Annotated in this window: 55 protein-coding genes; 13 read left to right on the top strand and 42 right to left on the bottom strand. The window is 29.6% G+C overall.

The features are described 5' to 3' along the window. Positions 1–179: 179 nt before the first annotated feature. The 6 genes from OIO11_RS01170 to OIO11_RS01145 form a co-directional block, all read right to left on the bottom strand. The gene (locus tag OIO11_RS01170; protein WP_268069502.1) at positions 180–1,031 is read right to left on the bottom strand and encodes an ABC transporter permease; all 852 of its coding nucleotides are present in this window, start codon (positions 1,029–1,031) and stop codon (positions 180–182) included. Beyond that, on the bottom strand, positions 1,028–1,930 hold the full coding sequence (locus OIO11_RS01165) for an ABC transporter ATP-binding protein (RefSeq protein WP_268069501.1): 903 nt from the start codon (positions 1,928–1,930) through the stop codon (positions 1,028–1,030). Before OIO11_RS01165 ends, OIO11_RS01170 begins: the two co-directional genes overlap by 4 nt. 3 nt (positions 1,931–1,933) lie before the next feature. Continuing rightward, a complete protein-coding gene (locus OIO11_RS01160; protein ID WP_268069500.1) occupies positions 1,934–3,052 on the bottom strand; it encodes an anti-sigma factor family protein in 1,119 nt (372 codons plus the stop codon). Beyond that, entirely contained in the window at positions 3,042–3,542 is a 501-nt protein-coding gene (locus tag OIO11_RS01155; RefSeq protein ID WP_268069499.1) for a sigma-70 family RNA polymerase sigma factor, read from the bottom strand. Before OIO11_RS01155 ends, OIO11_RS01160 begins: the two co-directional genes overlap by 11 nt. A 280-nt stretch (positions 3,543–3,822) precedes the next feature. Next, complete coding sequence (locus OIO11_RS01150; protein ID WP_268069498.1) at positions 3,823–4,488, bottom strand: FMN-dependent NADH-azoreductase; 666 nt, start codon at positions 4,486–4,488, stop codon at positions 3,823–3,825. A 158-nt stretch (positions 4,489–4,646) separates the two neighbouring features. Beyond that, the gene (locus OIO11_RS01145; protein WP_268069505.1) at positions 4,647–6,215 is read right to left on the bottom strand and encodes a BCCT family transporter; all 1,569 of its coding nucleotides are present in this window, start codon (positions 6,213–6,215) and stop codon (positions 4,647–4,649) included. 318 nt (positions 6,216–6,533) lie between these two features. Between OIO11_RS01145 and OIO11_RS01140 the strand changes: the two genes are divergently transcribed. Next, entirely contained in the window at positions 6,534–6,755 is a 222-nt protein-coding gene (locus OIO11_RS01140; RefSeq protein ID WP_268069497.1) for a hypothetical protein, read from the top strand. 87 nt (positions 6,756–6,842) lie between these two features. Here OIO11_RS01140 and OIO11_RS01135 read toward each other — a convergent pair whose 3' ends face one another. The 3 genes from OIO11_RS01135 to OIO11_RS01125 form a co-directional block, all read right to left on the bottom strand. After that, positions 6,843–7,751, bottom strand: a complete 909-nt coding sequence (locus OIO11_RS01135) for a hypothetical protein (protein ID WP_268069496.1) — start codon at positions 7,749–7,751, stop codon at positions 6,843–6,845. 201 nt (positions 7,752–7,952) lie between these two features. Continuing rightward, positions 7,953–8,834, bottom strand: coding sequence for an acetylglutamate kinase (gene argB / locus OIO11_RS01130; protein WP_268069495.1), 882 nt, complete (start codon positions 8,832–8,834; stop codon positions 7,953–7,955). A 248-nt stretch (positions 8,835–9,082) separates the two neighbouring features. Then, positions 9,083–9,937: a hypothetical protein gene (locus OIO11_RS01125; protein WP_268069494.1), complete on the bottom strand. Its 855-nt coding sequence runs from the start codon at positions 9,935–9,937 to the stop codon at positions 9,083–9,085. Positions 9,938–10,636: 699 nt separating this feature from the next. Here OIO11_RS01125 and OIO11_RS01120 point away from each other — a divergent pair. The 3 genes from OIO11_RS01120 (at position 10,637) to OIO11_RS01110 (ending at position 12,610) form a co-directional block, all read left to right on the top strand. After that, positions 10,637–11,104, top strand: coding sequence for a spore coat protein (locus tag OIO11_RS01120; RefSeq protein WP_268069493.1), 468 nt, complete (start codon positions 10,637–10,639; stop codon positions 11,102–11,104). Between the two features lie 86 nt (positions 11,105–11,190). Then, positions 11,191–11,889, top strand: a complete 699-nt coding sequence (locus OIO11_RS01115) for a YetF domain-containing protein (RefSeq protein WP_268069492.1) — start codon at positions 11,191–11,193, stop codon at positions 11,887–11,889. Between the two features lie 10 nt (positions 11,890–11,899). Next, on the top strand, positions 11,900–12,610 hold the full coding sequence (locus OIO11_RS01110) for a YetF domain-containing protein (protein ID WP_268069491.1): 711 nt from the start codon (positions 11,900–11,902) through the stop codon (positions 12,608–12,610). A 61-nt stretch (positions 12,611–12,671) separates the two neighbouring features. On the opposite strand, the gene OIO11_RS01105 is transcribed toward OIO11_RS01110, so the two are convergent. From OIO11_RS01105 to OIO11_RS01090, 4 genes are all read right to left on the bottom strand, one after another. Further along, positions 12,672–13,310, bottom strand: a complete 639-nt coding sequence (locus OIO11_RS01105) for an ABC transporter ATP-binding protein (RefSeq protein ID WP_268069490.1) — start codon at positions 13,308–13,310, stop codon at positions 12,672–12,674. Then, complete coding sequence (locus tag OIO11_RS01100; protein ID WP_268069504.1) at positions 13,310–14,914, bottom strand: ABC transporter permease; 1,605 nt, start codon at positions 14,912–14,914, stop codon at positions 13,310–13,312. Before OIO11_RS01100 ends, OIO11_RS01105 begins: the two co-directional genes overlap by 1 nt. Before the next feature lie 95 nt (positions 14,915–15,009). Continuing rightward, positions 15,010–16,083: a Fe(3+) ABC transporter substrate-binding protein gene (locus OIO11_RS01095; RefSeq protein ID WP_268069489.1), complete on the bottom strand. Its 1,074-nt coding sequence runs from the start codon at positions 16,081–16,083 to the stop codon at positions 15,010–15,012. Between the two features lie 273 nt (positions 16,084–16,356). Continuing rightward, entirely contained in the window at positions 16,357–17,052 is a 696-nt protein-coding gene (locus OIO11_RS01090) for a cyclic nucleotide-binding domain-containing protein (RefSeq protein WP_268069488.1), read from the bottom strand. Between the two features lie 135 nt (positions 17,053–17,187). Between OIO11_RS01090 and OIO11_RS01085 the strand changes: the two genes are divergently transcribed. Beyond that, positions 17,188–17,610 carry a DMT family transporter gene (locus OIO11_RS01085; protein ID WP_268069487.1) on the top strand — a complete coding sequence of 141 codons (423 nt, stop codon included), beginning with the start codon at positions 17,188–17,190 and terminating at the stop codon, positions 17,608–17,610. A 13-nt stretch (positions 17,611–17,623) separates the two neighbouring features. Then, positions 17,624–18,076: a DMT family transporter gene (locus OIO11_RS01080; RefSeq protein ID WP_268069486.1), complete on the top strand. Its 453-nt coding sequence runs from the start codon at positions 17,624–17,626 to the stop codon at positions 18,074–18,076. Between the two features lie 167 nt (positions 18,077–18,243). Here the strand turns inward: OIO11_RS01080 and OIO11_RS01075 are convergent, their stop codons facing one another. The 3 genes from OIO11_RS01075 to OIO11_RS01065 form a co-directional block, all read right to left on the bottom strand. After that, on the bottom strand, positions 18,244–20,106 hold the full coding sequence (locus OIO11_RS01075) for a hypothetical protein (RefSeq protein WP_268069485.1): 1,863 nt from the start codon (positions 20,104–20,106) through the stop codon (positions 18,244–18,246). Between the two features lie 5 nt (positions 20,107–20,111). Beyond that, positions 20,112–21,203, bottom strand: a complete 1,092-nt coding sequence (locus OIO11_RS01070; RefSeq protein WP_268069484.1) for a S1C family serine protease — start codon at positions 21,201–21,203, stop codon at positions 20,112–20,114. 291 nt (positions 21,204–21,494) lie between these two features. Next, entirely contained in the window at positions 21,495–23,417 is a 1,923-nt protein-coding gene (locus OIO11_RS01065) for an ABC-F family ATP-binding cassette domain-containing protein (protein ID WP_268069503.1), read from the bottom strand. Positions 23,418–23,685: 268 nt separating this feature from the next. Here OIO11_RS01065 and OIO11_RS01060 point away from each other — a divergent pair, with 268 nt between their 5' ends. Then, a complete protein-coding gene (locus OIO11_RS01060) occupies positions 23,686–24,492 on the top strand; it encodes an MBL fold metallo-hydrolase (RefSeq protein WP_268069483.1) in 807 nt (268 codons plus the stop codon). A 337-nt stretch (positions 24,493–24,829) separates the two neighbouring features. Here the strand turns inward: OIO11_RS01060 and OIO11_RS01055 are convergent, their stop codons facing one another. Next, positions 24,830–26,512, bottom strand: coding sequence for a glycoside hydrolase family 13 protein (locus OIO11_RS01055; protein WP_268069482.1), 1,683 nt, complete (start codon positions 26,510–26,512; stop codon positions 24,830–24,832). A gap of 127 nt (positions 26,513–26,639) precedes the next feature. Beyond that, positions 26,640–27,656 (bottom strand): LacI family DNA-binding transcriptional regulator, encoded by a 1,017-nt coding sequence (locus OIO11_RS01050; protein WP_268069481.1) that lies wholly within the window; start codon positions 27,654–27,656, stop codon positions 26,640–26,642. A 293-nt stretch (positions 27,657–27,949) separates the two neighbouring features. On the opposite strand from OIO11_RS01050, the gene OIO11_RS01045 reads away from it, so the two are divergent. Next, entirely contained in the window at positions 27,950–28,702 is a 753-nt protein-coding gene (locus OIO11_RS01045; RefSeq protein ID WP_268069480.1) for a hypothetical protein, read from the top strand. Between the two features lie 58 nt (positions 28,703–28,760). On the opposite strand, the gene OIO11_RS01040 is transcribed toward OIO11_RS01045, so the two are convergent. The 3 genes from OIO11_RS01040 to OIO11_RS01030 form a co-directional block, all read right to left on the bottom strand. Then, positions 28,761–30,068 carry a Na+/H+ antiporter family protein gene (locus OIO11_RS01040; protein WP_268069479.1) on the bottom strand — a complete coding sequence of 436 codons (1,308 nt, stop codon included), beginning with the start codon at positions 30,066–30,068 and terminating at the stop codon, positions 28,761–28,763. 82 nt (positions 30,069–30,150) lie between these two features. After that, positions 30,151–30,969: an SIR2 family protein gene (locus OIO11_RS01035; protein WP_268069478.1), complete on the bottom strand. Its 819-nt coding sequence runs from the start codon at positions 30,967–30,969 to the stop codon at positions 30,151–30,153. 214 nt (positions 30,970–31,183) lie between these two features. Then, positions 31,184–33,235, bottom strand: a complete 2,052-nt coding sequence (locus tag OIO11_RS01030) for a methyl-accepting chemotaxis protein (protein WP_268069477.1) — start codon at positions 33,233–33,235, stop codon at positions 31,184–31,186. A 234-nt stretch (positions 33,236–33,469) separates the two neighbouring features. Here OIO11_RS01030 and OIO11_RS01025 point away from each other — a divergent pair, with 234 nt between their 5' ends. From OIO11_RS01025 to OIO11_RS01015, 3 genes are all read left to right on the top strand, one after another. Beyond that, complete coding sequence (locus OIO11_RS01025; RefSeq protein WP_268069476.1) at positions 33,470–34,963, top strand: YjjI family glycine radical enzyme; 1,494 nt, start codon at positions 33,470–33,472, stop codon at positions 34,961–34,963. Beyond that, positions 34,956–35,792 (top strand): YjjW family glycine radical enzyme activase, encoded by an 837-nt coding sequence (locus OIO11_RS01020; protein WP_268069475.1) that lies wholly within the window; start codon positions 34,956–34,958, stop codon positions 35,790–35,792. The genes OIO11_RS01025 and OIO11_RS01020 overlap by 8 nt, the downstream gene beginning before the upstream one ends. 253 nt (positions 35,793–36,045) lie before the next feature. Continuing rightward, entirely contained in the window at positions 36,046–37,845 is a 1,800-nt protein-coding gene (locus OIO11_RS01015) for an urease accessory protein UreH domain-containing protein (RefSeq protein WP_268069474.1), read from the top strand. Between the two features lie 135 nt (positions 37,846–37,980). On the opposite strand, the gene OIO11_RS17180 is transcribed toward OIO11_RS01015, so the two are convergent. The 4 genes from OIO11_RS17180 to OIO11_RS01000 all read right to left on the bottom strand — a co-directional run bounded on the left by OIO11_RS17180 (position 37,981) and on the right by OIO11_RS01000 (position 39,497). Then, complete coding sequence (locus OIO11_RS17180; RefSeq protein WP_442781201.1) at positions 37,981–38,139, bottom strand: diguanylate cyclase domain-containing protein; 159 nt, start codon at positions 38,137–38,139, stop codon at positions 37,981–37,983. A 112-nt stretch (positions 38,140–38,251) separates the two neighbouring features. After that, positions 38,252–38,668 (bottom strand): ferredoxin, encoded by a 417-nt coding sequence (locus OIO11_RS01010; protein ID WP_268069473.1) that lies wholly within the window; start codon positions 38,666–38,668, stop codon positions 38,252–38,254. Further along, entirely contained in the window at positions 38,632–39,168 is a 537-nt protein-coding gene (locus OIO11_RS01005) for a permease (RefSeq protein WP_268069472.1), read from the bottom strand. The genes OIO11_RS01010 and OIO11_RS01005 overlap by 37 nt, the downstream gene beginning before the upstream one ends. A 2-nt stretch (positions 39,169–39,170) precedes the next feature. Further along, positions 39,171–39,497: a cupin domain-containing protein gene (locus OIO11_RS01000; RefSeq protein WP_268069471.1), complete on the bottom strand. Its 327-nt coding sequence runs from the start codon at positions 39,495–39,497 to the stop codon at positions 39,171–39,173. Positions 39,498–39,597: 100 nt separating this feature from the next. Between OIO11_RS01000 and OIO11_RS00995 the strand changes: the two genes are divergently transcribed. Then, positions 39,598–40,272: a Crp/Fnr family transcriptional regulator gene (locus tag OIO11_RS00995; RefSeq protein ID WP_268069470.1), complete on the top strand. Its 675-nt coding sequence runs from the start codon at positions 39,598–39,600 to the stop codon at positions 40,270–40,272. A 451-nt stretch (positions 40,273–40,723) separates the two neighbouring features. Beyond that, a complete protein-coding gene (locus tag OIO11_RS00990; protein WP_268069469.1) occupies positions 40,724–41,197 on the top strand; it encodes a VanZ family protein in 474 nt (157 codons plus the stop codon). Positions 41,198–41,259: 62 nt separating this feature from the next. Here the strand turns inward: OIO11_RS00990 and OIO11_RS00985 are convergent, their stop codons facing one another. From OIO11_RS00985 to OIO11_RS00905, 17 genes are all read right to left on the bottom strand, one after another. Further along, positions 41,260–42,000, bottom strand: a complete 741-nt coding sequence (locus OIO11_RS00985; RefSeq protein ID WP_268069468.1) for a hypothetical protein — start codon at positions 41,998–42,000, stop codon at positions 41,260–41,262. Between the two features lie 124 nt (positions 42,001–42,124). Next, on the bottom strand, positions 42,125–42,781 hold the full coding sequence (queC, locus tag OIO11_RS00980) for a 7-cyano-7-deazaguanine synthase QueC (RefSeq protein WP_268069467.1): 657 nt from the start codon (positions 42,779–42,781) through the stop codon (positions 42,125–42,127). 20 nt (positions 42,782–42,801) lie between these two features. Next, positions 42,802–43,389, bottom strand: a complete 588-nt coding sequence (gene folE, locus OIO11_RS00975) for a GTP cyclohydrolase I FolE (RefSeq protein WP_268069466.1) — start codon at positions 43,387–43,389, stop codon at positions 42,802–42,804. A 5-nt stretch (positions 43,390–43,394) separates the two neighbouring features. Continuing rightward, positions 43,395–44,060, bottom strand: coding sequence for a putative 7-carboxy-7-deazaguanine synthase QueE (gene queE, locus OIO11_RS00970; protein WP_268069465.1), 666 nt, complete (start codon positions 44,058–44,060; stop codon positions 43,395–43,397). Positions 44,061–44,070: 10 nt separating this feature from the next. Beyond that, the gene (queD, locus tag OIO11_RS00965) at positions 44,071–44,490 is read right to left on the bottom strand and encodes a 6-carboxytetrahydropterin synthase QueD (RefSeq protein WP_268069464.1); all 420 of its coding nucleotides are present in this window, start codon (positions 44,488–44,490) and stop codon (positions 44,071–44,073) included. Positions 44,491–44,604: 114 nt separating this feature from the next. Then, complete coding sequence (locus tag OIO11_RS00960) at positions 44,605–45,363, bottom strand: acyl-CoA dehydratase activase (protein WP_268069463.1); 759 nt, start codon at positions 45,361–45,363, stop codon at positions 44,605–44,607. Beyond that, positions 45,360–46,361, bottom strand: coding sequence for a 2-hydroxyacyl-CoA dehydratase family protein (locus OIO11_RS00955; RefSeq protein WP_268069462.1), 1,002 nt, complete (start codon positions 46,359–46,361; stop codon positions 45,360–45,362). The genes OIO11_RS00960 and OIO11_RS00955 overlap by 4 nt, the downstream gene beginning before the upstream one ends. A 201-nt stretch (positions 46,362–46,562) precedes the next feature. After that, complete coding sequence (locus tag OIO11_RS00950) at positions 46,563–46,997, bottom strand: MOSC domain-containing protein (protein ID WP_268069461.1); 435 nt, start codon at positions 46,995–46,997, stop codon at positions 46,563–46,565. Between the two features lie 45 nt (positions 46,998–47,042). Next, positions 47,043–48,065 (bottom strand): molybdopterin-binding protein, encoded by a 1,023-nt coding sequence (locus tag OIO11_RS00945; RefSeq protein ID WP_268069460.1) that lies wholly within the window; start codon positions 48,063–48,065, stop codon positions 47,043–47,045. Between the two features lie 54 nt (positions 48,066–48,119). Continuing rightward, positions 48,120–48,929, bottom strand: coding sequence for an XdhC family protein (locus OIO11_RS00940; RefSeq protein WP_268069459.1), 810 nt, complete (start codon positions 48,927–48,929; stop codon positions 48,120–48,122). Between the two features lie 8 nt (positions 48,930–48,937). Then, positions 48,938–49,744, bottom strand: a complete 807-nt coding sequence (yqeB, locus tag OIO11_RS00935) for a selenium-dependent molybdenum cofactor biosynthesis protein YqeB (protein WP_268069458.1) — start codon at positions 49,742–49,744, stop codon at positions 48,938–48,940. Continuing rightward, on the bottom strand, positions 49,734–50,327 hold the full coding sequence (gene mocA, locus OIO11_RS00930) for a molybdenum cofactor cytidylyltransferase (protein WP_268069456.1): 594 nt from the start codon (positions 50,325–50,327) through the stop codon (positions 49,734–49,736). The genes yqeB and mocA overlap by 11 nt, the downstream gene beginning before the upstream one ends. Continuing rightward, complete coding sequence (gene yqeC, locus OIO11_RS00925) at positions 50,324–51,070, bottom strand: selenium cofactor biosynthesis protein YqeC (protein WP_268069455.1); 747 nt, start codon at positions 51,068–51,070, stop codon at positions 50,324–50,326. The genes mocA and yqeC overlap by 4 nt, the downstream gene beginning before the upstream one ends. Positions 51,071–51,124: 54 nt before the next feature. After that, positions 51,125–53,425: a xanthine dehydrogenase family protein molybdopterin-binding subunit gene (locus OIO11_RS00920; protein ID WP_268069454.1), complete on the bottom strand. Its 2,301-nt coding sequence runs from the start codon at positions 53,423–53,425 to the stop codon at positions 51,125–51,127. Between the two features lie 2 nt (positions 53,426–53,427). Further along, positions 53,428–53,877: a (2Fe-2S)-binding protein gene (locus OIO11_RS00915; protein ID WP_268069453.1), complete on the bottom strand. Its 450-nt coding sequence runs from the start codon at positions 53,875–53,877 to the stop codon at positions 53,428–53,430. Next, complete coding sequence (locus tag OIO11_RS00910) at positions 53,877–54,665, bottom strand: FAD binding domain-containing protein (protein ID WP_268069452.1); 789 nt, start codon at positions 54,663–54,665, stop codon at positions 53,877–53,879. The genes OIO11_RS00915 and OIO11_RS00910 overlap by 1 nt, the downstream gene beginning before the upstream one ends. A 152-nt stretch (positions 54,666–54,817) precedes the next feature. Then, entirely contained in the window at positions 54,818–56,149 is a 1,332-nt protein-coding gene (locus OIO11_RS00905) for a uracil-xanthine permease family protein (protein ID WP_268069450.1), read from the bottom strand. Positions 56,150–57,206 lie beyond the last annotated feature (1,057 nt).

Genomic DNA, 57,206 nt, shown 5'->3' with positions numbered 1-57,206 from the left:
GCCTTTCTTAATTTTTTTGTGGTAAGAAAATTATACTTCAAGGCTTGGTATTATCCACTATTTATTTTTTGGAAACTATAATATGGAAACTAATAAAGTTTTGTTTGTACGAAACTTAGGTAATTAAAAATTCCTAAAAAAATAGTCTGGAATTTAGAAATTAAAATTCCAGACATATATTACAAATCTCTTTTTTGAAATTTTCTAAGAGCTAAAATAATCATAACTATACTATAAACAACAACATACCCCATCATAAAAAAACTTGGTTGAATATCTCCACCTAGCATATTCTCCATATTAAGATTAAGCCCTGATTTAGTTGTAAATAAAAGTGAAGATACCTTTCTATATATTACATCTGATGGCATTATAAGACTTGTTACAATACCTATGTTACTGGTAACTGATTTTGCCACTTGATCTGTAAGAAAAAAGCTTATTTTCTCTAAAAATCCACCTATCATACCACAAAAATATAAAATAACTAATATAACTCCTGAAGCCATAGTCGACGTAGAGCAGCTTAAAAATATTCCTATTGAAGTTAATACTACAGGTAAAAGATACAATGTTAATAAGGATTTTACTATTGATTGAAAAGCAAAATTAACAACTACTCCTTTTCCACAAAAAACATTTACCCCTATAATACTTAAATATAACAATGTTACATAAGGAATAAGTATCAGTAAAATACCTATAAAACGTCCTAAAACTATTTCATATCTTGCTATTGGTTTTGCCAAAACAGCATCATAGGTACCACTTTCAATTTCCGATGAAATTGCACCACAACTTGAAAAAATAGCTAAAAAAGCTATTATAAATCCTGCAACATACATTCCCATAGATAAAAACTGATTAACAACACCAAGTCTAACAATTGCATTATCTGTTGGTAAAGATTTATATGCGTACTTTGCTGCCACTCCATAAAGAGCAAGAAAAATCACAGTAAGTATCAATGTGAGGTATAAAATTTTCTTTTTTTTCATTTCAAGAAATGTAAGCCTTATTATAGTTCTCATCTCTCATCCTCCTCACCTACTGTTTTAATAAATAGCTCCTCAAGTACATTTTCCTTTTTCTTCATCATATACAGAAGTCCTTCATTTTTCACTATACATTCTGCAATTTTAGGAAGGAGTTCATCATTGCCTATATGCATTTCAATTTCATTTTCAACTTTTGCCAAGCATGGATCAAAACATCTTAATTCATTGATTATTTTTTCACTGCAGTTTCCTATTGAAAGAAGTATTGGAGAATGCATAAGCTGATTAATATTTCCAACTTTTTTAATTTTACCTTTATCCAAAATAGCAACTCTATCGGAAACTAACTCTACTTCACTTAATAAATGAGTATTTAGGAAAATAGTTTTTTGCTGATTCTTTAATTTTAAAATAATATCACGAACATGCTTTCTACCAACAGGATCTAGTGCACTTGTTGGTTCATCAAGGAAAAGCAGCTCTGGGTCTGATAGTATGGCACAGCCTAAACCTATTCTCTGCTTCATACCTTTACTGTACTGCTTTATCTTTTTATTCTCATGTCCTTTCAGACCAACTATTTCAAGCACTTCTTCAATTCTTTTTTTAATATCTTTTTTGTTCATTTTATATAAAAGACCGTGATGAAATAAAAGTTCATATCCTGTAAGCCAGTTATGATACTGAAATAATTCCGGTAAATATCCTATTTTCTTTCTAGTTTCAATATCCCCTATAGGCTTTCCCAGTATCAATCCACTACCGGAGGTTGGATAAAGTATTCCAAGAAGAGTTCTAATAAAAGTACTTTTTCCTGCACCATTTTTACCTAAAAAGCTAAATACTTCCCCCTCCTTAACAGAGAGGGAAATATTTTGGAAGCCTCCTTTTCCATCAAATTGTTTTGTTAAATCATAAGTTTCTATAACCATATGCTATTTCATCTCCTCAATAAACGACAAGATTTCATCTGATGTACAGTTACCATTTACCATATATAACTTCTCTTTACCTTGCAAATAAACATTTAAGTAATTTGAATCTTTTTCCTTAATTACTATAGCTTTTTCTCCATTAACAGTTATCTCTTCCTTAGTTTGATGCTCAACATCATAAGGTACTGGAATTGTAGATGTCAAATCATCTATTTTCATAAATTGATTCTTTAAATTTTCTGGTAAAAAGCTCATAGAAAATAATGATTTTATTAATTGTTTTTCATCTACATCATTTGGAATTTCCACTGTAGGCGTATTCATTTCTATTACATTAATATATTTTCTTTTACCCTCTTGATTTCCAGTTTTTGCTCCAAAATTATAAGATATTACCTCATTAAAATGAATAACAAAAGGCTTTTGATCTAAAGATTTAGGAAGTTTAGTTTTTTCACCCAAATAATTTAAAAGATCATTAGTTTTGTCTATATCTAATTTTATAGTAACATCTGCTTTTGGTGCTTTACCAACATGCTCATAAACAAATCCCTTTGGTACTTTAATTACCTTGTCTATAGATAATTTTTCTTTAATATCAGACTCCCCTTTTGGACCTTCTACAAAAGCTTCCTTACCTTCTGATGCAACATCTACTTTCATAATATTTTCTATATTTTTAGATCCATTACCATCATTAAATATCTTATTAATTTCACTAAGGTCATTTTGATTGATGGATATACTAGCAATTTTCTGCATACGAAATATTTTCAATAGTTCCTCTGCTCTTGTACGAACAGGCTCCGCAAATAATATTCCTCCACATAATACAACTCCAGCTGCTACCGCAGACCATTTTTTAGTTTTCTTACTCATATTAAAAATCCTCCTTTTATTTTTCTCCTTAAAATCAACCGTACAAACATTAATAGGACGAGGGGGTGGTATTACCATGTCCATTTGAAGAACACTCTCTATAAGCTTATCCTGCTGCTTTAATTTCTGAATTTTTTTTCTACATTCAGGACAAGCTTTTATGTGCTCTAATACCTCATTTACATTCCCTTCATAGGTATTGTCAATTATTTTTTGAAGTTCCTCTAATTCATAGCACATTTATTTCACCTTCCTTTTGATATAATTGTAAAAATTTCTGTTTTCCCCGTGCAATAAGCTGTCCTATGCTATTTTGAGGAATATTCGTTGCCTTATGAATTTCTTCATAAGAATATCCCGAAAATTTTAAAATTAAACATATTCTTTGCTTCTCTGGTATATTAGATAAAATATTTCTAACTTCTTTAATTTGTTCATTTCTGAATATTTCATCTTCCATTGAAAAAATATTGTTTACTTCTTCTAGAATACTTTCCTCTCTTTTTATTCTTCTTTTTTCTCCTCGCAAATAGTTAAAAGCTGTATTTGCTGCCACCTTTGAAAGCCAAGAACCTAAAAACTCAATTTCTTCCTTTGAATTATAATATTTTATAAAAACTTCTTGATTTAAATCTTCTGCCAATTCATTACTTCCAACTAAGTAATACAACTGCTTATAAACTATTGGATAATATTTTTGATAATTTGTCTGAAACTGGTCTTCTTTCACTTTTCTGCGCTTTGGGATCCCAAAAATATTAATCCCTCCTTTCATCTTTCAATAATATAAACACCACAGTATAAAAAAAAATGACACTTTTTTTTAAAAATTCTTATCCATAGTATAAATGTTTTTTATTGAAAAATCCTGTTTAAAAGCCAACCTATCCAATTATTTTGCCATTTCAACTTAAATTTCAGCTTTTAAAATAAAATATAATCCAGACAAAGAAAAAAACTTTTTAAGAATTTTTCAATAAAAATTCTTAAAAAGTTTTTTTCTTTGCATCTTATACTTGTAACAAGGTTTCTCTTGAAAGCTTTTCAACTACCTTATCAATATCTTCATATGCTCTTCTCAGAGCCTCTTCTCTTCCCACATCCTGCATATCAACACCTTGAACAAGTATTTTTTCAAACTTGCTTATACCTAAAAATTTGAATATGTCATGAAAATAATCAACACCATGATTAAATTTGCCGCTCAAAAGCTTTGGATAAACTCCACCAGAAGATTGAATATAAATCATATTTCTTTCCTTATTATTAAGAAGTCCCTTAACCTCTTCTGATGATATCTTGATTACCTTGTTATTCAATATAATGCAGTCTACATATCTTTTAAGCCTTGCAGGAAAGCTTACACTCCACATTGGTGCAGCAATTACATAGGTATCTGCACTTAAAAACTGGTTACAAAGAGCATTGACTCTATCTACCACTCTTTTATCCTGTTCTGACAATACATCATATTCAGCACCTGAAACAGTTTCCGCTCTTGATTTAAATATTATATGGTTTACCTCTGGTATATCTTCATTATAAAGGTCAAGCTCCTCTACAACATAACCTTCATTTTCAGCAAGAAAGCGATTTACAAATTCTCTTCCTACAGTCTTGCTGGTAGACATTTCTTCTGGTTTTGAATTGACTGGTATATATAATAGTTTTTTCAACTTAATCACCTCCAAAATCTATAATTATTTTTAACCTAGTATTTTAATTTATACAAAAACCTTCTGAATTAAAAATTTCATCTCAATATAACTTTAGTTATACAAAAATAAACGGCTGATAAAATCATTTATCAGCCTCTTTAACTTTATTCTATTATTCAGAATTCCTGTTTAACTTTGCATTTAGTTTCCAAGCTAGTAATGTTTTCCTTAATCCTTCCTCTAAATTCGTTTTGGTCTTCATTTTCTGATAATAACACTTGTTTTTCTTCTTTCAAGCATTTTTTAAAGGAAACCATAGAAAATATCATTATAAAAGCAAAAGGAAATGCAGCTAATACAGAAGCTGTTTGTATCATCTTAAGTCCTCCTGCCAGTAAAAATACAACAGTTAAAGCACCTTGAAGTATTCCCCATACAATTTTTTTTGAGTTATCTGGATTTAACTTCCCATTTGAAGAAAGCATAGCTAATACAAAGGTAGATGAATCAGCTGAAGTAATAAAGAATATCATTGATAATATCATAACTAAATTACATATAAAGAATCCTAAAGGATATTTGTTAAGAACAATAAAAAATGCTGTTTGTGTTTTTTCAGCTGCTTCTAATGCTATTGAATGTCCTACATTGAATCCCATAGTTCCAAATACAGAAAACCATACCAAACATAATAAAGATGGTATTATTAAAACTCCAGTTAAAAATTCTTTTATGGTTCTTCCCCTTGAAATTCTAGCAATAAATATTCCTACTGGAGGTGCCCATGCTATCCACCATCCCCAATAAAACAATGTCCAATCCTTATACCAATCACCATGCAAAAATATATTATTATTAGTGGTTACTAATTCTTTGCCATATATGGCTAATCCACTAAACAAATTTTTAAATATGCTTGATGTAGGTCCTACAATAACAACAAGTGTAATCATTAAAGCCGCTATAAAGAGATTTATGTCTGATAAAATTTTTATTCCCTTGTTAATTCCTACAACAGCTGAAGTCATATAACAAACTGTAACTATGCCTATTATCACCAATTTTATTTTTATATTTTCCGGAACACCAAATAAAAAATTAAGCCCTGCATTAATTTGTAAAGTTCCTAGTCCAAGAGAAGTAATAACCCCTGCTACTGTTGCAAATATAGTAAATATATCTATAACATTTCCAATCCATCCCTTAGCTCTTTTCTCTCCAATAATAGGTATGAGTGCACTACTCATTAAAGCAGGCTTTCCTTTTCTAAACTGCATATATGCCAGTATTAATGCAAGAATAGCATAACAAGCCCAGGCTGAAGTACCCCAATGTAAAAATGATTTTCCTAAAGCAAACATTTTTGCTTCTTCAGTAAATGGTTCCATATTAAGAGGATGTGTATAATGAATTAATGGTTCTGCTACTGCCCAGAAAACAAGTCCCATTCCCATACCTGCACAAAACAGCATTGCAAGCCAGGATACAAAACCATATTCAGCCTTCTCATCATCTTTTCCTAATTTTATATTGCCATACTTGCTAAATATAAGGTAAACGCAAAATATAAAAAAGCTAAGCATAGCTCCAGAGTAAAACCAATAGAACTTATTAAGTAAAAATTCAAGAGCATTATTTGATACCCTTTCAAAAACTTTAATGTTAAAAAATGCATAAATCAAAATGCATATTAAGCTGATACTTGAAATATAAAACACCTTGTCCTTTTTTAATTTACTAATTATACAATTCAATTTATTCCCCCCTTTTGCAAAGAAACAACTTCTATGATTTATAAAATATGTTTCTTTAAACAACTCAATTATAGCATATAAGTTGTTACTTGTAAATTTTGTATTTTTTAACTTTTTTCTTTAAAATATATATTTTATACAATATAAAAATAAAATTCTCAGAATAATGTTTGTTATTATTATTTTCAATTAGTTTAAACTAACCTTCATATAAATATTCTACTCTTAATTAAATTTCACTTTGTATTACATCAATTTTTATATACATTTAGGGCAACATAATACTATAAAATAAAAGGAGGTTTTTTTATGCACAATTTTAAACTAGATGACTTAAAAGACATTCACGTAGGTAATATGCCTGCTGCTAAAATGGGAATTATAGATAGTTTATCTGGACAGGATTCTCACAAAAATCAAATAGATGCTAAGCATATAGCTTCTTATAGACAAGGACATGAAATAGGCAGTCAGATAGAAAATTTGTTAAATGGGGATCAAAGTAGAAGAGCATATAAAGAAGAAGATTAATAAAGGCAGAAAAGAAGCATCTACTAGCTTCTTTTCTGCCTTTATCATCTATTTAAGCTTTATTTTCAAGTGTTTATATATTAGTTTTTACATACCATGACTTACCTTAGTATATATCTTTCCACTGTAATCCTGAATTATTACTTCTATCTTTTCAACACTATTTTCTGTACTGTCATACTCAATGTTTTTGTTGAATTCTACTTTTTCTAATTTTATATCTTCCTGTTTTCTAAAAGATTCTTCATAAGAAACCTGGTCACATACTGATTTTCCATTTTTCAATATGTCAAATTCCTCTTTTACTTTATCATTACTGTAGATTTTTATTTTAATATCTTTCATCTTTAACAAATTATTATTAACAAGTTTATCTAACTCTTTATCCATCAAATCATATCTGTTCTCTACATTAACTGAAAAACTCAGTTCAACATGGTTATTTGAAATACTTTTTGATTCAGGACTCACATCTATTTGTACTCTATCATTTAATCTAGAAAGAAAATCTATTTCCGTTATTCTTTCACTTTTTATAGTTTTATCATTTTTAACAACTACCTTAAACTCATAATTCCTTTTATAAGGCAGAATCAATTGTGATTTATAATTTAAGTTTCCCAAATCCTCTGCAAGTACTTCCTTCCAGCTAGTTACTTCATTATTTTTTTCCTCTTCTTCTCCATATAAAAGATATACCTTTGAACCTTTATCCAAATCATGAAGACTCCATTTTAATGTAAAAGTTACCTTTTCCAAATCCTTTGTTATCTCTAATATAGAATAATCCACATTATAAATCCATTTATTTTCGTTATATATTTTATTCATGGTATTTGTAACATCAGAATGTATACTATCAACTTTTGTACTTACTTGCTCTATGCGGTCATAGTTTCTGTATAATCTGTCTGTTATTCTATCCATGCTAAAATATATTCTCATATTTAGAAAAAATATTGTTACTAAAAATCCACCTAAAAGCTTATCTTTCATTTTACCCTTTCCCCCTGTAATTTAGAATTTTTAAAATCAAAATTCTAAATAATTTACAGTAGACAAATTCACATTTAAGAATTCTCTGCTTTAATAAAGTTTTAGAGTTTATCTACTGTACTAATTATATTCAAAAAAGGATATGTTTTCAAACATATCCTTTTTACCTATAACTTAAACCTCTTTTATGCATAAATACATTTACTCTACTATCATTGTTCCTACACCTTCATTAGAAAAAACTTCAAGAAGTATAGAATGAGGTATTCTTCCATCAATTATATGAGTTCTTTTTACTTCACCCTGTACAGCTTCCACACAGCATTGTACCTTAGGTATCATACCTCCTTCTATTACTTTACTCTCAATAAGCTCAGGTACATCCTTAAGGTTCAGTACTGAAATCAAACTGTCCAGGTCATCAATATCTCTCAAAATTCCTGGTACATCAGTTAGTAAAACCAGCTTTTCAGCATTAAGTTTAACACTAATTTTAGCTGCTGCATAATCTGCATTTATATTATATACTTTACCATCTTCCTCACCTAAAGCAACTGTTGAAATTACAGGTATATACCCTGAATCCAGAGTATTCTTTATAACTTCTTCATTGATCTCTGTTATTTCACCTACATATCCAAGATCTACACCTTTTGCTTCCTGAAGCTTTCTTGCCTTTAGCATATTGCCATCTATGCCGCATAAACCTACTGCATTTCCACCACTTTCAAGAATTAAAGAAACTATATCTTTATTAACCTTACCTGCAAGTACCATCTGAACCATTTCAATGGTCTCTTCATCTGTTACTCTCAAGCCATTAATAAACTCACTTTCTTTACCTATTTTGTTCAATAATTTATTTATTTCTGGACCTCCACCATGAACAACTACAACTCTGATTCCTACACAGCTTAATAAAATTATATCTCTAATAACCGCTTCTTTTAATTCTTCATTTATCATGGCATTGCCCCCATATTTAATAACAAAAGTCTTGCCATTATACTTTTGAATATATGGTAAAGCTTGAATAAGTATATTCGCTCTTTCCATATTTGTACTTGCATATCTTCTAAACATCCCACATCACCCTCACAATTTTATATATGAATATTTTAGTTTATTTATAATTATACATTTAATTGTAATTTTATTCATAAATATATCCATAGTATACCCCTAAATCAATTAGATGTAAAGTATAAATATACATTTTTTGTTTTTTTGCAAAATAAAAACTTCTCAAGAAGTTTTATTCAAAAACCCTTGAGAAGCTTTGTATAATAATGTAATAAGTTTTACTTTTCTAATTTAACATATGTTAGTTACTATTGTTTCTTTGTATTTTTCTTTACTAGTTTATTACCAGGTATTTTACCTTTAACTCTCGGTGCATGGTGTTTATTTTTATATCCATGTAGTATTTTTCTCACTTCTTTCTCTTGTACTTCTGTAATTGTTCCATTTTCTACAAGAGTCTTTAGAGGATCTTTGTAACTATCCTTTATACCTTTCATATATTCACGTCTTTCTTCATCAGTCATATCCTTAATTTTTTCAAAATCAGCTTTTCTAGCATCATTTGCAGTTTTTATAGCTGCTGCAATTTTATCTGCCTGCTCCTGAGTTAATGTTTTATTTTCTACAAGTTTACTTAATTCTTCTTTTAATCTTGCATCTCTTAATGCCTTAGTCTTATCCTGCATTTTTTCTCTTAGAATATCAGCCTTTTCCTGAGTTAGTATACCTTCATTAACCAACTCTGCAAATAATCCTCCTTTTCCTTCTTTACCGATTTTGCCTGCTTTATTTATTTTTCTATCTTTTGGTGCTTTATTGTCTTCTTTTTTTCCTTCCTTTTTACGTTCTTGCATAAATTGTTTTGCTTCTTCAGCCTTTTTATCTGTATATGCCTTTATTTTATTACTTTCATCCTGTGTAATTGTATTTGATTTTACAGCTTCTTGTAAAACTGACTCAAATATTTTATTCCTCTCTTCCATTTTATCTTTATTAAATTTATCCCTATTCATAGGGATTCTATGCTCTATTTTTAAGTTTTGAGTAGAATCTGAAGCATTTTCGCTTACAGCGAAAGCTGAACTTCCTGCTGATAAAACTACTCCCCCTGCTAATACTCCACATAATATTTTAGCTTTTAAAGATAATTTACTTGATTTCATTTTAATTGCTCCCTTCTATTTTTTATTTCATTGCTTGATGATTTTAGTATAGACATTTAGTGTGACAGTTTCGTGACAAAACATTAAAATATTTGTGAACATATACTAAATTTAAAGTCTATATATCCCATTAATTATCTATTAAGCAGTACACACAATGTTTATTTTTTTTATAATTCCAATCAATTAATATTTTGATATATAATCAATGTATTTATTCCCATTAAGCTGAGACCCCTTGAACCATAAGTAAATTATCTCTATGATCAATTGTCGCATATATCATATGTTATACCTAAAATGAATTTATTTCTTTTGTAAACTTTTTTATTCTGAAAAATAATAATATTTTCATAAAATGAATGGTAATAATAACAGTATGATTAAAATATATGATTTTGAAAGAACTATTAGAATTGTTGGTCATAGGATAAAACAAGCTTAATTATGGCAGGCGATTTTCAAAATATGATTATTAATATTTTGAATACAATATTTAAAACAACAATTTCATTCGCAGCTATTTTATTCTTAGCTCGAATATTAGGGAAAAAAGAAAAACAATTTGTAAGGACAACAGAAATAGTGCATACAAAAACGAATTGGTGGTAGTAAAAGCCACCAATATATAACTTTATGTTATTTACCTACATAATATTTTATTTATTGCTAAAAATATTTATAGGAGGTGAATTTATCATGCAAATACAACTTAGTCAAAAGGAAAGAATGTTTTTGGAAGATGGTAAAATTCAAGAAGATATGTGTGTGCAAAAATATAACAACTATACTCAGCAGGCTCAAGACCCAGAATTAAAACAGCTTTTTACCAAACTTGCTGGTGAAGAACAACATCACTATGATGTTATTAACCAACTGCTTCAAGGCCAACAGCCAAACCTAAGTCACAATCAACAAGCACAACCTCAACCAGCTCCAACTCAAAGTAATTTACAAGGAGCTATGAACAATCAAACTGACAAACTACTTTGTACCGATTTATTATCTACTGAAAAATATGTTTCAAATACTTATGATATTGACGTTTTTGAATCTGCTAATCCAGCAGTTAGGCAGGCTATGCAGCATATTCAACAAGATGAACAAAGACATGGTGAAGAACTTTTCAATTATATGAATAGTCACGGAATGTATACTGTAAAATAAAACTTTACAATATACATAAATTGAGATAAGTTCAATAAAAACTATTGAACTTATCTTTTATTGAAATTTATATAAAAGGTGATTTTATGAATATACATGCTATTTTTTTTGAAGCAGAAAAATTAGGTATATTAGAATTATTTATCAGAACCTCTATTTTATATTTTGTATTGTTTGCCTCAACTAAGTTAATGGGATTTCGCCAGCCTGGTATAATAACTTCATATAACTTCTTGATGGCAGCCGGTATGAGTCATATTGCAGCTGCTCGTATGGTAAATCCCAAATCAAGATTAATAGATGCAGCAGCTATAATTATATTATATACCTTGATTAATTTGTTTATATCATATCTGTATTTTAAAACTCCATCTGTAGTTTCTCAAAAGCCAATTATACTAGTTAAAAATGGAACCTTAATAAAAAATAACCTTTCAAAAGCAAAGCTGACAATTGATAATTTATTTTCAATAATGAGACAAAAGGACGCACCTAATTTTGAAAAATTGGATTATTTAATTGCTGAAGCTACAGGAGATTTTAGCGCAGCCTCCAATAGTAATAGTCTGCCTGTAACTAAATTAGATATGGGAATAAAAATATCACTAGATATTTTACCTGAAATTATTATTTATGAAGGAAAGCTAGATGAAAAAGTCCTTAAAAAAAATGGACTGAATTATGATTGGATTCAAAATGAACTTAAATCTAATAATATAGATAATATAGATACTGTTTACTTAGGAATTTTAACTTCTGATAAAAAACTATATATAAATCTATAGGAGGAAGTTTATGCCAGAGTTTTTAGGAGTTGTAAAAGATATTTCATTATTAGGATATATATTAAGAACCTTTCTAGTAGGTATCCTGGCTTTTTTAGTCGGAAAATTTATTTTTAAAAGAGCCGTAAACCAGCTTACTGCATACGATTTTGCGTTAACATGGATACTTGGAGCTCTTACAGTAGCACCACTGCTAGATGGAGAAATTTCCTTCAAATACATCCTTATTCCATTACTAACTTTATTTTTTTGGCATTTTGTCTTTACTTTCATATCCTTGAAAAACAGAAAAGCATCTTTATTTTTCAATGGAAAACCTATTATTTTAATAGATAATGGTAAAATAATAAGGAAAAACCTAAAAAAACATTTTATAAATATTGATTTACTTATGAGCGAATTAAGAATTAAGAATATTTTTGATGTTTCAGAGGTTAAATATGCAGTTTTAGAACCTAATGGCCATTTTAGTATTATAAAAAAAGAAGCTCATAGACCAGTTACTCCAACAGATTATAATTTATTCGCCAAACCTATAGACTTACCCTTGGTTATTATCAATGACGGTAAGTTATTTGAAGAAAATTTAATTAAATCTGGAGTAAACAAAGAATGGCTTATGAATAATCTAGCTATGTATAATGTAAATAATATAAAAAATATTTATCTTGCTACTATAGATAGTTCTAAAAAATTATATGTTTCTAAGAAAGAATATTAAAATTTAAGGAACTCCATTACTATATAGAGTTCCTTTACCTTGTTTACACAAGATATGTATTTTACTGATTTAAAACTACAATTTTATCAGCTATAGTCTCTGCATCCTCTTTATCATGAGTGACAAAAATTGAAGTTATACCTGTTTCCTTTATTATATCCTTAAGCTCCTGTCTTATTTTGCTTTGGAGATGAGCATCGAGATTACTAAAAGGTTCATCTAAAAGAAGTAAAGATGGCTTTGGAGCAATAGCTCTAGCTAAAGCCACTCTTTGCTGTTGTCCTCCACTTAACTCATAGGGATATCTTTTTTCGTATTCTTGTAAATTTATAAGTTCCAATACTTCTTTTACTCTTTTTTTCTTTTGCTCTGAAATCATTTTTTTAAGTCCAAATTTAATATTCTCTTCCACAGTCATATGTGGAAATAAGGCATAATCCTGAAACACCATTCCGATACCTCTATTTTCTGGATATATAAAGTTCTTCTCATCTACTACAATTTTATCTTCTATACTTATGTTTCCACTTAAAGGCTCCTCTAATCCAGCAATTAATCTTAATATGGTGCTTTTACCGCATCCACTTTTGCCTAATATACAGACAATGTCTCCTTTTTTTATATTTAAATTAAAATCTTTAATTACATTTTCTAAACTATTTTTATACTTAAAATTTAGATTTTTAATCTGAATATACATTATTTTTCCTCCTTATCTTCCATTCTATAAAAGAGATATATACTAAAAAAACTAATTGCAATAATTAATATTGATGCAACTGATGCCTCATGAATCATTTCATCATTAGCATATTCATAAGCCTTTGTTGCCAATGTATTAAAATTAAATGGTCTTAGAATCAATGTCAAAGGAAGCTCCTTCAATACCTCTATGAAGGTTAGTAAAAATCCCCCTAAAACCGCACCTTTTATCATAGGCAAATCCACCTTGAAGAAAGTCTTTGTTATGCCAAAACCTAACGTTCTTGATGCCTCCGAAAACTTATTTCCTACCTTTTCAAAACCTGCTTCTATTGAATTGTATCCTACTGCTAAAAACCTTATTATATAAGCAAAAATCAACATAGTAATGCTTGTACTAAGTATTAACCCTGAAGAAGTAACCCCTATAATCTCATAAACCCATCTGAGTTTTCTGTCTAATGTAACAAAAACAACAATAACACCTACAGCTATAACTGCACCTGGAATTGAATATCCTAAAACTGTTATTTTTGAATATAGCCTTGAAATTAAATTATCATTAATTCTGCAGTAATTTGCCACAATCAAAGCAAAAATAATAATCAGAGATGCTGTAATTAAAGCTGCAGATATTGAACTAAACATAAAGTGTACAAATTCAACATTTAATATTTTTTTATAAGTTAATAAACTCCACCTAAATAACTGAGCCGTTGGAATTAAAAAACCTAGTAAAAAAATAACTAAACAGAATGAAAAAGCTGCAAAGGCTCTAATCCCCTTTAGTTTTATTAGGGATATAGGTCTTATTTTAGTTGTAGTAAAACTATATTTTTTTCTTCCTCTTAAAAATCTTTCTAATGTCAATAATGTTAAAACCATTATTATCAATATGGAGGCTAATCTTGATGCAGAATCTATATCTCCCATACCAAACCAAGCTTTAAAAATAGCTGTACTGAAGGTTTGTACTCCAAAATAATTAACAACTCCATAGTCATTTAATATCTCTAAAATAACTATGCTGACTCCTCCAATAATTGCTCCCCTGGATATAGGCAAAACTACATACCAGAATATTTCTAAAGAATTTCTTCCAAGTACTCTGGCATTCTCTATCAATGCTGAAGACTGTTTTTCTAAAAAAGATCTAGTTATGATATAAACATAGGGAAATAAAAATATAGTGAATATAAATACAGCGCCTTTCATTGACATAATATCAAAATAATTAGGATTTACACTGATATTAAGCTTTCTCAAAGTAGCTTGTATCACTCCTGTATAGCTAAATATTCCACTGTATGTATAAGCTGCAATATAAGGTGGAATTGCCAATGGCAAAATCATAGCCCATTTGAAGAATTTTCTCATAGGAAAATCATAAACAGATATTATCCATGAAAGAGTTGTACCTATTAATACAGTGAAAAATGCCGTTACTGAAACTAGTATTAATGAATTTACTACATATTCTTTTAAAAGATATTGTTTAATATGATACCAATTTTCATTAGGTGTTTTAAAAATATTCATAAGCATTTCTATATTAGGTAAAACAATAAGCATCACTATAATGGAGCTTAATACATTCCACATATTAAGCCTGACTTTTTTTAGTTTAAACACTGAAATCACATCCTTTATAATAAATTTAGAAAAAAGCAGCTAAATGAACTGCTTTTGCAATATGCTTATTTCCAATTTACTTCATTTAATATTTCAACTGCTTTTTTATTGTTTGCTCCAAGCTTAGATAATTTTATATTTTGCTCTTTAAAACTTCCCCAAGATTTTAGAAGCTCTGATGCTTCAACTCCAGGATTTACTGGATATTCAAAATTAGCCTCTGCATACTGCTTTTGAGCTTCTGCCCCTGATAGGAATTCAATAAATTCAACTGCATTTTCTTGATTTTTAGCATATTTTGTTAACCCAGCGCCACTAATATTTACATGTGTTCCTGTTGTATCTTGATTTGGGAAGAAGACTCCAATACTCTTTCCTACTTTAACCTCTTCCGTATCTGATGAATTTAACAGCTTTCCTACGTAATAAGTATTCATTATTGCCACATCACCAACGCCAGCAACTACTGCTTTTGCCTGGTCTCTATCATTACCTTCTGGCTGCCTAGCCATGTTTGATACAAGTCCTTTTGCCCATTCTTTAGCTTTTTCTTCACCATTGATTTCAATGAATGATGCTAATAATGATTGGTTATAAATGTTTGTTGATGATCTAACTAAGACTTTTTCCTTCCACTTTTCAGCTGTCAAATCTTCATATGTAGATAATTCTTTTGGATCAACTCTATCTTTTGAATATACGACAACTCTTGCTCTCTTAGTTAAACCAAACCATTGATTATCTTCATCTCTATATTTTTCTGGAATATTTTTTGTAAGTTTATCACTTTTTACTGATTGAAGCATTCCGCTTTCCTTAGCTCTATATAATCTTCCTACATCTGCAGTTATCAATAAATCTGCTTCTGTATCTTTATCTTCTCTTTTTAATCTCTCAATTAACTCATCAGACTTGCCTTTTACCACATTTACTTTAATTCCTGTTTTTTCTGTAAATACTTTATAAAGTGCTTCATCTGTATCATAATGTCTATCTGTATATATATTTACTACCTTTTCTTTATTTATTGGCGCTGCCTTTTGTACTGACTCACTTTTTGCTCCACAGCCAGCTAATAAACTTGATGATATTGCTACTGTTAGTATTGTTGAAATGATACCTAGTTTTTTCTTTAACATTTAATCTCCTCCTAAAAATTTTTCTTTTGTTTAAATTGGTGGTTTAAGTATGACATTCAAAATATAAATTAATTATTGATAATTCAATTCAACAATTAATTTAATTCAATTGATATCAATTATCATTTACAATTACATAGTAATATGCTTATACCACTTTGTCAATATGCTAATTTACTTTTTTGTAAGGTAAATTTTGTAACAATAGAAAAAAGCCCTATATTTCGGGCTTTTCTTGTGGTGTGAATTTTTTTCTAAAAGATAATTTATTCATTATTCATAAATATCACAAGCTAATTCTTCTAATAATTCTCTATTTAAAATAATTATTGAATCCTTTTCTTTTTTTATGATGTTTTCATTACATAATTTATTTATAGTTCTGGTTAAGTGTCTATAACTGGTTCCAAGCAAATCTGCCATCTCTGTCAGCTTATATGTAAAAAAACCATCTGTATTAGATGAATTGTCACTGTCAGGTGTAATAGCCAAAATATAGCTAGCTAATCTATTTTCTAATGGATATAGCAGATTAATGGAACTAAACTTTGAAAATTTATCTAATTTACTTCCCAAATTTCTGCATATATATTTTAAAAACTTTGTATCATCAAGTGCATTTTTTCTTAAATTCTCCATTGAAATACCTATACACAAAGTACTCTCCATAGCTTGAATGTTAGATGATGTTTTATCAATATCAACAAATTCAATATCACCAAAAATATTTAATGGTTTATAAAATTGCAATAAAAGAGATTTTCCATTCTTCAACAAAGTATATACTTTTACCTTTCCTTTAACTAAAAAATAAAAGTACTCTATTTTTTCAGTAGATCTGCAGATATGATCATTTTTATTAAATAAGATTAACTCCATGTATTTTTTCACATCTTTATCAAAAATATCTCTAATCTTATATTTATCAATGTAATACTCTAATTTATTTTCATCATTTATTCTCAGCATTCATATATTCCTCCTGACTTAATTATATTATAAAGCATTTAATTGAATTTAGGACATATGTCCTATTACTATCAGTTGGTTATGTGTTAATTTTAATGAAGTAAAAGGAAATAATTAAGAACTGGAGGACGTTAAATGTATAAATTATCAGCTGCATTTTCAGGTTTATTGATTGCCATTATGGTGACCTTTAATGGAACCTTAGCAAAACACCTGGATGATTATTTTTCAATACTAATAATCCATATAGTAGGACTGTTATCAATAAGCTTACTCTTAATAATTAAGAAAAAAACTTTCAATTTTAAACAAAAAGTTCCTATTTATCTGCTTAGCGGCGGTGGTGTTGGAGTTTTCCTTGTACTGTTTAATAATCTATGCTTTAAAAATATGGGAGTATCTCTAACATTATCTCTAGGTTTATTAGGACAATCTATCGCATCAGTAATTGTAGATCATTTTGGATTGTTAGGAATGAATAAATACAAATTTAGAAATGAAAAGCTAATAGGATTTTTATTAATCTTTATAGGAATAGCTGTAATGATAACATATTAAGGAGGTAAATGATATGCTGTATATTATACTTGCATTTATAGCTGGGTGTTTGGTTCTTCTATCAATGATAATTAATTCACAATTAGCCAAAAGGATAGGTGTCTTTCAAGGTACTTTTGTTAACTATATAGTAGGATTATTATTTACCATTATTGTTCTATTATTTAGAAATGATACTATGAACTTATCTTTCAATAGTTTATCTAATATTCCATTTTGGGCTTATTTAGGTGGATTAGTAGGGGTAATAGTTGTTGCCATATCAAATATCGTAATACCTAAAATACCAACAATTTATTCAACTTTACTTATCTTTAGTGGACAACTTTTTACGGGAATAATTATAGATTATTTTACAGGTAATTTGATTTCTAAAGGCAAAATAATTGGTGGATTTTTGATTATTGCAGGATTGACATACAATTTTAGCGTTGATAAAAAATCCTTGGTTAAATCAGAAGCTTAGAAATCCTTATCCTAGTTCCTACTCTCATCCCATAGATCTAGGAGTATTATCGTGAATAGATATAATTACATCTACACTCAACACAAATAAAAGGACTGTATATAGATTTAATAACGATCCATATACAGTCCTAAGTTTAATATAAATTAGTCATTTTTATTTACAATTTACTTTTTTTCTTTATCAAATTCTTCAAGCTTATGCTGCTGCCATTTTAGATTAAGATTACTGTAATTTGTTTTATTTATAGTAGTATTCCCCCATATTTTCTTTACTTTAGCCTTATTTTTAGATGTAATATTCGCCACAGGTAACGTTATAGTTTGTGTATAAGTGTCTTTTCCGATTTTTATAATATGTGTATATTCATTTTGCAAGCCTTTTAAGTCATATGTCTTTGTTTCATCTTGATTTACAAACTTCTTAATTGCATCTAAATTATATTCTTTTTCAATGTAATATATCTGTATTCCATTGTATTCAGCTGATTCAATCTTAACCTTTGCCAATCCCATTCGAATTTCATCATCATTTAAATATCTTTCTGCTTTATCTTCAATAATTTCCTTTAGTTCACTTGTATTCAATCCTGCAAACATATTAACACGCATATTACTCGATGGCTCAAAGGCATCTACATATTCATTGTTGCTAATATTGTCTCTATATATTTGTTCTCCATACTTATAGAAAAATTCATCATCATAAAAATCATCATCAAAGCCAAATCTGTCTCCAAAAGTATTCCAACTTTTTGTTACTTTTGTATTAAAATCATATTTTTTCATTTTTAATTCTTTTGAAGCATTTAAGTTTATCAATGATTCAGCAGAAATAAATTTTCCTAAATATTTACTAAAATAATCTTTTTCCAATTTAAATGAATTTAACATATTTTCAAAACTGCTTCTCTTACTATTATCCTTATATTTATCTTCCATCATTGTTGCAGTTACTAGATACTTGTAACCATTTCCTACAACATATACATTATGAACGATATATGGATTTTTAGTAACAGTCTTATAACGGATTACTACATGTTGAACCTTTGTATTTCCTTGGGTTTTCCCTTCATTTTTTAATATTTCATAAGCTTCATTGTTATAATTGTCTTTTAATTTGTTTATTTCTTTCTCTGCCCATTTCCAAGAAGTTTCCCCATTTTTAGCTGAACTTACTAACTTGACAGTAATTCCTTCTGGTATCTTAAACTCATCTTTATTCTCTTGGCTGATTTTTATACTTTGATTTAACTCTTCATCACTATATACAGGACGAAAATTTTGATTACGCGCATTAGGCGTTCCTTCAACTTTCCAATAAGGACTCATTACTAATTTCCAGCCATAACTTGTATTTTTATATTCTCTAGTAGTGCTTACTGAATCTGAAAGTTCCTTTATATAAGGATTCTTTTCATCAAAAGAAAGCTTAAAAGAAGATACCAATTTATCGAACATTTCCTCATGCTGTTTGTAAAACTCTCCATTCATACTTATTGTCAAATTATATATATAATTGTTTGTTACATAAATTCTATTTTCTATATAATCTCTTAATTCTTCTGCCGCTTCATCTACCATAAAATAATCATAACCTTTATTCGATTTTATTACTCTAATGTACCTTTGCCCTGCTTCATCTTTAGCAATATCAACAGCAAATTCTTTATCTCCCCATCCCCAAAAGTTATGTCTATCTGAAGAATTTTGCATTTGATATAATACTTCTTCTAAAGATAGTTTATCTTTATTTTTATTAACTTCCAACTCAACAGATGACTTATAACTAATTGTTGACATATTAAAACGATTTACTCTATCGGATTTATAGATAACAGCATCATCTGGTAAATGCATTGACCATTTATATATGCGGCTTCCTACATCAGTTTTCATCATATCTTTTTTATTTGAAAACACTTGATACAAATCAATTTTTCCATTATCATCCTTAGCATATGCTGCTGGTGCAAACAAGCTGGCAGATACACAAACACTGGCTAAAATTGAAACAAACTTTTTCATACTAACTAATCCTCCTTTCCAGCTTTGCTGTTTTGTTTATTATTTGCTTCTTTCAATGTTACTGTAATATCAAATTTTTCATTTCCTCTACTGAAGGTTACTTTTACTTTATCACCTGGCAAGTGTTTTTTTAATATTTCATTGTACTGAGCAATAGATGTTATGGACTTTCCATCTATTGCTTCCAACATATCCCCTTCCTTTACCTGATTAGAATTCACTACTGCATCCTTTTGAATTGTTACTACTTTTAATCCTTGATTGCTTGGAAGTCCCAATAGTGCTGCCCAGTTTTCTTCAAATTCTATTCCTGTAAAACATCTTTTTATTCTTCCAAATTTATCATATTGATCTACAAAGTAATTGATATTATCTATTGGAATAGAAAAATTCATTCCCTGAGTGAACATGTATCCCAAAGTATTGATACCAACCAGTTCTCCATTCATATTTACTAAGGGTCCACCGCTATTTCCAGGATTTATTGCAGCATCTGTCTGCAAATACATATATGAACGATCTACCGGTCTGTTTAAACCACTTATAATACCTTTACTGGCACTGTTTCTGTAGCCAAAAAATAACGGAGTACCAATAGCAACAACTTCATCTCCAACTTTCATATTCTCTTTATCTGCTAATTTTATTGCTTTTAAATCTGATCTATTAATCTTAAGAAGAGCCAAATCAATGTCCTTATCTGCATATAAAAGCTTAGCCTTGTATACATTTCCATCATATGTAACAACATAGATATCATCAAGGCCATCTACTACATGATTATTTGTTAATATTCTTCCATCTTTGCTTAATACTACACCTGAACCATGCTGCAGAGCTTTGGGGAATTTTGTATATTGCTCATCCTGCTCACGTATTTTTTTATTTTCACCTATTACAGCTACTACTGATTGATTTACTTCATCAATCACATCAGATACTTTTTGTTCTTGCTTTCCAGTTTCTGACTGTACCTTTTTAATTTGTACTATGGAACTTTTAACAGCTTTGTCATTCCCTTCTGAAGCAAAAGCTATTGTACTCATAGAAAATACCATACTGATACTCAAAAGAAACGTAAGAAATTTTTTTTTCACAATTAATCCCCCCCTTAATTTTGTACGTTTCCAAAATTACATAAACATTGATTATATCTTCAATTCATGAAAAATAGATAATCAATGCGTATTAAAATATTTTATTAATAAACTTAAATTTATATTACCATTTATTTCCATAAACTTCCACCTACATCTACATTAAATTTTTCTTAAACTTTCATTATATAAAATCATATGTTTTTCATGGAAAATTTATAAATCTCTATACAAAAACAGCTTACACATAGTCTTATTACTATATGTAAGCTGTTCATACATATCTTTCACCTATTTTCCCATATTAATTTGTTCTGCCAATTCATTTAAGTATGTCCATCTTTCCATCAAATAATCCAATTTATCCTCAATTTCTTTCTGATTTTCAAGAAGTTCCTGAAGAAGAGTATATTCACATCCAGCGGAATTTAATTTTTCTTTCACTTCCTCCAGCTCCATTTCTGCCTCTTCTATCTTTCCGTCAATCTGTTCATATTCTAGTTTTTCCTTGTATGAAAACTTTAAGCTTTTATTAACTTTAGGCTTTTCACTTTCCTTATTGTTCTTATCCTTATTATTTTTTATTTGTTTTTCACTTTTTTCCTCTTCTTTAATCTGTTTTTCTACACATTCCATATACTCTGAATAATTTCCTGTAAATTTTTCTACAGTACCATTACCCTTGAATGAAATTATTTCATTTACCACCTTATCCAAAAAATATCTGTCATGAGAAACAGTTATGACTGTTCCATTAAATTGCTCTATATATTCTTCAAGAACATTTAAAGTTTCTATATCCAAATCATTTGTAGGCTCATCTAGTATAAGAACATTAGGAGCTTCTATCAAAACTCTTAGAAGATGAAGTCTTCTTTTCTCTCCTCCAGATAATCTTGATATCTTAGTCCACTGAATCTCTGGTATAAACAGAAATCTCTCCATCATTTTAGATGCACTGACTGGTGTTCCATCTTCTGTTTTTATAAATTCAGCACCTTCCCTTATATACTCTATTGCTCTCATAGATTCATCTATATTGTTATATTCCTGAGAAAAATATCCTATCTTAACTGTTTCACCAGTATCTACAGTTCCTCTATCTGGTTTGATCTTATCCGTAATTATATTAAGCAGTGTAGATTTTCCAATACCATTAGAACCTATGATACCAACTCTATCCTCTTTCTTAAAAATAAAGCTAAAATCATCAATAAGCTTTTTCCCCTCATAACTTTTACTTATATTTTCAAGGTTTATAACCTTCTTCCCAAGCCTGCTGCTTCCTACAGATATTTCTACTTTTTCATTTTTTGTATCTATTTCCTGAGATGTCAATTCATTAAATCTATCTATTCTTGCCTTCTGTTTAGTACTTCTCGCCTTTGCTCCTCTTCTTATCCATGCAAGCTCACGTCTTAACAAATTCTGTCTTTTCATCTCTACAGATTCATTAAATGCTTCTCTTTCTGCTTTAGCTTCTAAAAAAGTACTGTAATTACCTACATAACTATATATTTTTCCATTATTCAGTTCTAACATTCTGTTGGTTACCCTATCTAAAAAATATCTGTCATGGGTAATCATTATAAGAGCACCTTTTCTATTATTCAAATATTCCTCAAGCCATTTTACTGTTTCATTGTCCATATGGTTTGTAGGCTCATCTAAGATTAATAAATCGCAGGGACTTATCAATGCTCCTGCTAAGGCAATTCTCTTTCTCTGTCCTCCGGATAATGTTCCTACCTTATCATCAAAATTCTTTATACCAAGCTTAGTAAGTATTGTTTTTGCCTGGCTTTCAATTTCCCATGCACTTGCTGCATCCATTTTTTCATTAAGCTGCGAAATCTTTTTCTGAAGTCCACTATCCTCAGGATTATTTTCTAATTTTTCAATAGTGTTTTCATATTCACGAAGCAGCTTCATTATCGGTGAATTTCCCTTAAATATCTGTTCTATAACCTTGGCATCATCATCAAAATCTGCTGTTTGAGACAGATATTCTATTGTAAGCTTGCTGGCTTTTGTTATTTTTCCATCATCATAATTTTCTACACCAGCTATCACCTTTAACAATGTGGATTTTCCTGTTCCGTTGATACCTATTAATCCTATCTTTTCGCCTTCATTAATTATCAAGGATATATCTTTTAAAAGAACCTTCTCTCCATAGCTTTTACTTATATTTTCTAAAGTTATTAAATTCATTTTATCGTCCTTTCCATTTGACTTCTGTTTTATTATCATTAAACAAAATAAAATATTTCATATACTTATTTTATTTCAAATTTACCCTTGAGTAAATTATAAGTTTTTATAAAAAAATAACAGCGGCATAAAACCTGATATAAAGTATCCGAATTTTTCAAAAATCTATTAATAAGTATATTTTGCTTTATAATATTTACTATATGGTAAATATTATAAAAATTTTTACACTAGCTTAGACTAATATCTTTTCAACGGAGGTTACACTATGGAAAAACTGACTATGCTTGGCACCGGCTCTGCTATGGTTACAAAATGCTATAATACTTGTTTTACTATTTCTATAAATGATGAATACTTTCTTGTGGATACTGGTGGCGGAAATACTATTCTCACCAATCTTGAAAAAGCACAAATACCTATAAATAGACTTCATAATGTATTTATATCCCATGAACACAATGATCATATTTCAGGAATAATATGGATTATAAGATCAGTTGCCACCGAAATATCAAAAGGTAATTATGATGGTAATCTAAATATTTATTGCCATGAAAGCATTGAAGATATCATAAGAAAGATTTGCGAATTAATTCTTCAGACCAGATTTACCAAATACATAGATAACAGAATTTTCTTCAGACAAATAGCTGATAACAATACATTTGATATATTAGATTTAAAAATTACTTTCTTCAACATTCAAAGCACAAAAGTGCTTCAATTTGGTTTTAAAACAACACTTTCTAATGGAAAAACTCTAACCTTCCTTGGAGATGAACCTTATAGAGATGCTATTTTTGACTATGTAAATAACTGTGATTATCTTATGCACGAAGCCTTCTGTTTATATTCACAAAGGGATATATTTCATCCTTACGAAAAACATCATGTAACTGTTAAAGAAGCCTGTGAAAATGCTGTCAAATTGAATGTAAAAAACTTACTTCTATTTCACACTATAGATGCAGACATTGAAAAAAGAAAAGAACTTTTCACTGCGGAAGGAAAACAATACTTTAATGGTACTATACTGGTTCCAGATGACCTTCAAGTTATAGAGTTGAAATAATTTAAAGTTTTGAAAATCTCTCTATAGTTATTTTGAAGATTTATATATTAGAATTATAATGAACTTTATACCAAAATAGTGGATTAGGTGCTAGGGAATGATGCCGACTGTTCAACCTCTGCTGGCTATATCAGGATCAATTCCAGCAAGACGGTTTGCTTACTTACGCTCTACATACTGAACTCCTCCAACGGGCTTCCAATGATATTTCATAAGCACAGCTTTACCCTTTGCATTAATACACATAAAAAAGCCACCTTTCAAATTTCAAAAGTGACTTTCTTAATATATTAAAATTAAATTCTAGAGGAAATTGATTCAAAATAAAATTTGAAATTTATTTTTTCAAGTAGTAAACTCTTGCTTCGTAAGCTCTTAGTTGAAATTTCTCTATATTATCATCATTAACTTTATAATTTGAGATAAGTAATTCTTTTGAACTATATAGTAAATTCTCTGGTAATTTAAATTTTGGAGTTTCTTCACTAAAATTACAAATTACTAATAATTTTTCATTTTCTAAAGTTCTAGTATACGCATAAATTTCTTCATGGTCATCTAAAATCAAATCGTATCTTCCACATACAACAATATCATTGTTTTTACGTATATCAATTAATTTTTTATAATAATAGAAAATAGAATTCTTATCTTCCAAAGCCTTTTTACAGTTTATTTCTTTATAATTAGGATTAACTTTTATCCAAGGTGTTCCTGTTGTAAAACCAGCATTTTCACTGTCATCCCATTGAACTGGAGTACGCGCATTATCTCTTCCTCTACTATAAATCCCCTTCATTACTTCTTTAGGATCTTTTCTCTGTTCATTTACCGCTTCATTATACATATTTAATGTTTCTATGTCTTTATATTGTTCTATAAAATCAAAAGCTACATTTGTCATTCCTATTTCTTCTCCTTGATATATATAAGGAGTACCCTTCATCATATGAAGACAGGTTGCAAGCATTTTTGCACTTTCTACTCTATATTCTTTATCATTACCGAAGCGAGAAACTACTCTAGGTTGGTCATGGTTGTTCCAATATAAACTGTTCCACCCATCGCTATCTAACCCCTTCTGCCATTTAGTCATTATCTCTTTTAGTTCAGTCAATTTCCATGGCAAATCACTCCATTTACCATCAGGACCATTCCCTAAATCCATATGTTCGAATTGAAATAGCATATTAAGCTCATTTCTATTTTCTCCTACATATTTTTTAGCAATCTCAGGATTTACACCTGGAGTTTCCCCTACTGTTATAATGTCATATTTACTTAATACTTCTCTATTCATTTCTTGTAGAAATTCATGTATTCTTGGTCCATTCATACAATATTTTGAGCCGTCTCCATACTTCTTTCCTTCATGAATTTCTCCATCTAAGTAGGATTGATCTTTAGAAATAAAGTTTATAACATCCATTCTAAATCCATCCACCCCTTTACTTAACCACCAATGCATCATATCATAGACTTCTCTACGTAATTTAGGATTTTCCCAATTTAAATCAGGCTGCTTTTTACTGAATAGATGCAGATAATATTCATCTGTATTTTTATCATATTCCCATGTAGAACCACTAAAGAAAGACTCCCAATTAGTCGGTTCTTTTCCATCTTTACCATGCTTCCAAATATAATAATCTCTATATTCATTATCTTTAGATTTTTTAGATTCAACAAACCATTTATGCTCATCTGATGAATGATTAACAACTAAGTCCATCATAATTTTTATTCCTCTCTTATGAGCTTCATTTAACATTTCATCAAAATCTTCCATTGTTCCAAATTCATCCATGATATCTTGATAATCACTTATGTCATAACCGTTGTCATCGTTTGGAGATTTATAAACTGGTGATAACCAAATCATATCAATACCAAGTTCTTTTAAATAATCCAGTTTCTCTATTATTCCTCTTAAGTCTCCTATTCCATCGCCATTGCTGTCATTAAAGCTTCTTGGATATATTTGATACACAACACTCTCTTTCCACCATTGTTTGTTCATTTTTATCACTCCCATTTTATAATTTAACTTTATTGCTTTGCTCTCCATTTTTCTGATTATCAACGTAACCGCTTACGTAAATCCTTATACTTATCTTATGTAATTGGTAGATAACAAATTTTAAGTTTTAAAATTTGTTATCTATATTTTTAACAGTACTTCTTTCTACAATAGAATAAGGCATTATAATACTTTCTACTGTTTCTTTACTTTCTATCATATATACTAGCTTTTCTGCTGCCTTTTCTCCCATTTTACCAAAAGGTTGTGAAATGGTTGTAAGTGGTGGAATACTCATTTCAGCTATTTGTGTATTATCATATCCTATAATAGATAAATCCTCTGGTACTTTAATTCCTCTGTGATAAGCAGCAGATAATGCACCTACTGCCATATCATCACTAGCTGCAAATATCGCAGTAAATTTTTCCATACCTTCTTCAAGAAGCTCCTCCATACACTTGATTCCGCTTATATAACTGAAATCTCCATACTTTATAAGCCTTTCATCTATTGTCAAATCAAAATCCCTTAATGCATCTATGTATCCATTAACTCTTGACTTTCCAGCTATTAACTCGTCTTTTGTACCGCTAATCATAGCTATTTTTTCATGACCCTTCTCTATAAGAAATTGAGTAGCCTTATAAGCTGCCTGCCTATCATCAACTTTAATATAAGGAAGCTGGTATCTATATGACATTGTAGATACTAGCATACATGGAACATTCATACTTGAAATTGCTTCATTATATTCATTTTTCATAGGCAAACTAACTATAATAATCCCATCTACTCGCTTTTCAGATAAAATATCTAAATACTCTGTTGTTCTTTCTCCTAAAATTCCTGTGTTGCACACAATTACGCTGTAATCCTTTTGATGAGCATTAGTCTCTATTCCATTTAGAATTTTTGAAAGAAACATAGTTGATACATCCGGAACCAACACTCCTATTGTTTTTGTACTTTTATTAGCTAATCCTCTAGCTATTGCATTTGGTTTATATCCTAATTCTTTAATTGTTTTCAATACCTTCTGTTTAGTCTTTTCAGAATATCCTTCCTGATTATTTAATACTCTGGATACTGTTGCTACGGATACACCTGCTTTCACTGCCACATCTCTTATTGTTGATTTCATAGTTCTCTCCTTTTACGTAACCGTTTACTAACGTCAATATACCATATTTTAAATATTTTGTCCATAACTTATCACTGTTCTCTAGCTACTGGCTACTACAATAATATTGCTACGCTGCATTATTGTTAAATTAAAGTTTTCACTTTGTTAAAATATGATTGTTTACTTAACAAAGGTTATCTGATAAAATTAAAATTATAATGTCTATATTTATAGACATTATAAGATATTAAATAAATCTAAAGTAAAAATATCAATTTCAAAAAACATTAAATATAGGAGTAGATTAGCTAATGAATAAAAAGGGGATTTTTGATAATTCATACAGTAATTTAGAGACCAGTGAAGAAACGAAAAAATACATAAGTGAAATGCAGCAAATGGAAGACAAGAATGAGAAAAAAAACAAGATAATTTTTGCATCCTTTGCTGTACCACTTATACTGATAGCTGCCTTCATGGTAAAACAACTAGCTTCGGTTTCCATTAATATGGTTAAGAACAATACTAATATAGAACAAAGCAAAAATATAGTTAATAACCCTCAATCCACAGAAGATACAACCTCATCTGAAAATAAAAATGCGGCTAATGCCAGAGCACTAAACACTAAAATATATACCTATTTAAGTGATAAAGCTAATAGAACAGCTTCTCTTAATAAAGCCAAATCATTAAATCATGGAAGTGATAAAGGACTTTCTACAATTTTTATAGCAGAGATATTAAGAAATAACGAATACGATATGCCAAAATCTATTATTAACACAAAAAGCTTGGTTGACGAATTAGGAAAAAATGGTTGGAAGAAAAACACTGATTATAAACAGTTAGAAAAAGGTGATATTGTTTTTACAACCGCTTCTAAGTCCAACTCTCCAACTCATGTGTATATCTTTATGGGATGGGTTGAAGAAGGCAAGACAAATTATGCTAATATATGTGACAGCCAGATATCTGAGTACAGTGATACTCTTCACAAGAGAAATATAGATTTTTCAACTCCTAAAAAAGACAAGTTCAATTTCTTTATGAAAAAAGAATAAAAAAACATAAAATAAAATATAAAAAGACCAGGAAATTTCCTAGTCTTTTTATATTTTACTAAAAAATCAAAGCCGTAATGACTCCAAAAATAATCAATGGAATATTAAAATGTGTAAAAGTAGGTACACAAGTGTCCCATATGTGATTATGCTGATTATCTGCATTTAGCCCAGAAGTTGGCCCTAATGTACTGTCAGATGCTGGAGAACCTGCATCCCCTAAAGCTCCAGCAACTCCTATAAGAGCAGTTATTCCCAGAACACTAAATCCTAAGCTTTGAGCTAAAGGACAGTATATTGCTGCCAAAATAGGTACAGTTCCAAAGGAAGTTCCTATACCCATAGTTACAAATAGTCCTACAAATAACATTAATACCGCACCTAGTATCTTACTTCCGCCAATACTTACTGCAACTGTTTTAACTAAAGTTTCAATAGCTCCAGTTTGTCTCAATACACTTCCATACCCTGCTGCAATAAGCATAACAAAAGCAATGAATGCCATCATTATGATGCCTTCATCCATTAACTTATCAATTTCTTTCCATTTTATAGCTCCTGTTAATACCATGAAAATAATTCCCCCCAATGCTCCTAGAGGCAATGATTCTGTAACTAACTGGACAGTAAAAGCTACAACTGCTGCTACTAAAGCAATCCATTGTATCCTATTCATCTTTAGTTCTTCAATATTAATTTGGTTAAGATTATCTAACTCAATCTCTTTATATTCTCTTGGCTTTCTATAAGTAAAGAATACTGCAATTAAAAGGCCTACAAGCATACCTACACTTGGAAGCCATAAAGCCTTCCAAATCATATCTGTTGTTATACTGATTCCGTTTGCAATCATCTGATCTCTTATGATGTTATGGAAAATAAGTCCAAACCCTACTGGAAGAGCTATATATGGAACCTCCAAACCAAAAGTTAAAGCACATGCCACTGCCCTTCTATCAATCTTTAATCTGTTCATAAGTTCAAGTAGAGGTGGTATTATAATTGGTATAAATGCAATATGCACTGGAATAAGATTTTGAGAAAAACAACTTACAAAAGCAATTAATAAAATAAATACTGCCTTTCTCTGCTTAACAATTTCAGCTATTTTTTTAGACAAAATATCTGCCAGTCCCGTTTTACTGATAGCTACAGCTAAAGCTCCTAAAAGAATATAGCTTAAAGCTGTTTCTGAATTTCCACCCATTCCATTTATTAGAACTGCCATAGTATCTTCAAATGACATACCTGAGGATATACCTGCTGTCATGGCTGCAACGAGTATTGCTAAAATTACATTTAAATTTAAAAGACTCAAAACTATCATTACTAAAACTGAAATAATAACTGGATTTAATATTATCATTTATGTCCTCCTTTATCTTTTGCAAAATCACTTTACTATTTTATCACACTAAATTGATAATTGGACATAAAATTTTCAAAAATCATTTATTTTTTATAACCCGCTCTGCTAACTCACACAAAAAATTTTCCACACCTTTTTTTTTATCATTGGTATTAGAAATTATAGTATTTATCCCCCTGTTTTCCAGTATCTCCTGTTGAACTGAATTTCTATTTAATAAGAGGATATAGGATTTAGGTCTATATTTTTGAAATTTTGCTTCTTTCCAAATCTTATTTAATTTAAATAGTAAATATCTTATGTTTATATCACTTAAACTGTATCCAATAAATAATATTGCTTTTCCCAATACATCGCCTCTAAGTTTTATATCTAGAGAACTTTCAAAGCTTAATCTTTCAAAATAACTAGATTCTGTAAGTACTATTGAAGATTCATCTTCCAAATCTCCATGAAATTTCACAATTTGGGTAATTCCATCTTTTAAGTTTACCAAATCATCTATTCCCACAATCTTGGTATATTTTTTATTATAATAATCAAATGCATTTTCAAGCCACCTGTCATAATTTGTGGTGTATATTATTGGAAATTTTAAATCTATAATAAGCTTATGTACATTAGAATCTTCAATTTTTATTTCAGAATTATGCCAGTTTATATCCATCCATTCCTTAAGAGTCCTAATAGATTTTTTCCTAATCTTATAAAACTCAGCCAATTCTAAATAATTCCCCATACTTCTAAAAACATCTCTATCATACCCAAGTTCTATAGCCATTTCATCAATAAGCTTTCCCCAAGGTGCTCTCCCCAAATTCTCTGATATTCCTGCACCAACAAATAAAATAACTCTATTTTGTTTAATTTCTTCTATTAGTTCTATTGGTATATTCACAAAAAGCCCCTTTCTTTTATTCTGGTTTTTATCGGAAATATTTTAAGAAATTAAAGTTTTGTTTATTCTGTAATAATGTTTATAAATTTAATTATTTCTGCTATCTCATTAATATTCTCACCAAGAGTAGAAATTTTAATTACAAACTTGGTAAAAGAATTATTTTCCCAATAATAAAAAATACAGGTAAGTTGTCAACTTACCTTTTTTTTGCCTACACCTTGAATTTAGATATTAACTTTTCTAAAGATTTTGAAATAGAATTCAACGTATTTGAACCTTTGGTTAAGCTGTTAACAGTATTCTCCTGTTTAATAGAAGCTTGTAATATATTCTCAATAGACTGTTTTATCTCATCAGAAGACTGTATTATTGTCTCAAGAAGATTTCTTACTGATTCATTAAAATTCTTTTGATCTTGTATCATACTGCTTAGTTCTTCAGAATATTTTTGAAAACTATCAAAATTGCCTATAATACTATTTAAATTAGATTGGGTATCTTTTATGGAATTTAGTTTAGTTATTGTATTTTCCACATCTAAATTCATAGATTTTACAGTTTGTTTGGATTCTTTTATTATCTCATTTACCAAACTCTCTATTTTGTTAAGAGTATTATTGGTTTCGGATGCTAATTTTCTAACTTCCTCTGCAACTACTGAAAATCCTTTTCCAGCTTCTCCTGCTCTTGCAGCTTCTATACTAGCATTTAATGCTAAAAGATTAGTCTGATTTGAAATATTCTTGATCATATTAAGAGTTCCCTCTATCTGTTTTGTTCTAACTTCTAAATTATTCATGGAATTTACAGCAAAATTAACTAAGTTAATAATTCTATCTAACTCTTCTACCGAAGTTTCCATTAAACCCTTAGTTTTTCTCATTGTTTCTACACTATAGATTGTTTTATTCACATTTTCCTTTGATGCAATATGGATTTTATCCATAGAAGTATTTACGTCATCAAAGCTTTCATAAATACTGTTTATATTTTGATTTTGTTTTGTTATATCTGACTTTACTTTTTTTACCTGCCTATCTATATCATCTGATGTAGAAACTATTTCATTATTAGTAGTTTGTAAATCATCAGAAATTTGTTTCAATCCCCTTATATCATTCTTAACAGCATAAATAATAGTTCTTATAGACTTTGATGATTCATTTATAGCTTTTATCAATATACCCATTTCATTTTCTTCTTTTATATCTGTATTTTGGGTTAAATCTCCATTTTCTAATGCTTTTGAACAATCTATACCTATATCAATAGTTCTTAATAATCTTCTGCTTAAAATTACTGAAATAAGAATTGTAAAAGCTATTCCTATAAATAGTATTAAAAGATCTGTAATTAGAAAACTGTTTAATTGATTAATTATAGCCGCTTTTCTATATAAAATTACTAAATACCACCCCGTGGAATTAATACTATCACAAAATGCATAATATTCTTTATCATCATAATCTATAATTTCAAATCCTGAATCTTTATTTTTTAATTTATCGTATGACATATGCATTTCATCTTGATCATCACCAATATTTTTTTTCAATATATACTCTGAATCAGGATGATATATATATGTGCCTTTCTTAGAAATTAATAATGGGAATCCTTCATTTTTCAAATCTATATTTTTCATTATTTCTTGAATTCTATTTAGATTGACATCTATTCCTGAAACTCCTGTAATATCACCTTTATTATCCTCAAGCATTTTTATCCCTGAAACAAGTTTTCTACCTGTGGCCTCTTCCAAATATGGCTCTGTCCACATAAATTTATTAGAATTAATTCCTACCTTATACCACTCCTGTTCCCAATATTTAAAATCATCTATAGTATCTGTTTCAAAAGATAGTGGATTTTTATTTTCATCTCTAATAATACATACATATGGCAGTTCCTTATCTATCTGCATATCAGGTTTTAAAAAAGTATATACCGTTTCTAAATTGTCATCCTGTTTTAAAACATCTGATAAAGAATTTTTTAAATACATTTTTACATCTTTATAATTTTCTTTTTTATATTCCAACCTTCTGCTCATAGCTGCAACAGTTTCACCTTGAGCTTCAACCCCTTTTATAACTCTGCCTATATCATAGGATATCTTCTGAGTGTTCATAAGTTCTTTTTGTTCAAATTCATTAATAATTTTTTTCTTGGCTGTATCATAATTTAAAAAGCATGTTAATATTAAAATTATACTTATCGTTGTTGAAAACCAAAATATTAATTTGCTCTTTATACTTTTCACAAAATTTCACCTCAATATTCAAATTTAAAATGTTTTATTCACTAACAAATTATGCACGACCTTTTAATTCTGCTCCTTTGTTTACCTTATGGCATATTGGTAAATATTGTTTAATGAATAACATTGCTAAGATTGCTTATTAGTTATAAAATATAATTAACAGCATGTAAACGCTTTACATGTTAAACAACCATTTAAAATTGTGGTTAAAATAATTTTGATGGAGTGAATTGTATGAACAATATCTTAAACATTATTAAAGACAAAACTTTAACCTATGAACAAAAGGTGTTAAGCCTGGCAAGAGCAGCAGAGGACAGATTGAATGTACTTGACATAAGCAAAGAAGCCCAAGAATATAGAAATGATGGCATTATCTGTGATCTTAATGAAGGGCATGCCCCATATAGACCAAGATATGTAGCTCCAGACTATGAAAAGTTTATGAAAAATGGGAGCGGTTTCTTAGGGTTGCAACCTCCAACTAACATCTGGGAGGCAGTAAACAACCTGTTGATTCTTTATAAACATGTACCTTCAATAACCTCTTTTCCAGTATATATTGGAAATATAGATACTTTGCTAGACCCCTTTGTAAAAGATGAAAAAGAAGCCTATGAAGCAATTAAAGTATTCTTAACTCATATTGATAGAACTATAACAGATTCCTTCTGTCATGCTAACATTGGTCCAATAGCTACAAAGACTGGAAGAATAATTTTAAAAGTTCAAAGAGAACTGGAAACTTCTATACCAAATATCAGTATGAAATACAATAATGATACTCCAGATGATTTTGCAATTGAAGCAGTAAAAACTGCTTTAGTTACAGCAAAACCAAGCTTTGCAAATGATGATATGTTTTCAAAAGAATTTAACAGAAACTATTGCATTGCTAGCTGCTATAATGGACTTCCCATAGGTGGCGGAAGCTACACTTTAGTAAGATTAAACTTAGCTGGACTTGCTAAAAAAGCTGTAGATGAAGAAAACTTTTTAAATACCCTTCTTCCTGATGCAGTGAAAAGAATGAGTGAATATATGGATGAAAGAATAAGATTCCTGATTGAAGAAAGCAATTTCTTTGAAAGCAGCTTTTTAGTTAGAGAAGGATTAATATCCAGAGATAATTTTACAGCTATGTTCGGTATGTTTGGACTTGCTGAATGTGTAAATCACTTATTAGGTGCAGTAAAACAAAGAGATAGCTTTGGCCACAGTGAAAAAGCAAATGAATTAGGATATAAGATTATTGAAAAACTAGATGAAGAAGTTAAAAAACATAAAAACCCTTACTGCAAAATAACTGGTGAAAACTTCTTACTCCATGCTCAAGTAGGAATTGATAGTGATGAGAATATAAGTCCAGGATGTAGAATACCTATTGGAGAAGAACCAGAACTTCATGAGCATCTAATACAATCAGCCAAATTTCATAAATTTTTTCCATCAGGAATAGGTGATATTTTTGCTTTTGATGAAACTACTAAGAAAAATCCTGAGTTTATTTTAGATATAATTAAAGGTGCTTTTAGTCAAAACATGAGATATTTATCACTATATTGTACTGATTGTGATGTTATAAGAATTACAGGTTATCTTGTAAAAAAATCAGAAATTGAAAAATTAGATAGAGGTGAACAAGTTCTTCGTGATACTGTTGCTCTAGGTCTTGGAGCTGTTAAAAATCACAGAGTATTAAATAGAAAGGTAAGAAAAAATGACTAAAGCATTGATAAATAGAATTCTTCCTTTTAGCTCTGTAGATGGTCCTGGCAATAGAACAGCAATTTTTCTTCAAGGCTGTAACTTTAACTGTCTGTACTGCCACAATCCTGAAACACTAAATCACTGCATTCACTGTGGAAAGTGTGCAAAAGAATGTCCTTCTGGTGCTCTTGTTGTTAAAAATAATAAGATAATTTGGAATAAAACTCTTTGTGAAAAATGTGATAAATGTTTAGATGTATGTCCAAATACTAGTTCACCAAAGGTTATATCTATGAGTGTAGATGAGGTTTTGAAAGAAATAAATAAAACAAATGCCTTTATATCTGGAATAACAGTTTCTGGTGGAGAATGTACTCTTCAGTGTGAATTTCTAACTTCTTTATTCACAGAAGTAAAAAAAATTGGATTAACCTGTTTTGTAGACACCAATGGCTCTACCACTTTCCAAAACCAAAAGGAACTGGTAGAAGTTATGGATATGGCTATGGTAGATTTAAAATCCTATAATCCTGAAGAACATAAAATGCTGACAGGCATGGACAACAAGGTTGTAATAGAAAACATAAAATATCTTGCAGAAATTAACAAGCTCTATGAAGTGCGCACTGTTATTGTTCCTGAAACTCTAAATAACTATTACAATGTAGATATGACAAGCAGGCTTATTGCATCATTAAATCCAAATATAAGATATAAACTAATAAAATATAGGTCTATCGGAGTCCGTCCTGGTATACTGGATAGCTATTCACCTTCTGATAATATGATGCAGGATCTTAAAGAACTTGCTGTGAAGAATGGATGTAAAAATATAGTTTTAATTTAATATTAAAGGTGCTTTGTCTACATATTTTGTAGATAAAGCACCTTTATCTTTTAAAATTTAATTTTCCTAACAATTCTAAAATAACCTATATAAATTTTGTTACATAAAATCTACACATCTTTTTATTATAATTACATAAAAATTATCTTGTTACAAACTACTGCACCTTGTAAAAATCTACACTTTGTAACTTCACTTAAGTTTTTATACCTTATTAAAAAAATCAAAATAAATATTTGAGGTGAAACATTTTATGAATATTAAAAAAGAAAAGATTAAAGTATACAATATGACCTGTACATCTTGCGAAAAATTGGTTGAAAAATCAATCCAAAAGCTAGATGGTATTTCAAATGCTATAGCAAGCTACAGTGAGCAATACGTAATTGTAGAATTCGATACTGAACTTTGCAATACAAAGCTAATTGAAAATGCTATAAAAAATGCTGGTTACAGTATTAAAGACTCCAATAATGATAAGTTAATAGGAATATTTATAATAGCAATTGCTATTATCCTTCTAGGCAATTCCACTGAAGGATTTGATATGAATGAAAAACTAAGTAATGCCACTTATTTTGTACTTTTTATAGTAGGTATACTTACATCCTTACACTGCGTAGGTATGTGTGGAGGAATAATGCTTTCTCAAAGCATGTCAGAAGAAAGTAGTAACAAATTAAGTGCAATAAAACCCGCTATTTTATATAATGCTGGAAGAGTATTTTCTTATACCATCCTTGGTGGAATAGTCGGAGCATTAGGTTCTGTAATTTCACTATCTTTAAATTTTAAAGCTGGAATTCAAATCTTAGCAGGACTATTTATGGTTATTATGGGACTTAATATGATAGGTTTTAGTTTGTTCAGAAAATTTAATATCAAGCTACCTTGGTCTTTTTGCTCTATTAAGAAAAAGCCAAGTTCTCCATTTATAGTAGGTGTTTTAAATGGATTCATGCCCTGCGGTCCACTACAAACTATGCAGTTATATGCTCTTGCTACAGGTAGTGCCTTAAAAGGAGCTGTGTCAATGTTTTTATTCTCCCTTGGAACTGTACCACTTATGTTAACCTTTGGAGCCATTTCTGGTCTGTTAAGTAAAGGATATACAAAAAAAATGCTTAAATTCAGCGGAATTCTTGTGGTAGTTCTAGGATTAATAATGGGAAACAGAGGGCTTGCCTTAGCTGGAATTAGATTACCTTCGCTAAATAATAATATATTTTTAAGTAGAAATTCAGCTTCATCACAAGCTAATGTGACTAAAGCTGTTATTGAAAATGGAGTTCAAGTTATAAATATGAATGCTGATTACAAAGGTTACACACCAAATGCTTTTTATATCCAGAGCAATATACCTGTTAAATGGATAATCGATGGCAAACAGCTAACTTCTTGTAATAATGAAATTGTAATACCTTCATTAAATATTGAGAAAAGATTGGAATCTGGTGAAAATATAATCGAATTTACGTCTGAACAAAGTGAAGACATTAATTTTAGCTGCTGGATGGGCATGATTAGAGGAGTTATAAAAGTGGTAGATAACATTGATTCTGTTGATATATCAAAATCTGATACCTCTCTACCTCCTGCATCCACTGACGGAAGCTGCTGCAGTTCTCCTATTGAAGATACTACACCATCTAAACCTAGTATATATGGGGATGATTTAGATAAATTACCTACTAACAAGTTAATTAATAAAGCTAATATTCAAAATGGTACTCAAACTTTAACTATAAAAGGAATAGGCTATGAATTTTCTCCATTAATAATGGTATCAGGTAAAAATATGCCAACAAAATTAACTTTGGATCTGAAAGATTTTGATAACCCAGAGGCTAAATATGAAATACTCTCTATTGATTCAGAAGATACTTTAACTACTTTCTATGGTAAAAAAGATATTATTGAAATCCAAACTATTTTTGAAAAGAGCGGTGGATATGCTATTATTTCTCAAAATACTGTTTTAGGTATTATTGAAGTTACAGATGATTTTAAAACTGCTGATTTAGAAAAAATACGAGAAAAATATTTTAAATAAAACCAGTAATTTTAATTATATTATTGATGTTAACAAATATGAGAAGCTTAGCATAAACTATATACCAAAAGCCCTTTCTTCTATAAATAAATGATATACTAAAAGAAAACCCACACATTTTGAAAATGTGTGGGTTTAAAACCATTGTATCCTATTTCTTCCATTCTCCTTTGCTTTATACAAAAGCTCATCTGCTTTTTCAACCATTTTTTCCGGTGTTTCTACTCCTGTTTCTAATTGAGCAACTCCACCACTAATAGTAACCTTTTTTTGATTTAAATTTTGCTTATAAATTTGCCTCTAATTTTAAAATAAAAAAATTCTCCGCTGATTTACAGCAAAGAATTTTTATTATTTTATATCATGCGCTTACTTTTATATTTCTGTTTTTTGTAATATTATTTAATTATTTAAAATAAATTGCCTTAGCTGGACATTTTGAAGCTATCTTTTTAATATGTTGAAAATCCTTTTGTTCCATATTTTCATTATTAAATACAGCCTTTCCATCAATTATTTTAAAATGCTTAGGTGAAAGCTTAGCACAGAGTCTACACCCTATACAGTATTCCCTTTTTACTTCAGCAGTAGTTATATTTTTTTTACTATATTCTAAAGCAAAAGGTATACTTTCCTTTTTTACGAGTTTACTTACTATATATGCCATTACAAATATAGAAATAGTAGTGAAAATCCATCTTATTCCCATGAATTTAACACCCAAAAACTTTGCTTCGTTTGCAAGCATAGGAACTTTGATTACTGCCCATGTACTTAATATTATAACTATATTTGCAATACTTGCTCCCTTTTTAAACAGCATTTTACACACTGGAAATGCTGCATATATTGGTCCAGCTGAAAAGCTACCAAGCATAAAAGAAAAAATCTAAGTCCATTTCTTAAGATAGCAAATTTAAAACCAAACTCCTCTTTTTCAAGAGGAAAAGTTACAAATCCAACCATAGTAAGAGTAGTTAAAAATGCAACAGCTGGAACTATACTGGCACCTGCATCAACAAAAGAACCTACTAACGGAAATGCAACAAATGCAGGTATTAGTGTAACGCTCCCCACCACTGCTGAAACTATAGTTGATATTAATGTATTAGAATTTCCTAAAATATTTTTAATTATTTCTGGTGGTATAAATGTTAAAATTAGACCAATGAGAAACAATATTCCTATGATTTCTCCTATCATATTTTTCATCATACCTCTAGACATTTTCATTGAATTTAAAGTCTTCTCTTTATCCTTGATAATAGAAACTATAAATGCAATAATTATAATAATCCACAGAGCTAATGTAAATATATCCACAGCTATTCACCACTATAATTTCTTGGATTTGGAGACTTAACTACGAAAAACTCTAAAATTTCATCATCCAAATTATTTACATTCATTTTAATATTATATGGTATGTTTAGAATATTGCCTGCTGAATACTTTTTCGGCTCTTGTTCATCTAATTTAATTGTCATAGTTCCATTTATTATTATCATATAAACATTTGAATTTGAATAATGTTCTGGAAGTCCTGTACCCTTTGTAAGTACCATATGATTAAGAGCAACGTTGTTATCATCTATTATCCTTTCAATTGTTTTTTCACTTGTCTTTTTAAAATCATAAACTTTTTCTAACATCCTAAAGTCCTCCTTTATATTTCTATAGTTTTATATTATAATTTTTTCTATACTTTTTCAGTTACCATGGTAACTAATTTGAAATAAAAGGAGACTTTTTATGTCTATTAAAAAATATATTAATCTTTTACAAATTACTAGTTTATTTAAAGATTTTTCTCAAGAAGAACTTCTAAAGCTATTTAATGAAAATAATCATAACATTTATGAATATGAAAAAAACACCATAATTCACCTTCAAAATGAAAAGTGTATTACTTTAGATTTTATTATCTCTGGAGATTTAGTTGTTCAAAAAATAAATGAAAATGGAAATGTTTTAACTTTAACTGAATTTACAAAGGGAGATATTATAGGTGAGAACCTTATATTTGCTAACAATAATTCATACCCACTGACTATTATTGCAAAAAATAATGCTGTGCTTCTTCACATAAAAAAAGATTTTATTCTAGATTTATGCCAAAGCAACAAAAATTTTTTAATTGAATTTCTAAAATGTATATCTGACAAAACCTTGATTTTAACAAATAAAATAAAATCCCTCTCTTTAAAATCTATAAGAGAATGTATAATAGATTTTTTAAACTACGAATCTTATGAACAAAACACTTATGAAATTAAATTGAATATAACTAAAAAAGAGTTAGCAGAAAGACTTGGTATACAAAGGACCTCCCTATCTAGAGAATTGAACAAGATGAAAAAAGATGGACTTATAGAATACAATTCTAAAATGATAATAATAAAAGATATGAATATACTCAATAAATAGTACTAAATTGACTTAGTATTTTATAATACCTTCTTTATGATCAATTATAACTGCATTCGAAAAATTCTATATGTTTTTGCAGGTACCTTTATAGCTATAATATTTAATGAATTAATACTTCCAAATAAATCAGAACTTTTATGTGAACAAGAATAACTTCGCATCTTATAGATATAGATTATTAATATTATCTAAACAAAATTATAGGGTCTGTAAATAAGTTTATATAAATTCACAAACTTATTTACAGACCCTATTTTCATTGCCACCTATTTACTTTCTATTTAATTTTATACTATAAATTTTTTCTTTAAGATATGATAGCTATGAAATTTTACAAAATTAATACAAAATATAAAAACAAATATTACATTTATTATTTAATATATAAATAGGAGATTTGATAAGCTATGTTTTAAAAACTTATATTATATATTGAAAGGAGAAAAAAATGACTTTTAAAAACAAGTTTTTTAGAATAATAACATATGCCATATTTTATATATATTTATTCATTTTAATAAAGTTGGTATTATTTAAATTTTCTTATTGTTATCTATTAAAAAGAGTATTTGAATATAATAATTTAGAAAATAATATAAGATTCGCTAATTTCGTTCCTTTTGAAACTATTGATCTTTACATCAAAAGAGGAATAAGTTATGCCAGTGTTACTAATGTACTAGGTAACATAGTACTATTCTTTCCTCTTGGTTTTATGTTACCTGTTTTATCAAAAAAATCACAGGGTATATTTAAAGTATCTTTTGTAGGTTTTTTAGTTAGTTTATTGTTGGAATCAATTCAATTGGTTACTAATTTAGGTGCTTTTGATGTAGATGATTTAATACTTAACACTTTGGGAACCTTAATTGGAATATTAGCTTATAAAGTTATAAAATTTATAATGAAAATTGATTTTTAACATTATTGTGTGAAAGTCTCCATCTTATATAAGGTTGTGGTGAGTAATTCACAAATCACTCTTTACTCAATCTCAACCTTCGCTTCCTTATTAAAAGGATTAGTTCTCACAGCAAGTGAAAATAAAAATGGATATTCCTTTTGCAAATGTTCTATATAATTTACCCATTCTAATATTAAGTTACTATATAATCTAGATATGTCCTTAGAAATATGTTCATAATCTGCTTCTGATAGGTTGTCTATTTCTTTTCTATTCATAAGCTCTTCTGTAAGATGAAAACTTGCCCACAATAAATTCGTAAAAGATTGATGTTCTAATAAATTAGAGTTTTGCAAAAGATATAACATAAACTTTCTTCTATTAACTAAAAATTCTTTTAATCTTATAATATCTACTATTTCTAATGAAACATCAAATTCTTCATTGCTAAGCCTATTCTTTAATTCCATAAAATCTTTTTTAGTCCATTCATCAGAGAAATTAAACCATTCAGTTTTTTCACATAAATCAGCTTGTGATTCAATAATTATTTTAAGAAGTTCATCTCCCATTTCAGCAAAGAATGCTCCTATTACCATATTTAATTTTTCAATAAGCTCCTGCTTTTTATTATTACTCATCAATTCATCGAGAACGAAAGTTACCAGTAATGTTGAAAGAGGTAAAAAACCTAATTGAGCAATAATAGTCTCTAATATGTACATACTATCTTTAAATATTAAATAGTGCACAGTATAGACTGCACAAGATAATACTATAAATAATATTCCTAATTTTATTTTCCAATTAATCTTTCTCAATAAAATCCCTGCCTGTTCATATTTAAAATTTGATTTGTATAGAAATATATCCTCATTTAATATTTTATCCAAAATTAATATTATAAAAATTTAAGGGAGATTAAAAGTCTCTCCCTTGAACATACTATTTATATAATTTTTTAAACTCTAAGTATCCATTTTTTCTTAACTTACAAGCTGGGCATTCTCCACATCCGTTACCTTTAATTCCGTTATAGCAAGTTAGAGTTTCTTCTTTAACTATATCAAGAACTCCTAAATCATCTGCCATTTTCCATGTTTCTGCTTTATTAATCCACATTAGTGGAGTATGAATTACAAATTGATAATCCATAGATAAATTTAATGTAACATTTAAAGACTTTATAAACACATCTCTGCAATCCGGATAACCACTAAAATCACTTTGTGATACTCCAGTTATGATGTTATTTATCTCTCTTTGCTTTGCAAATACTGCAACGAAAGTTAAAAACAGCATATTTCTTCCATCAACAAAAGAGTTTGGCAATTCTCCATTTGGTGCTTCCTTATCAACTTTTATATCTACTCTAGTTAATGAATTTGGTGCTAATTGATTTAATAAATTCAAATCCAAAATATGATGTTCTACATTATATTTTTTACAGATATCCTTTGCACACTCTAACTCTAGTTTATGCTTTTGACCATAATCAAAGGATACTGCTATAACTTCTTTAAACTTCTTTTTTGCCCAAAATAAGCAAGTTGTACTATCTTGTCCGCCACTAAATACTACTATGGCCTTTTCTTTATTCATACTTTGTCACTCCTGTTTTATTATTTATACAACATCATTAATTTATTTATAAAAACTGGATCATTATCAAACTTTCCTCTTAATGTAGTAGTTATTGTTTTCGCATTGGTTTTCTTTATTCCTCTAGTAGTCATGCAGCCGTGTTCTCCTTCAATAATAACTGCCACATCCTCTGAACCAGTTATTATTTGCATAATATCAGCTATATCCGTACCAATTCTCTCCTGTAGCTGCAATCTGCGCCCTACCATATCAGCTATTCTAGCAATTTTACTCAAACCAATAACTTTCTTTTTAGGAATATATGCAACTGCTACTTTCATATTGTACATTAGCGCTAAATGATGCTCACAGTGGCTGAAAATCTCTATATCCTTCATTAAAACCATATCTTTGGTTTCATCTTCTATGCATAAATCATCTTCAAAGGTCTTATCAAACATCTCAGCAATTTCATCGTTTGTATAGCACATTCCTTGAAATACTTCTTCATACATTTTAGCTACACGTTCAGGAGTATCCTTAAGCCCTTCTCTATCTGGGTTTTCTCCTAATGCTATTAGTATTCCTCTTATGTGCTTTTCAATTTCTTTTGTATTAATTGCCATATTATCTATACACCTCTTTTCTCAGGTTCCCATATTACTTTATGAAGTTGTATTTGCAAAGTAACTCCATTCATTTTATTATCTTTCATAAATTCTACAATGTCATTCATATCAATTTTGCCAAACACTGGACTAATATAAAGATTAGTTTTGTTTACAAGATTATAATTATCAATTATATTTTTAACTCTCTCTAAATCTTTAATACTTCCCGATACAAATTTAACAGTATCTCTCTCAGTTAAGCATTTAAAATTATCCATTATCATCTTATTTTCCATATTACTTGAAGGAAGTTTATAATCCATTGTAAAACTTGGTGGATTTTCTATATTAGCAAATTTATCTAAAGGCACACTTCCATTTGTTTCTATTTCAACTGAAAGCTCCTTATCTTTAGATAACACTTCTAATAATTCTAATATCCCCTCTTGAAGCAGCGGCTCTCCTCCAGTTAATGTTACATTTTTAACCTGAAGATTTTTAATATGGTTATATATTTCTTCTGCACTCATAAGTTCATAGTGTACATCACTTTCGTTTGCCCATCTTGTATCACAATAACTGCAGTCTAAATTACATCCGGCAAACCTTATAAATACAGCCAATTGTCCAGATAAACGACCTTCTCCATTGATACTTACAAATTTCTCAACAACCTTCAATTTCAATTTTTTCACCTCACTCTTCATATGCAGCACTGTTAGTTGGAGTTTCATAAACAGTAGCTCTTTTTACCTTATATCCTTTTTCCTTCATATAATTAAAGAAAAAAGATGCAAAATTTTCTGCCGTTGGTCTGAATTTAACCTCTAATATCCTGAATCCATCTTCTGATAAGCATTTTAATGTTTCTTTTCTCATAGTACCTTCTTCTATAATCAAAGCATGATCATAAAAATCCACTATTTCTTTAACATGCTTTTTTAAATCACCAAAATCTATTACCATTCCATCAAGCTGTCCGCCTTTTACTAGTGTTTCTGACTGAACCTCAATTTCTACTCTCCATCTATGTCCATGAATATTTCCACATTTCCCTTCATATCCTGCAAGAAAATGAGCACTATCAAAACTATGCTCCGCTTTCAATATATACATACTCTTCCTCCATATATTTTTACACATTCTAATTTCAATCTAATCTAGTAAACAACTCATCGAATTTTTTTCTTACTAGTAACTGGTTACTGGTTACTGATTGCTAGTTGGTCACTATAAAAACTTTTTTCCATAGTAGCAGCATCCTATTGCTCCATTAAACTGAGGATCTTCAACCACAACTATCTCATCATAATCCTTCTTCAGATATTCCTTTATTGCTTCATTATTAGCAACACCACCAGTTAAAACTAATTTTCTACCTCTAAATTTAGTTAAAAGGGGACTTAATCTCTTGTATAAAGAATAATTAACACCTGCACACAATCTTTCTATTGTTACACCCTCAGCTATTTTTCCGATTAACTCAGATTCAGAAAATACAGCACAAGTTGAATTTAGCTCTACTGGATTTTCATAATGCTTACTCATCTCATCAACAGGTATTTCAAGAACACTTGCCATATTCTCTAAATATCTGCCGCAAGAAGCAGCACATTTTTCATTAAGTTCTAAATCTGTAGTAAGTCCTTTTTCGATTTTAACAACCTTAACATCTTGACCACCTACATCTAGCAATATAAAATCCTTTAATCCTGTTTGATAAAATCCACCATAAACATGTGCCTTTATCTCATTTATAGCTTTAAACTTATTTAAATCCGTATTATTTCTCCCGTATCCAGTAGATACAAATCTATCGATATTAGTAATATTAAGTTTCTCTAAATCTACTGTAATCTTTCCATCATAACTGCAGTAATCTCTATAAAAAGACATTGTGCTTATCTTTTGTTTTTTTATTATCTTGTTATCTTCCATTACTGCAATCTTTACTTCTCTGCTTCCAAGATCTATACCTAGCACTCTCATCTTGACTCCTCCTTTAAATCTGATAGCATATCAAGGAAAGCCTCAATCCTAAGCTTAGTTCTTGCATCTAAAGTATTTAGCTTATCCCCTTCAATATTTAAAATTGGGATATCAAGCTGCTGCTTTAAAACAATGTCTTCAACTGCTCTATAACAAAATGCTTGAGTATAATGGATAATACCATCTAATTTTCTCTCACTAATTTGCTTCTTTAATTCTTTAATTCTAAAATTCGTATCATAAGGATAGGTATAGTCATAATACTGCTGATATATATCCACTGCCTTATCTGCTCTTGGAAAAGCAAATTCTCTTTGAACCTCGTTATACACAAAATGTGCATTAAAATTTTCCACAAATTCATATATATCTCCAGTCATAGGCGGAACCCCTATATATCCTAATCTAAGTTTCTTATTATTTGGCTTTCTCTCTTTAATTTTTGAAATAACCTTTTTAATTTCTTCTTCAAAAATATCCATATTTCCATTTAAATCGCTTAGACTTACTTGATATAAATGATTTTCAAATCCACTGGCTTTACTACTTATATATGTTAACTCATCAATTTCCTTAGCTAGTTCTCTGATTTTATTTAATCTATTTCTTACTTTTTCAACTTCTTCTATACTTACATTAAAACTTTGCATAAACTTATCTATTTCTTTATGCACATCTTCTTTCTTGTGACTATGTGGAAATGAGAAGGGATAAACCTTAACTCCTCTAAGTTCCAATACCTCTATAAGTGCTTTTGTATTAGAACAATCTCCTTCCATAACTCCAACTATTTCTTTTATGTCATTCTCAATACAAGCTCCATATATCCCTTTTATCCAAGCACATAAACTTTTGGGAAATCCATCTCTTTCAGCTATATCTATATATTTTGAATAATCTTCAGATGTTATAAAAAGATTATTCAAATCTATAGGAGTATATCCTGCTGCTAAAAGCACCTCTACTGGTACTGTAGTTGTTAAACCTATTTTTTTCATTTTATTAATCCTCCTTAATATGGATAAAAAAGGACATTAAAAAAGGGCATAACTGCCCCATAAACAAAAACCGCATAAAACGGTACTTAAGTCCTAGTTTTGTTTATAGACAGGATGGTTACGAACTGTCTTGTTCTATTATATACGTTAGTATAACATATTACAAAAATTTCGACAACATTCTCTTAATGAGAATGTTTATTAGTTCTCTATCACCTTTACCTCATCTCCATTACTTACAATGCCACCTTTTAAAACTTTAGCAAATATTCCTTCTCTAGGCATAATACAATCTCCTACTGTATCATAAATACGACAGTGGCTGTGACACTCTTTTCCTATTTGTGTAACTTCCATTTCTACCTCATTAATTTTAAATTTTGTTCCAATCGGTAATTTAGGTAAATCAATTCCTTCAACAATAAGATTTTCTCCAAAAGCTCCATCATCTATATCAACACCTGTTTTTTTAAAGTCTTCTATCTTTTCATAAGAAAGTAAGCTCACTTGTCTGTGCCAATTACCTGCATGCGCATCTCCCTTTAATCCATGATTTTCAATCATTTCAGCTTGTCCTACATTTATTTTTGCTGTTCCTTTTTCTTTACTTATACATACGGCTAAAATTTTTGCCATTAAAAGTCCTCCCTTCACTAGCCCCCAATTTGAAACCTCCTCACACTATACCCCTTTACCAAAAGTACAATCTGGGAATCTGCACTCTTCACATTCCATACAAAAACCACCGTGGCCATATGAAGCAATATCTTTATATTCAATTTTATCCTTTATTAATATTCTAGGAAGTATTAAATCAAATACTGTTCTTTTGCAATACATAACACATCCAGGTAAACCTAAGATAGGTATCTCACCTTTATATGCCAATAAGAACATAGCTCCTGGAAGTACTGGTGCACCATAGGTTATAATATTTGCTCCTGTTTTCTTAATAGCTGTTGGTGTAACATCATCTGGATCTACAGACATTCCTCCAGTACAAATTACCATTTCTGCTCCTTTTTTTATCCACTCTTCTACTGCATTTGTAATTTTGTTTTCATCATCTGGTAAAATAGTCTGCCCTAAAACTTCACATCCGTATTCCTCTACCTTCTTTTGAATCACAGGTCCAAAAGCATCTTTAATTCTTCCATGATAAACTTCATTGCCTGTAGTAACTATTCCAACTTTCATTGGAGTGTAAGGTACAACATTTATAATTTTCTCTTCTCCAATCAATTCTTCTGCTTTTTTTATTTTCTCTTCTTCAATCACAAGAGGAATTACTCTTGTTCCAGCTACTTTTTTCCCTTTTTTAGCAGGATAATTGTTGTGAAGTGTAACCAAAATAATTTCTCCTAATGAATTTAATTTATATAAAAGTTCCGTATTAATTTTAAGAAGTCCATCACAATCAGCAATAAAATTAATTTTTCCTTCTTTTATTTCACTAAACGCTAGTCCTTCACCTGCCGTAAGCTTTGTTATACGCTCTGCCGCTTCATTTTCATGCAGCATTCCCTCTTTTTTCTCCCATACATAAATATGGTCTTTTCCTAATGAAAGAAGAACAGGTATGTCTTCTTCCTTAATTATATGTCCTTTTTTAAATGCTCTATCTTTAATGGTATTTGGAATGATTTGTGTAATATCATGACATAAAACCGAACCAACTGCATCCTGTACCAATATTTTTTTCATACTGATCACCTCTTATTTATGTTTAATTTTATATAAAATTAAACATAAAATTATTTAAAATAATATCTTCTTTATATCTTTCATATGTTCTAAAGAACCTTTATTTTTGAACAATAAAATTTCACTCATAATTCCAAAGGCTATTTCATTCGGCTCACCAGATGAAATATTTAATCCTATTGGTGCATAAACCTTTTTTAATGCTTCTTTAGATATTCCTTCATCTATAAGATTTTTCATAACATACTCTGTCTTTTTCTTGCTTCCTATCATTCCTATATATGCCGCTTCCGAATTCACAACTTCTCTAAGAGCTTCTGCATCAGGTGCATGCCCCCTTGTCACAATAACTACATAGGTATTTTTATTAACAGGATATTTTGAAATTTTCTCTCCATATTTTCCAACAATAATTTCATCTGCTTCTTCAAATCTTTTTTCATTAGCAAATTCTTCACGATCCTCAAAAATTACTGTATAAAAATCTAGTATTTTAGCTAATTTAAAGAGTTCAACTCCTATATGTCCTCCACCTACAATTAAAAGTCTGGGTCTAGGTTTAAAAACCTTAATATATACCTTTGTTTCTCCACCGCACTGCATATTCAAATTTCCATGCTCATTCAGCTGGAAATGAAACTCTCCATCCTCTTCAGCTTTAATACATTCTACAGCTTTTTGTCTAATCTCATATTCTACTCTTCCTCCACCAACAGTTCCAAAAATTCTTCCATCCTGCCAAACTGCCATTAGTGCACCTTTTTTCCCTGGAGTTGACCCTGTACTTTTAATAATAGAAGCAAGAGCCACATTTTCCCCTCTACATAAGCTTTCATAAATTTCTTTTAAAATTCTCTCTTCCATATACTACCCTACCTTTTATTGTTTTTCAGATAAAATATTGCTTCTAAAACTCCTCCTGCAATATTTCTAGCTTTATCAGAAATTGTATAACAATTAGGCTTCTCTGAAATTCTAGGATCTATATCTGCTATTTTTAATCCTTCTCTTACCTGGCTGCCATTTCTAATAATTCCTCTTAACAATCCTGAAATTGTTGCTTTTACAGGAGTATTTCCTACATAAGCAATAATTTCGTCCTTTTCTACAATTGCTTCTATGTCTTTAATATTTTCTATAATTCCATCACAAGGCGAGTGAATAACTCTCTCTTTTGAATATCCCCCAATTACTCCTGGAATACCAGTATTTTTCTTCGCTTCTCCTTCAAAAATCACTCTTCCTAAATCATGCCCTCTAGCTGTTTCAATAACTATGTTAACATCTTCTCCTGCTATAAACCCTGGTCCAAGAGCTATAGTTATGTCTGCCATATCTTTTGTAGTTCCCAAATTCTTTTTAGCTATAATAGCATCAACTACTATATTGGGTTTTAGTTGTTTTATATACTGCCCTTTTGGATCTATAATAACTGGTATTTTATTATTATTCCACGCCTTTTTAATTTCATCTAAATAATCCACATGAACTGCTGTAATACCCTCAATTTCTATTTCTCCATCATAAATAGCTTCACTAAATGAAACCTTTCTTCTAATTGATGTAGGTTTTGGAACTTCTAAAACTAATACTCTAAATCCACATCTGTGCAATCTTTGAATTGTACCAGTAGCTAAATCTCCACCGCCACGAACAACAACAATTTCATCAAAAATCATCTTCAGCCTCATCCCATTCTAATATTTTTTTATAATCTTCCTGTGTATCAACATCAAATAAGTTTTTTTCATCATCAATTTCTACAAACCGTACTTGTTCAAAATATTTATTTATAATTATTTTCCCTCCTATATCTCCCTCTAAATGCATCAAGTCTTGTTTAAATTTTTCAGGAAATATAACTGGACTCCCTCTTCTTCCAGCATAATGAGGAACAATAATATGAGATTTATCTTGGTAAAATGATTGTAGTAGTTTGTTGATTATATCTACATTTAACAAAGGTTGATCTGCTGTAAAAAACATATATCCATCACACTCATCAGCAGATATTACCCCTAGCTTAATAGATTCACTAATTCCTCTATCTGCCTTTTTATTTTCAATTACAGTTAATCCACTGTTTTTTCCAAATTGTAATATTTCTTTTTCTCTGGCCACTAAAATTATCTGTGAAAAATCACACTTTAAAACCATATCAATTGTTTGCTGAATCAATGGTTTACCTTTATATTTTAAAAGAAGTTTATTCTCCTTCATTCTTCTCGAATATCCTGATGCCATTATGATAGCAGTAATCATAATAATATTTCTACTCCTTGTTTTGCAATATTCTTAATGCTTCCACTAACAATTTTATTTAAAAATTTTGGACAGCACTTATTAATCTCATTTTTTAATTGTTCAGCTTGATTCAAATAATATGAATCATCAGCTTTATTAATAAATAATATCTTTTCACCTTTAGCATTTTTAAACAATCCCTGTTGATGAAAAATAACATTTAATAAATGTTCAAGTGTTATATTTTCTCCTTGATTTGAATTAGTAATTTTACAAAACTGTTCACTTCTGTGAACATTACTTTCACATATCTTCATTCCAACTGTTTGAATATCTAAAATTCCTATTGTTTTTGTAGTTCCTTCATATATAACAGGTTCATTATCATTCCATCCTTTAATTGGCTTCTTTTTAGCACCATCTGCTTCTATAAGCACATAATCAAATTTTGAAACTAGTTTATCTAAATATTTTTCTCCTAATCCAATAATTTTATTTTCTAAATTTACTTTTGTCCCATAAACATAAATTCCTTTTTTATCTATATCTGCATACTTTGAAAATTCTTTTTCACCTATACAGATAAAATCATACTGTTCCTTTTGTGGAACATAAATCTTCGTTGTGGTTGTTAATAAAACCTTACTCTTATTTTTCTTAATATCTTGAGCTAATTGAAACATAAAGGATGTTTTACCACCAGCCCCTACAATTGATATAATATCTTTTTGTTTTAATCCAACATAACTAGAAAGTTCCATAAAATCACCTTTTTTGTTTCATTAATAAAATTGGGGCTATACAGCCCCATTTTATTATTTTTCCATTATTCCTTTTAAAACCTTCTCTGGTGTAATAGGCAAACTTCTTACATTTACACCAACTGCATTAGATACCGCATGAGCAATTGCTGGAGGTGGGGTATTAATTACAACCTCTCCTACAGATTTTGCCCCAAATGGTCCTGTTGGCTCATAGCTGCTTACGAAATCCACAGTAATTTTATTAATATCCTTTCTACAAGGAATTTTATACTGCATAAAAGTATCTGAAATCATCTTTCCTTTGTTACTATATTGTACATCTTCGTACATTGCCATTCCTATTCCTTGTACTAATCCGCCTTCTACTTGTATACGTGCAAGATTAGGATTAATAACAGTTCCACAATCTACTGCTGCCACATAATCTATTAGTTCTATTTTTCCTGTTTCTGTATCAACTTCAACTTCTGCAAAACCTGCTATAAATGGAGGAGGACTTGTATCTCCACCAAAAGTACCTGTTCCTATAAGTTGATTTTTACCTTCTCCTGATATTAAACGCTGTGCTATTTCGTCAAGAGATAAGGACTGTTTTCCATCTATAGTTTTTACAAATTCTCCATCAAATTCTACTTCTTCTTCATTCACACCTAAAAGCTTTGCTGCATTTTCTATTATTTGTTTTTTCATATCTTCAGCAGCCTTTATAACTGCATTTCCAGTAACATAAGTTGTACTTGAAGCATATGAACCAGTATCATATGGTGAAATATCTGTATCTGCTGCATGTACAATTATTTTGTCCATAGTAGTTTCTAAAATTTCTGATGCCATTTGAGCAAGGATAGTGTCACTTCCTGTTCCCATATCAGTAGAACCTAAGAAAAGTGTATAAAATCCATCATCATTTAATTTAATTACTGCTGAAGCTGTATCTATACCTGCTATTCCCGAACCCTGCATAGTAATTGCCATACCAACAGCTCTAACTTTAGTATTACTAATGACTTTTCTAGGATATTTTTCATCCCATCCTATCAGCTCTTTACCTCTCTCTATACACTTATCCAAAGTAGAGCTTTTTAATTCATTTGGACTACCATCTTCAGTATGTCCTAAAATAGGATGTGTTTCTCCTTGTTTAATTAGATTTTTTTCACGTAATTCAGTAGGATCCATACCTAATTTCTCAGCTAATTGATTTACCGCTGATTCAAGAGCAAATATTCCTTGGGTAACTCCATATCCTCTTAAAGCACCAGCAGGCATTTTATTTGTATAAACTACATTTCCCATATATCGTGATGCCTTTGCTTTATTATACAAAGGAAGAGTTTTATATCCCGCAACACCAAATACAGTTGAAGCATGTTCACCATAAGCACCTGTATCTGATAAAGCAGTCATATCTACAGCTTTAATATTCCCTTCTTTATCTGCTCCAAGTCTAACTTTGATTCTCATAGCATGACGGCTAGTTGTACAACCAAAAGTTTCTCTTCTGTCATATATAATCTTTGATGGCTTTCCTGTTTTCAAAGTAACTATGGCTGTAAAAATCTCTACTGCTGCCGTTTGCTTTCCACCAAATCCTCCACCAATTCTTGGCTTAATTACTCTAACCTTACTTTTAGGAATTTGAAGTGCTCTTGCAACATGTCTTCTAACATGGAAAGGTATTTGTGTAGAACTTACAATTGTAAGTCTTCCAGCATGATCCATATAGTTAAATGCTCTGTAGCTTTCCATCATTGCATGAGCCTGTGCCTGTGTATAATAGGTTTCTTCTACCACGACATCACTTTCTTCTAATTCTTTCTCTATATCTCCAACTTCCATTTTACACGAAGCTGCTATATTTTTTTCCTTCTGCATTCCAATATCCATATTTAATTGTAAATCATCTTCTGAATGAACCACAGATGTATGTCCTTCTGCTTTTTCAAAATCTAAAACTGGTTCTAAAACTTCGTAGTCTACTTTAATAAGATTCATAGCTTTTACCGCTGTCTTCTCATCTACCGCAGCTACTATTGCAACCTCATCTCCTACATAACGAACACACTCATCTAAAATTAATCTGTCATAAGGTGAAGGTTCTGGATATGATTGACCAGCTAAAGTAAACCTAACATTTGGTACATCCTTATATGTCAATATACACTCTACTCCTGGTACTTTTTCTGCTATCTCAGTATTAATAGATTTTATTTTTGCAAAGGCATGTGGACTTCTAAGTATTTTTAAAACTAAAGCATTATTGTTAATATTTAAATCATCCGTATAAACAGGTTTACCTGTTGCAATATCCATACCATCAATTTTTGAAATTGGCTTATTTACAACTTTCATCCTTATACTACCCCCAAATATTTTTTAACTGCTCTTAACTGTCCAACATACCCAGTACATCTACATAAATTTCCTGTTAGATAGTGAACAATATCTTCTTCTGTTGGATTTTTAAGTTCTTTTTTCATGGCAATTACAGTCATAATAAATCCAGGACTGCAGAAACCACATTGTTCTGCTCCTTCATTTACCAGAAATTCTGCAAACTCACTTGCCTCTTTTTGTATACCCTCTATAGTTGTAATATTCTTACCATTTACTGTTGGTGCAAGAGTTGAACATGAAAGTACTGGTTTTTCATCAACCCATACAGTACATAATCCACAAGATCCTGTATCACAGCCTTTTTTTACACTTAAAAAACCATATCTTCTAAGAGTATCTACTAAAAATTCATCATATGCTGCTTCTAGTTCCATATATTTATTATTAATAGTAACTTTTATTTTCATTATAAAACCTCCATTACTGCTCTTTTTACAAGTACTTTGCAGATTGCTTCACGATATTCTCTGCTTCCTCTCATGTTGCTTTCAAAATTTAATTCTTTTGATGCCATTAAAGCTGCTTCTTCAATTTTTTCAATAGATTTATTACTTTTAGAAAGATATTGCGATGCCTCTTTAGCAATTTTTGCTCTTTGTGGTCTAGCTCCCACTACTATCTTCCAGTCATTATCTTTATTTGAAACAGCTACATTTAAAATTGCATAATCACTTCTAGAATTTCTCATCATCTGAAAAGCTGCTTTTCTAGATGTCTTTGGAATAATTACTTTTACTAATATGTCTTTTTTTACATCCTGTTCTAAATATTTTTCTAAAGACACTCTTCCTTGCTTATACAATATAACTTCAGCATCAAGTGAAAGTAGTGCTGTAATAAAATCCGAAAATCCATATTTTGAATAAACAGTTCCACCTACAGTAACAATATTTCTAAGTTGAACTCCTACAATATTTTCTACTGATTTAGGCAGTACTCCATTAAAATATTTCTTTAAAATAGAATTTGTTTCTATTTCACGGAAAGTAGTCATTGCTCCTATTTCAATTGTTTCATCATTCTCATTTATATAATTTAACTCAAGTTTAGATAAATCAACAGCAGTTTCAATTTTTTTTGATCCCATTCTTAAAAAAGCACAACCACCTAAAATTACATTATTTCTTTTTTCATTTAAAATCTTGTACGCTTCTTTTAATGTTTCTGGAAGTGTATAATTTTTTATTGTAATCACTTGTATTCCTCCCTTTTAATGTAAAACAAAGTCCTATTCTCCAAAAAAAGCCCTAGCTCTTCATTAATATATTACATATACTCTGAAGGCTTTACGGGCTTCTTACTTTATTTATTTATTTAATGATTATATATTATGAATTTCTATAATTATTAAGCAGGTTCAGCTTCTTTTTGTATTGCAGTTTTTTCTTCATCTGCTGGTAAAATTACATTTAATACAAGTGCAATTATACCAGTAACAACAATACCAGAACCTCCAAAAATCATTTTTACGGTCTCTGGGAAATATGCTAATGCTTCTGGTACAGAACCAAGCCCAAAACCTAATCCCATAGCAACAGCAACAATAATACTATTTTTTCCTGAAAGCGGTTGTCTAGTAATAAGATTAATACCACTTACCGCAATCATGGAGAACATAACTATAGCAGCACCTCCTAATACACTTTGAGGCATTAAAGCAACAACTGCTCCTACTTTTGGGAATAGACCACATACAATTAAGAAGCCAGCTCCTATAGCAACTACAAATCTACTCATAATACCTGTTAATGCAGTCATTCCAACATTTTGACTATAAGATGTATTCGGTAAAACATTGAAAATTGCAGCTAAAGAACTAGCAAATCCATCAGCGATAACTCCACCTGAAAGTTCTTTATCCGTAGCTTCTCTATTTGCTCCTCCAATTGTAACTCCAGAAATATCTCCAACTGTTTCTACTGCTGTAACTAAATACATTAGAAGCATTGCAGCTATAGCATCTGCATGAAATTCCATTCCATATTTAAAAGGCATAGGAAATTCAAACCATCCTGCTTGAGCTACTCCAGTAAAATCAATTTTCCCCATAGGTATTGCAACAACATATCCTACAACAAGTCCAATTAGTATGGAAGACATACTTGTAATTCCTTTAGTAAACTGTTTGAAAAATAAAATTGTTACCAAAACAATTGTACCTAACAAAAGGTTAGATGGTGAACCAAAATCTTTTGCTCCAACACCACCTGCAAAATATTTGATTCCTGTTGGTAAAAGAGATAATCCAATTGATAATAGCACAGTTCCTGTAACAACTGGTGGGAAATACTTACGAAGTGGTTTTAAAAAAGCTCCTAAAATCATTTCAAAAAATCCACCAATAAATGATGCCCCTAGTACACCAGCAAGTCCATATCTTGCTGATATAGCTATACATGTTGGTAAAAATCCAAAACTTGTTCCTTGAACTATAGGAAGTCTTGCCCCAATTGGTCCAACAGGATAAAGTTGAATTAAAGTAGCTGCTCCTGCTATAAACATAGCACATTGAATTAAAAATGTTTTTTCTTGCATAGGCAACTTAAGTGCATTTGCAAGAATAATTAAAGGTGCTACATTCCCTGCAAACATGGCTAAAATATGCTGCAGCCCCAATGGAATGGCATGCCCTAACGGTGGTATACCATCTAAATCATATACAGATGTGTTTTTTTTCATTTTTCTTCCCCCTTAGTTTTCTCTTTTGTCAATTACTCATTTAATGCATATATAATTTTCATAAATAAATTTCATTTTTTCGACATCTTTTGCAAATTCATTATATCATAAAAAACCATATTTGCGAATATTTTTTTTGTATTTTTTTCTTTCGTTTCGTTTGTAACGAACATTTTCTGCACGTGTTCGTGTATATAATTCGCTTTTCACAAAGACACTATAAGCTTCTTCACCTAGCAATTACAACTATAAAAAATACCAAGAAATATAAAAAGGAATAGCAGGAGCTATTCCTTAGTTTAAGTATGGGGATTTATTTATATATAAAAGTGCTTTATATTATTTGTTTACTAATTTATTCAAACTGTCCCTGCTAAATTTCCACGAAATACAATTCACACCCAATAATGTTTCTATCCATGTTAAAAGTGCTATATCAATTCCGTCTGTTTTGCGAAAAAGTATTAAATATATATAATATATGAAACTAAGTGCAAATATAACCAATGAAACATTATACATNTTAATCTCTTCAATACTATAATTTTCTTTTTTATGCTTTAATGTATCCATTAAGTCATCATATTCCTGTATTGCTACGGGAGTTTTAAATAACAAAATAATTCCACTGATAATAAAAATAGCGGTTATAATAATAATTAAAATAATATTTGGTATGAAATTATCGGTTGTTATTTTATTAAATAACTGGACAGTCAAAAGTTAATTCCAATAATTTCATATAAAAAAAGATAACACTCTTAGGTGATTCTATAGTATCCTTTAAGCGACTAAACATTTAAGGAGAAAAAATCACAAGAGTGTTACATAAGATATTTTATCACACTCTTGTGGTTTTAAGTATAGAATTATGTGGAAATTGCTAAATGGTCTTTTAAATAAATTCAGAATATGTTTTAGCCGTCAGGCCAATGTCATCAAGCTAAAATGTAAATAACTAGGAAGATTTAAAAATAACTCTAAATCATTCTAGTTATTATTAATTTATAGAGAAAAATATATTTATTTTTGAAAAACACTTGACATTTGAAAATCG

The organism is Clostridium sp. ZS2-4 (assembly GCF_026719745.1).
In the GTDB taxonomy this organism is placed as follows: domain Bacteria; phylum Bacillota; class Clostridia; order Clostridiales; family Clostridiaceae; genus Clostridium_H.
This window is presented reverse-complemented; position numbering and strand designations above follow the sequence as displayed.

Excerpts from the sequence above, each read along its gene's own strand:
- OIO11_RS01170 (WP_268069502.1), bottom strand. The coding sequence starts at position 1,031 with ATGAGAACTATAATAAGGCTTACATTTCTTGAAATGAAAAAAAAGAAA.
- OIO11_RS01165 (WP_268069501.1), bottom strand. The coding sequence starts at position 1,930 with ATGGTTATAGAAACTTATGATTTAACAAAACAATTTGATGGAAAAGGA.
- OIO11_RS01160 (WP_268069500.1), bottom strand. The coding sequence starts at position 3,052 with ATGTGCTATGAATTAGAGGAACTTCAAAAAATAATTGACAATACCTAT.
- OIO11_RS01140 (WP_268069497.1), top strand. The coding sequence starts at position 6,534 with ATGCACAATTTTAAACTAGATGACTTAAAAGACATTCACGTAGGTAAT.
- OIO11_RS01135 (WP_268069496.1), bottom strand. The coding sequence starts at position 7,751 with ATGAAAGATAAGCTTTTAGGTGGATTTTTAGTAACAATATTTTTTCTA.
- argB (WP_268069495.1), bottom strand. The coding sequence starts at position 8,834 with ATGTTTAGAAGATATGCAAGTACAAATATGGAAAGAGCGAATATACTT.
- OIO11_RS01125 (WP_268069494.1), bottom strand. The coding sequence starts at position 9,937 with ATGAAATCAAGTAAATTATCTTTAAAAGCTAAAATATTATGTGGAGTA.
- OIO11_RS01120 (WP_268069493.1), top strand. The coding sequence starts at position 10,637 with ATGCAAATACAACTTAGTCAAAAGGAAAGAATGTTTTTGGAAGATGGT.
- OIO11_RS01115 (WP_268069492.1), top strand. The coding sequence starts at position 11,191 with ATGAATATACATGCTATTTTTTTTGAAGCAGAAAAATTAGGTATATTA.
- OIO11_RS01110 (WP_268069491.1), top strand. The coding sequence starts at position 11,900 with ATGCCAGAGTTTTTAGGAGTTGTAAAAGATATTTCATTATTAGGATAT.
- OIO11_RS01105 (WP_268069490.1), bottom strand. The coding sequence starts at position 13,310 with ATGTATATTCAGATTAAAAATCTAAATTTTAAGTATAAAAATAGTTTA.
- OIO11_RS01100 (WP_268069504.1), bottom strand. The coding sequence starts at position 14,914 with ATGTGGAATGTATTAAGCTCCATTATAGTGATGCTTATTGTTTTACCT.
- OIO11_RS01095 (WP_268069489.1), bottom strand. The coding sequence starts at position 16,083 with ATGTTAAAGAAAAAACTAGGTATCATTTCAACAATACTAACAGTAGCA.
- OIO11_RS01090 (WP_268069488.1), bottom strand. The coding sequence starts at position 17,052 with ATGCTGAGAATAAATGATGAAAATAAATTAGAGTATTACATTGATAAA.
- OIO11_RS01085 (WP_268069487.1), top strand. The coding sequence starts at position 17,188 with ATGTATAAATTATCAGCTGCATTTTCAGGTTTATTGATTGCCATTATG.
- OIO11_RS01080 (WP_268069486.1), top strand. The coding sequence starts at position 17,624 with ATGCTGTATATTATACTTGCATTTATAGCTGGGTGTTTGGTTCTTCTA.
- OIO11_RS01075 (WP_268069485.1), bottom strand. The coding sequence starts at position 20,106 with ATGAAAAAGTTTGTTTCAATTTTAGCCAGTGTTTGTGTATCTGCCAGC.
- OIO11_RS01065 (WP_268069503.1), bottom strand. The coding sequence starts at position 23,417 with ATGAATTTAATAACTTTAGAAAATATAAGTAAAAGCTATGGAGAGAAG.
- OIO11_RS01060 (WP_268069483.1), top strand. The coding sequence starts at position 23,686 with ATGGAAAAACTGACTATGCTTGGCACCGGCTCTGCTATGGTTACAAAA.
- OIO11_RS01055 (WP_268069482.1), bottom strand. The coding sequence starts at position 26,512 with ATGAACAAACAATGGTGGAAAGAGAGTGTTGTGTATCAAATATATCCA.
- OIO11_RS01050 (WP_268069481.1), bottom strand. The coding sequence starts at position 27,656 with ATGAAATCAACAATAAGAGATGTGGCAGTGAAAGCAGGTGTATCCGTA.
- OIO11_RS01045 (WP_268069480.1), top strand. The coding sequence starts at position 27,950 with ATGAATAAAAAGGGGATTTTTGATAATTCATACAGTAATTTAGAGACC.
- OIO11_RS01040 (WP_268069479.1), bottom strand. The coding sequence starts at position 30,068 with ATGATAATATTAAATCCAGTTATTATTTCAGTTTTAGTAATGATAGTT.
- OIO11_RS01025 (WP_268069476.1), top strand. The coding sequence starts at position 33,470 with ATGAACAATATCTTAAACATTATTAAAGACAAAACTTTAACCTATGAA.
- OIO11_RS01020 (WP_268069475.1), top strand. The coding sequence starts at position 34,956 with ATGACTAAAGCATTGATAAATAGAATTCTTCCTTTTAGCTCTGTAGAT.
- OIO11_RS01015 (WP_268069474.1), top strand. The coding sequence starts at position 36,046 with ATGAATATTAAAAAAGAAAAGATTAAAGTATACAATATGACCTGTACA.
- OIO11_RS01010 (WP_268069473.1), bottom strand. The coding sequence starts at position 38,668 with ATGCTGTTTAAAAAGGGAGCAAGTATTGCAAATATAGTTATAATATTA.
- OIO11_RS01000 (WP_268069471.1), bottom strand. The coding sequence starts at position 39,497 with ATGTTAGAAAAAGTTTATGATTTTAAAAAGACAAGTGAAAAAACAATT.
- OIO11_RS00995 (WP_268069470.1), top strand. The coding sequence starts at position 39,598 with ATGTCTATTAAAAAATATATTAATCTTTTACAAATTACTAGTTTATTT.
- OIO11_RS00990 (WP_268069469.1), top strand. The coding sequence starts at position 40,724 with ATGACTTTTAAAAACAAGTTTTTTAGAATAATAACATATGCCATATTT.
- queC (WP_268069467.1), bottom strand. The coding sequence starts at position 42,781 with ATGAATAAAGAAAAGGCCATAGTAGTATTTAGTGGCGGACAAGATAGT.
- folE (WP_268069466.1), bottom strand. The coding sequence starts at position 43,389 with ATGGCAATTAATACAAAAGAAATTGAAAAGCACATAAGAGGAATACTA.
- queD (WP_268069464.1), bottom strand. The coding sequence starts at position 44,490 with ATGTATATATTGAAAGCGGAGCATAGTTTTGATAGTGCTCATTTTCTT.
- OIO11_RS00960 (WP_268069463.1), bottom strand. The coding sequence starts at position 45,363 with ATGAGAGTGCTAGGTATAGATCTTGGAAGCAGAGAAGTAAAGATTGCA.
- OIO11_RS00955 (WP_268069462.1), bottom strand. The coding sequence starts at position 46,361 with ATGAAAAAAATAGGTTTAACAACTACAGTACCAGTAGAGGTGCTTTTA.
- OIO11_RS00950 (WP_268069461.1), bottom strand. The coding sequence starts at position 46,997 with ATGGCAAAAATTTTAGCCGTATGTATAAGTAAAGAAAAAGGAACAGCA.
- OIO11_RS00945 (WP_268069460.1), bottom strand. The coding sequence starts at position 48,065 with ATGAAAAAAATATTGGTACAGGATGCAGTTGGTTCGGTTTTATGTCAT.
- OIO11_RS00940 (WP_268069459.1), bottom strand. The coding sequence starts at position 48,929 with ATGGAAGAGAGAATTTTAAAAGAAATTTATGAAAGCTTATGTAGAGGG.
- yqeB (WP_268069458.1), bottom strand. The coding sequence starts at position 49,744 with ATGATTTTTGATGAAATTGTTGTTGTTCGTGGCGGTGGAGATTTAGCT.
- mocA (WP_268069456.1), bottom strand. The coding sequence starts at position 50,327 with ATGATTACTGCTATCATAATGGCATCAGGATATTCGAGAAGAATGAAG.
- yqeC (WP_268069455.1), bottom strand. The coding sequence starts at position 51,070 with ATGGAACTTTCTAGTTATGTTGGATTAAAACAAAAAGATATTATATCA.
- OIO11_RS00920 (WP_268069454.1), bottom strand. The coding sequence starts at position 53,425 with ATGAAAGTTGTAAATAAGCCAATTTCAAAAATTGATGGTATGGATATT.
- OIO11_RS00915 (WP_268069453.1), bottom strand. The coding sequence starts at position 53,877 with ATGAAAATAAAAGTTACTATTAATAATAAATATATGGAACTAGAAGCA.
- OIO11_RS00905 (WP_268069450.1), bottom strand. The coding sequence starts at position 56,149 with ATGAAAAAAAACACATCTGTATATGATTTAGATGGTATACCACCGTTA.